Annotated in this window: 42 protein-coding genes and 1 pseudogene; 33 read left to right on the top strand and 10 right to left on the bottom strand. The window is 60.0% G+C overall.

The features are described 5' to 3' along the window. Positions 1-119: 119 nt before the first annotated feature. Both E3T46_RS00835 and E3T46_RS00830 read right to left on the bottom strand, forming a co-directional pair. A pseudogene (locus E3T46_RS00835) lies at positions 120-260 on the bottom strand (SRPBCC family protein); the annotation flags it as partial. Positions 261-421: 161 nt separating this feature from the next. Then, on the bottom strand, positions 422-865 hold the full coding sequence (locus tag E3T46_RS00830) for a hypothetical protein (protein ID WP_134577090.1): 444 nt from the start codon (positions 863-865) through the stop codon (positions 422-424). A gap of 920 nt (positions 866-1,785) precedes the next feature. On the opposite strand from E3T46_RS00830, the gene E3T46_RS00820 reads away from it, so the two are divergent. Then, positions 1,786-3,099 (top strand): TrwC relaxase, encoded by a 1,314-nt coding sequence (locus tag E3T46_RS00820; protein ID WP_134577089.1) that lies wholly within the window; start codon positions 1,786-1,788, stop codon positions 3,097-3,099. Positions 3,100-3,342: 243 nt separating this feature from the next. On the opposite strand, the gene E3T46_RS00815 is transcribed toward E3T46_RS00820, so the two are convergent. Genes E3T46_RS00815 through E3T46_RS00805 form a run of 3 tightly spaced genes read right to left on the bottom strand, consistent with a single transcriptional unit; the run spans position 3,343 to position 5,227 of the window. Beyond that, complete coding sequence (locus E3T46_RS00815; RefSeq protein WP_134577088.1) at positions 3,343-3,717, bottom strand: rhodanese-like domain-containing protein; 375 nt, start codon at positions 3,715-3,717, stop codon at positions 3,343-3,345. Then, on the bottom strand, positions 3,710-4,321 hold the full coding sequence (locus E3T46_RS00810; protein WP_134577087.1) for a bifunctional 4-hydroxy-2-oxoglutarate aldolase/2-dehydro-3-deoxy-phosphogluconate aldolase: 612 nt from the start codon (positions 4,319-4,321) through the stop codon (positions 3,710-3,712). The genes E3T46_RS00815 and E3T46_RS00810 overlap by 8 nt, the downstream gene beginning before the upstream one ends. A gap of 9 nt (positions 4,322-4,330) precedes the next feature. After that, positions 4,331-5,227: a sugar kinase gene (locus E3T46_RS00805; RefSeq protein ID WP_134577086.1), complete on the bottom strand. Its 897-nt coding sequence runs from the start codon at positions 5,225-5,227 to the stop codon at positions 4,331-4,333. Between the two features lie 156 nt (positions 5,228-5,383). Between E3T46_RS00805 and E3T46_RS00800 the strand changes: the two genes are divergently transcribed. From E3T46_RS00800 to E3T46_RS00745, 12 genes are all read left to right on the top strand, one after another. Then, positions 5,384-6,670: an alanine racemase gene (locus tag E3T46_RS00800; RefSeq protein WP_241980390.1), complete on the top strand. Its 1,287-nt coding sequence runs from the start codon at positions 5,384-5,386 to the stop codon at positions 6,668-6,670. Positions 6,671-6,810: 140 nt separating this feature from the next. Continuing rightward, positions 6,811-8,070 carry a sugar ABC transporter substrate-binding protein gene (locus tag E3T46_RS00795; protein WP_166790139.1) on the top strand — a complete coding sequence of 420 codons (1,260 nt, stop codon included), beginning with the start codon at positions 6,811-6,813 and terminating at the stop codon, positions 8,068-8,070. Positions 8,071-8,152: 82 nt separating this feature from the next. Then, positions 8,153-9,076: a sugar ABC transporter permease gene (locus E3T46_RS00790; RefSeq protein ID WP_166790138.1), complete on the top strand. Its 924-nt coding sequence runs from the start codon at positions 8,153-8,155 to the stop codon at positions 9,074-9,076. Continuing rightward, complete coding sequence (locus E3T46_RS00785; RefSeq protein WP_134577082.1) at positions 9,073-9,909, top strand: carbohydrate ABC transporter permease; 837 nt, start codon at positions 9,073-9,075, stop codon at positions 9,907-9,909. The genes E3T46_RS00790 and E3T46_RS00785 overlap by 4 nt, the downstream gene beginning before the upstream one ends. Before the next feature lie 5 nt (positions 9,910-9,914). Next, the gene (locus tag E3T46_RS00780; protein ID WP_134577081.1) at positions 9,915-11,096 is read left to right on the top strand and encodes an ABC transporter ATP-binding protein; all 1,182 of its coding nucleotides are present in this window, start codon (positions 9,915-9,917) and stop codon (positions 11,094-11,096) included. A 1-nt stretch (position 11,097) separates the two neighbouring features. After that, a complete protein-coding gene (locus tag E3T46_RS00775; RefSeq protein WP_166790137.1) occupies positions 11,098-12,684 on the top strand; it encodes an amidohydrolase family protein in 1,587 nt (528 codons plus the stop codon). Between the two features lie 60 nt (positions 12,685-12,744). Next, the gene (locus tag E3T46_RS00770; protein ID WP_134577080.1) at positions 12,745-13,476 is read left to right on the top strand and encodes an IclR family transcriptional regulator; all 732 of its coding nucleotides are present in this window, start codon (positions 12,745-12,747) and stop codon (positions 13,474-13,476) included. Between the two features lie 52 nt (positions 13,477-13,528). Further along, on the top strand, positions 13,529-13,915 hold the full coding sequence (locus E3T46_RS00765; protein WP_134577079.1) for a Rid family hydrolase: 387 nt from the start codon (positions 13,529-13,531) through the stop codon (positions 13,913-13,915). A 110-nt stretch (positions 13,916-14,025) separates the two neighbouring features. Continuing rightward, entirely contained in the window at positions 14,026-15,072 is a 1,047-nt protein-coding gene (locus E3T46_RS00760) for a helicase C-terminal domain-containing protein (RefSeq protein ID WP_134577078.1), read from the top strand. Between the two features lie 363 nt (positions 15,073-15,435). Then, on the top strand, positions 15,436-16,701 hold the full coding sequence (locus E3T46_RS00755; protein WP_134577077.1) for a hypothetical protein: 1,266 nt from the start codon (positions 15,436-15,438) through the stop codon (positions 16,699-16,701). After that, a complete protein-coding gene (locus E3T46_RS00750; protein ID WP_134577076.1) occupies positions 16,698-17,423 on the top strand; it encodes a sulfite exporter TauE/SafE family protein in 726 nt (241 codons plus the stop codon). Before E3T46_RS00755 ends, E3T46_RS00750 begins: the two co-directional genes overlap by 4 nt. Positions 17,424-17,738: 315 nt before the next feature. Continuing rightward, positions 17,739-18,890 (top strand): zinc ribbon domain-containing protein, encoded by a 1,152-nt coding sequence (locus E3T46_RS00745; protein WP_166790136.1) that lies wholly within the window; start codon positions 17,739-17,741, stop codon positions 18,888-18,890. 1,109 nt (positions 18,891-19,999) lie between these two features. On the opposite strand, the gene istB is transcribed toward E3T46_RS00745, so the two are convergent. After that, on the bottom strand, positions 20,000-20,758 hold the full coding sequence (gene istB, locus E3T46_RS00740; RefSeq protein ID WP_134577074.1) for an IS21-like element helper ATPase IstB: 759 nt from the start codon (positions 20,756-20,758) through the stop codon (positions 20,000-20,002). Then, on the bottom strand, positions 20,755-21,990 hold the full coding sequence (gene istA / locus E3T46_RS00735) for an IS21 family transposase (RefSeq protein ID WP_134577073.1): 1,236 nt from the start codon (positions 21,988-21,990) through the stop codon (positions 20,755-20,757). Before istA ends, istB begins: the two co-directional genes overlap by 4 nt. Positions 21,991-22,083: 93 nt before the next feature. Here istA and E3T46_RS00730 point away from each other — a divergent pair, with 93 nt between their 5' ends. The 19 genes from E3T46_RS00730 (at position 22,084) to E3T46_RS00640 (ending at position 41,108) form a co-directional block, all read left to right on the top strand. Beyond that, complete coding sequence (locus E3T46_RS00730) at positions 22,084-22,413, top strand: sulfate permease (protein WP_241980389.1); 330 nt, start codon at positions 22,084-22,086, stop codon at positions 22,411-22,413. Positions 22,414-22,489: 76 nt separating this feature from the next. Further along, positions 22,490-22,756: a hypothetical protein gene (locus E3T46_RS00725; RefSeq protein ID WP_134577072.1), complete on the top strand. Its 267-nt coding sequence runs from the start codon at positions 22,490-22,492 to the stop codon at positions 22,754-22,756. Positions 22,757-22,764: 8 nt separating this feature from the next. Beyond that, entirely contained in the window at positions 22,765-23,991 is a 1,227-nt protein-coding gene (locus E3T46_RS00720; RefSeq protein ID WP_134577071.1) for a hypothetical protein, read from the top strand. Between the two features lie 396 nt (positions 23,992-24,387). Then, positions 24,388-25,242, top strand: a complete 855-nt coding sequence (locus tag E3T46_RS00715) for an SDR family oxidoreductase (protein WP_241980388.1) — start codon at positions 24,388-24,390, stop codon at positions 25,240-25,242. Then, positions 25,235-25,996 (top strand): SDR family NAD(P)-dependent oxidoreductase, encoded by a 762-nt coding sequence (locus E3T46_RS00710; protein WP_134577070.1) that lies wholly within the window; start codon positions 25,235-25,237, stop codon positions 25,994-25,996. Before E3T46_RS00715 ends, E3T46_RS00710 begins: the two co-directional genes overlap by 8 nt. A gap of 137 nt (positions 25,997-26,133) precedes the next feature. Beyond that, positions 26,134-26,790: a GntR family transcriptional regulator gene (locus tag E3T46_RS00705; protein WP_134577069.1), complete on the top strand. Its 657-nt coding sequence runs from the start codon at positions 26,134-26,136 to the stop codon at positions 26,788-26,790. A 261-nt stretch (positions 26,791-27,051) separates the two neighbouring features. Then, positions 27,052-28,299, top strand: a complete 1,248-nt coding sequence (locus tag E3T46_RS00700; protein ID WP_134577068.1) for an iron-containing alcohol dehydrogenase — start codon at positions 27,052-27,054, stop codon at positions 28,297-28,299. A 58-nt stretch (positions 28,300-28,357) separates the two neighbouring features. Next, positions 28,358-29,809, top strand: a complete 1,452-nt coding sequence (locus E3T46_RS00695) for an aldehyde dehydrogenase family protein (protein ID WP_134577067.1) — start codon at positions 28,358-28,360, stop codon at positions 29,807-29,809. Positions 29,810-29,829: 20 nt separating this feature from the next. Further along, complete coding sequence (locus E3T46_RS00690; RefSeq protein WP_134577066.1) at positions 29,830-30,591, top strand: SDR family oxidoreductase; 762 nt, start codon at positions 29,830-29,832, stop codon at positions 30,589-30,591. A 42-nt stretch (positions 30,592-30,633) separates the two neighbouring features. Beyond that, positions 30,634-31,896: an ABC transporter substrate-binding protein gene (locus E3T46_RS00685; RefSeq protein WP_134577065.1), complete on the top strand. Its 1,263-nt coding sequence runs from the start codon at positions 30,634-30,636 to the stop codon at positions 31,894-31,896. An 18-nt stretch (positions 31,897-31,914) separates the two neighbouring features. Next, on the top strand, positions 31,915-32,802 hold the full coding sequence (locus E3T46_RS00680; RefSeq protein WP_134577064.1) for a branched-chain amino acid ABC transporter permease: 888 nt from the start codon (positions 31,915-31,917) through the stop codon (positions 32,800-32,802). Further along, on the top strand, positions 32,799-33,842 hold the full coding sequence (locus E3T46_RS00675) for a branched-chain amino acid ABC transporter permease (RefSeq protein WP_134577063.1): 1,044 nt from the start codon (positions 32,799-32,801) through the stop codon (positions 33,840-33,842). Before E3T46_RS00680 ends, E3T46_RS00675 begins: the two co-directional genes overlap by 4 nt. Next, a complete protein-coding gene (locus tag E3T46_RS00670; protein ID WP_134577062.1) occupies positions 33,839-34,564 on the top strand; it encodes an ABC transporter ATP-binding protein in 726 nt (241 codons plus the stop codon). Before E3T46_RS00675 ends, E3T46_RS00670 begins: the two co-directional genes overlap by 4 nt. After that, entirely contained in the window at positions 34,564-35,268 is a 705-nt protein-coding gene (locus tag E3T46_RS00665) for an ABC transporter ATP-binding protein (RefSeq protein ID WP_134577061.1), read from the top strand. The genes E3T46_RS00670 and E3T46_RS00665 overlap by 1 nt, the downstream gene beginning before the upstream one ends. Beyond that, entirely contained in the window at positions 35,268-36,374 is a 1,107-nt protein-coding gene (locus E3T46_RS00660) for an alcohol dehydrogenase catalytic domain-containing protein (RefSeq protein ID WP_134577060.1), read from the top strand. The genes E3T46_RS00665 and E3T46_RS00660 overlap by 1 nt, the downstream gene beginning before the upstream one ends. After that, on the top strand, positions 36,358-37,332 hold the full coding sequence (locus E3T46_RS00655; RefSeq protein ID WP_134577059.1) for an ornithine cyclodeaminase family protein: 975 nt from the start codon (positions 36,358-36,360) through the stop codon (positions 37,330-37,332). The genes E3T46_RS00660 and E3T46_RS00655 overlap by 17 nt, the downstream gene beginning before the upstream one ends. Positions 37,333-37,334: 2 nt before the next feature. Then, positions 37,335-38,531 carry an L-2-hydroxyglutarate oxidase gene (gene lhgO / locus E3T46_RS00650; RefSeq protein WP_134577058.1) on the top strand — a complete coding sequence of 399 codons (1,197 nt, stop codon included), beginning with the start codon at positions 37,335-37,337 and terminating at the stop codon, positions 38,529-38,531. A 59-nt stretch (positions 38,532-38,590) separates the two neighbouring features. After that, positions 38,591-39,379, top strand: coding sequence for an SDR family oxidoreductase (locus E3T46_RS00645; RefSeq protein ID WP_166790135.1), 789 nt, complete (start codon positions 38,591-38,593; stop codon positions 39,377-39,379). Between the two features lie 19 nt (positions 39,380-39,398). After that, positions 39,399-41,108 (top strand): acetolactate synthase catalytic subunit, encoded by a 1,710-nt coding sequence (locus E3T46_RS00640; RefSeq protein ID WP_134577056.1) that lies wholly within the window; start codon positions 39,399-39,401, stop codon positions 41,106-41,108. Positions 41,109-41,228: 120 nt separating this feature from the next. Here the strand turns inward: E3T46_RS00640 and E3T46_RS00635 are convergent, their stop codons facing one another. The 3 genes from E3T46_RS00635 to E3T46_RS00625 are packed head-to-tail and all read right to left on the bottom strand — an operon-like array spanning position 41,229 to position 45,222. Further along, positions 41,229-41,759, bottom strand: coding sequence for a VOC family protein (locus E3T46_RS00635; protein ID WP_241980387.1), 531 nt, complete (start codon positions 41,757-41,759; stop codon positions 41,229-41,231). A 20-nt stretch (positions 41,760-41,779) separates the two neighbouring features. Continuing rightward, complete coding sequence (locus E3T46_RS00630) at positions 41,780-43,012, bottom strand: dihydrolipoamide acetyltransferase family protein (protein WP_241980386.1); 1,233 nt, start codon at positions 43,010-43,012, stop codon at positions 41,780-41,782. Positions 43,013-43,029: 17 nt separating this feature from the next. Beyond that, complete coding sequence (locus tag E3T46_RS00625) at positions 43,030-45,222, bottom strand: alpha-ketoacid dehydrogenase subunit alpha/beta (protein WP_134577091.1); 2,193 nt, start codon at positions 45,220-45,222, stop codon at positions 43,030-43,032. Between the two features lie 517 nt (positions 45,223-45,739). Between E3T46_RS00625 and E3T46_RS00620 the strand changes: the two genes are divergently transcribed. Beyond that, on the top strand, positions 45,740-47,008 hold the full coding sequence (locus E3T46_RS00620) for an ABC transporter substrate-binding protein (protein WP_134577053.1): 1,269 nt from the start codon (positions 45,740-45,742) through the stop codon (positions 47,006-47,008). The last annotated feature ends 428 nt before the right edge of the window (positions 47,009-47,436 follow it).

The following is a 47,436-nucleotide window of genomic DNA, read 5'->3' as shown; positions in this document are numbered from 1 at the left end:
CGGCACTCCGCGCTCGGTTACCGCAGGCCTAATGAAGTCCACTATGGTTATCAGCAGCCAGCATTGGCAGCGTAGAAGAATCCACTAATTCCGCTGTCCGAAATGCCCGCGGCAGCTCACCACTCTGTGAGAGTGTCGGTTACTTGCGTGATGGATTCAACAAAACTCAGAAACTTTGGAAACTCCTCGAATTTTGTCCACTGGTTGTACGCGACGGTAACGGGAACGTTGACATCGACAGTCTCGATGGCTTTGGGCATGATGACCTCCTAATGCGAATTCAACGGATGAAAGAGTTTCTGTACCCCCATTCACAGTACCGAAGGCTAATCCAAGGTCAACCCGGGTAAGGAAAAACTTGCAGGAACGAGAAGCTATCTGTGCGCGGAACCCCAACAGCGTCAACAAGCGATGGGACAGGCTAAACGACGGTCGAGGGAGACCCTTTAGAATCTCTCTCGGTCCCCGGGCGAAGCGCGACCAGAATGCGCTTCAGATCGATGACGATCGCAGCCGTGGGGCTGAGCGATGTCGCCCCGGCACCCAACTCTTGCATGCCGTGCAGAATCGCCTCGACTGCCGCTACGGCAGCATCAAACGGTGCGCTATCGTGCGGGTCGCCGTCCGTGGCGCGCAAGGTTTCCGCGACCGCGTGCAGGGCATCGCTCAGAACCGGCCGCAGTTCGGGCGGCAGCTCAAGGGGAATCGGTTTACCCCAGATCATGCCCGCAAAAACCTCTGTCAGGTTGCGCACGTGAAAGGTGACGTTCTCCAGAGCCGCGAGGTCCTCATAGTCAACAACAAGATTTCTGCGGTTGAACCGAGCGCGGGGGTTACCCTTACGACTCTCGTCGGCGTATTGCACAGCCGACCGGATGTCTCGGGCCGCGTCGGTGAGTGCGATGCCCCTGGTCGCTCAGAGTTCACGCTCTAGAGGCCAACTCTCGACCAAGGCCACGCCAATATCGCTGAGATGCGTAGCGAAGGTGCCTCGAAAGCTGGTCAACCGATCGACAGCCGTGCCGATGGCAAGCGGCGGAAAAATTAGCAGGTGGGACTGCCCCCGCGTCGGGCGACCGTGCATGCCATTTGGGATTGGCCGACTCCGACGCATTGATCGGCGAAATCGTGCGGTGCTAGCGGACACCTTACGACGGTCCTCCGACGGGAAGTGCGCCGCGTCCGCGCCCCTATCCCGTGACCAGAAACTAACCATAAACCCAAAATCTGACCAGATTCAGGCCGTATCTCGCCGTACAGCGCGTACACTAAACCCCATGAGAACCGCGGAATTCCGCGGAAGTCTGCCCCATATGCAGGTGCGCACCACCACCCCGACGCCTATCATTTGTTCTTGGTTCGAGTCCAGGTACCCCAGCACTAGCCCCTGAGTTTCCGCGGAAACCAGGGGCATTTCTTGTTTCCAGACACAACGTTCACGCCCCAAAGTGCCACTTTGGGTGCCAAAAACGACTCCCAAACGCCCTTTTCGCGACAGCGACGGCGATCAGCCCGGCCACCTACGTGTCACTTCGTACGAGGTCGGAATGCCGTGTCGCACCTCATTGTCATGAGTGACGATGACGCAGAAATCATGACCGGGCAGCAGGTTGCCGACCTGTTGCAGGTCTCCCCCCGCACGCTCGAGGAGGGGCGGCAGACTCGCACCGGGCCGCCGTATCGACGCATGGGCCGCCTCGTGAGATACATGCGTCGAGAGGTGCTCGCCTGGCGGATGCCGCCTACGAGGCGTGGCGGGCGGACATCCACTCGGGCAAGTCGACCGTGCTGATCAGCGACTCGAACGAGGCCGTCGCGGCGCTGAACATGCGCGCCCGCACCGAGCTGATTCTGGAGGGCCGGGTCGACGCGCTGCACGAAGTCACCCTGCACGACGGAACCCGCGCCGCCGTCGGTGACACTGTCATCACCCGCCGCAACGACCGCCGGCTGTATGCGTCGCGAGGCTGGGTGCGCAACGGCGACCGGTGGAACGTGATCGGCGTGCACCGGACCGGTTCGGTTGAGGTGCGGCGGCAGGGTCGGCGGTGGGGGAGTACCGTGCTGCTTCCCGCTTCGTACGTCGCTCAACATGTCGAGCTGGGCTACGCGGTCACCTCGCACCGGGCGCAGGGGATCACCACCGATACCGCGCACGTCGTGGTCGCGCCGAGCATGCCGCGCGAGAACCTGTACGTGGCGATGACGCGGGGTCGCGAGGCGAACACTGCCTATGTCGCCGTCGACCGGCCCGATGTCGCCCATGTGGGGCCACGGCCGGGTGACGCGACGGACGTGACGGCGCGCAGCATCCTCTGTGGCATTTTGCAGCACGTCGGCGCCGAGCTGTCCGCGCACGAGACTCTGGCGGCCGAGCAGGATGCCTGGGGTTCGGTGGCGCAGCTCGCGGCGGAGTACGAGACCATCGCGGCGGCCGCGCAGCACGGCCGTTGGGTCTCGGTGGTGCGCGCGAGCGGTCTCTTGCCCGGCCAGGCGGACGCGGTCATCGAATCGGATGCCTTCGGGCCGCTGACCGCGGAGCTACGGCGGGCGGAGGTCCACTATGTCGACGTGGCGAGTCTGCTGCCGCGGGTGGTCGCGGCCCGTGGGTTCGAGGATGCTCAGGACATCGCGGCGGTCTTGCAAGCCAGAGTCGTGTCGGTGGTCTCCCGAGACAATGGAGCCGGCCGCACTCGTCGGTCGCCGCGGCTCGTCGCCGGGCTTATCCCCCGCGCGCTTGGGCCGATGGATGCTGCCATGCACCAGGCCCTGGTCGAGCGCGCCGACCTGATCGCGTCGCGAGCGAGTGCCGTGCTTGACCTGGCGTTGCTTGCGGGGGAGCCGTGGACTCGAGCCCTCGGCGCCGCGCCGCGCGGGGCGGCATCCGCTGCGTGGCGCCAAAACGGATGCGCCGTCGCGGCCTACCGAGACCGCTACGGCATCGTAGGAGCAAAGCCGCTTGGTGCGGTGCCGGAATCCGTCGCGCAGAAACTCGATGCAGCTCGCGCGTATGCGGCCCTCAGGGCAGCCCAGCGGCTCGTGGAAGAACATTCCTACGACGCACCCAGACGGATCATCGCTGCGGGCCTGACGCGATAATTCAACGGGTGTGGGGCAGGTTCTCCCCAGCCAATCGGATCAAACCCTGCTCTCCGGTCGTTTGGCCCCAATCGCTACTCACGTGCATTGATGACCAGCGAGCCCTGCCAACGCATTGCTAAAACGGCCTTTTCGATGGCGACCTCATCCGAAGGCGTCGTGTTCCAGGCACTCCAAGAGCGACCCATCGCGCTGCCCTCCGCGTGGCCACCACGTTGCCCAAAGCGTTGGGATACACACGACTTACAGCGCCGCGCCGCTCGCCCCGACCAACGGGTGCACCGGTGGGTGTACGGTGCCGGCGGCGGTTTCGACATCGAGCCCGGAACGGTACCAATACTCGAAACCACCGATCATTTCACGCACTGAGTAACCGCGCGCGATGAGCGCAGCGGCCGCTCGGGTTGCACCGTTACACCCCGGGCCCCAGCCGTAGACGACCACGGTGCGCCCGGCCGGAATGTTATCAAGAAGACGAATGGCGCCCAGCGCATGCCCGTGATCCCAGGATGCCTGCTTGCGCGTGTCCACCAGAATGAATTCGCCCGAGTCCAGCCCGGCTGCCGCATCGAGCACGTCTACCTCGTAGGCGAGCTTTGCCGTCAGGTAGTCAAGCATGGGCGATGGCTGCGAGCAGCTTCAGCTGATCGGGATCGCCCAATGCCGATCCCACGGCCACGGTGCGCACACCACTAGCCAGAAACATCTCAGCATTTGAGGCGTCCATGCCGCCCGTAGCCACGAATTTGGCTTGAGGAAAAGGGCCGGCCATGGTCGTGAACCAGGTCGGTCCCAGAACGCTGGCCGGAAAGGCCTTGAGCCAGGTCAGGCCTGACGCGAGCGCCGCCTGCACCTCAGAGGCCGTGGCGACGCCCGGTAGCGGTGGCAGTCCGGCATCGAAAGAGGCACGCACGACCACGGGGTCGTAGCCGGGACTCACCGTGAATGCGGCCCCTGCATCCCGGGCCTGGCGCACATGCTCGAGGGTGACGACCGTGCCGGCCCCGACCGATTTGCCGAGAGCTGCTCCGGCTGCCACCACGGCGCAGAGTGCGTCGATGTCGCGGTTGGACTGAATCGGCAGCTCGACACAGTCGATGCCGAGAGACCAGGCTTGCTCCGCCAGCTCCACGCTGCGTTCAACGCCGAAGCCACGCAGGATGGCCATCAGGCGCTGGCCGTCGAGCAGGGGGCTGAGTGATTCGTTCGATAGGGCGATCATGGGTGCCTCTCAGGAGTGGATGTGCAGAAAATCGCTGGTGGATTGCAAGACCAGCACGGCCCGTTCGTGCCCGGCCTGCAGACGCGCAGTGCTGTCATGGCCGTGCAGCAATGCGTTCAGGTACCCGGCGGCGAACGCATCACCAGCACCAACCACCTCAACGACGTCGGTCGGCGTGGCCGGAACAAACACGGTGCCCGCGGAGGAGTACTCGGTCGCGCCGACGTCGCCGTCCTTGACGATCAGGTACGGTACCCAGGCAAACATCGCGCGCACCTGGTCAGGTGTGCGGGTGTCCCAGAGGGTTCGCGCTTCATCGAGCCCCACAAAAACGATGTCGGCTCCGCCGGCTGAGTGCGCGAGCGCGGGCGCTGCCTGGGCGACGGTCCACAGGGCGCTGCGATAGTTCACGTCGAAGCTCAAAAGCGCTGGCGCTGCGGCGACCCGAGAAATTACGACCTCGACCATTGCGGCACAACTCGCCGACAGTGCTTCTGTGATCCCCGAAAGGTGCACGAGCCGAGCGCTTTCCAGGGGAACCGAAGAGATTGTGCCGGCGTTCATGCCTGACGCCGCAGACCCGGCGCGAAAATATTGCACGCCATTGCCGGGGTCTTTGAAGTACGCACCCGTGGGCGCTGAATCAACCCGTCGCACCCACCGAGTGTCCACGTAACGTTCACGCAACAGCCGTTCAATCCGGCGACCTAGTGCGTCGTCGCCGAGCTGGCTAACCCAGGCTGCCGGGGTGCCCAAAGCGCTCAGGTGGGAGGCCACATTCGACTCTGCCCCACCAGCATCGAGCCGAAACGAGCTGGCCGTTTCGAGTGGCTCGGCCTCAAGCGGCGTCACGAGCACCATGGTTTCGCCAATGGTGATCACGTCGGGGGGTGAGGTCTGGCTCATGGCTCCATAGTCAACTATGTGCGCGTATATTGCAACATCGTTGCAAATGCTGCAACATGCTGGCGCGCGTGCGCCGCGTCTGATTAGATAATCGATAACAGAAAATGCAACCGCATGTGCAAGGCATGCAACAATCTGGATCGGAACGGTGTCGTTGTGAGTGCAGATAAGGAAGTGGATGGCACGGTACTGTCGCCGCGCGACAAGGGGCTCCCGGCACGCGCTGCTGGAATGAGCGTCGAGCAATTCTTGGCTACCACGCCACGGCTATCCGAGTTCTGGACCCCGCTCCTCGTGCTCAGCGATGACGCCCTCGCTCACAATCTGGCCGTCATGGCTGACTGGTGCACGCGGCACGGCTTCTCGCTCATGCCGCACGGCAAGACCACCATGGCGCCGACTCTTTGGCAGCGCCAACTCGAGGCCGGGGCTCACGGCATCACCCTTGCCACGGCAGGGCAGGTGCGTATAGCCCGCGACTTTGGCTTCGGTTCGATCATGCTGGCCAACGCGCTGACGGATGCCCGCGGCCTGCGTTTCGTCGCTGCCGAACTCGCCGACCCGGCCTTCTCCTTCAGCTGCTGGGTCGACTCTGTCGAGACCGTCGAGCTCATGGAGCGGGCACTCACCGGCGTCGAGCTCGCTCGGCCGATCAATGTCTGCGTGGAACTCGGCGCCGCCGGCGGCCGCACGGGAGCGCGAACCGCGGCCGACGCGAGTGTCGTGGCCAAACGCATCCGTCAATCAGCGGTGCTCCGTCTGGCGGGTGTCGCGGGCTACGAGGGCTGCCTCGCGCACGATCGCAGCGAGCAAGGACTCGCAGCCGTGCGCGGATACCTCGAAAAAATGCTTGCGCTGCACACGAGCCTGGCCGATGACTATGACGACCAGGAGGTCATTCTCACCGCCGGCGGCAGTGCCTACTTCGACATCGTCGACGAGGTCTTCAACGCCGTGAACAACCCGCTTCCCCGAACCCGGTACGTGCTGCGCTCTGGTGCCTACCTCACACACGATGACGGCTTCTATCGAGGAATCTCGCCGCTCGACCCGTCCCGTCTCGACGACCCCGATCCGGCGCAGGCGCTCCGACCGGCTATGCGTGGGCTCGCGCGCGTGGTGTCCCGACCCGAGCCGGGCCTCGCGCTCCTCGATGCCGGCAAGCGCGATTTTCCCTACGACGAGGGGCTGCCCGTGCCGTTCGCTTGTTCGCCAGACCTGGGCTCAGCCGGGTCGACGAAGCTCGCCGGGGCGTCCGTCAGCGCAATGAACGACCAGCACAGCTTTCTGCGGCTCGCGCCGGAGCAGGAGCTCGCCATCGGCGCGGTGGTAGCCCTCGGGCTGTCGCACCCCTGCACCGCCTTCGATAAATGGCAGTACATCCCGGTCGTACAGAGCGCGCAGTCCGACCTCGTCGTTGGTCTGGTCCGAACCTATTTCTAACCAAATGTGCAATATACGCACATAGTCGTGCAAATGTTACAAACCCGCAATATGCCGCACTTCCGCCCGACCCAGGGCTGCACGATACTGAGTTCACACCAGCTGCAACACGCGTTGCAGTATATGCACAAGGAGGAAACGTGAAGGTTCTTAAGACAGTCCCGATCGCCGCAGTCGCGGTCGTCGCACTTGCACTCTCGGGCTGCGCAGGCGGTGGCGACGAAGCCGCCGAAACAACTGCCGCCAGTACGTTATCTGTGGCCACCTGGCAATTTCTGGAGCCCACCCGCGGTGACGCCCTGTTTGACACCATCAACGGTTTCACGGCCGACAACCCCGATGTCACGCTCGAAAAGGTCGAGATCGCTCGGGCCGACTACGAAAAGACCCTCAGTACGCAATTCGGTGCCGGGGCTGGTCCCGACGTGTTCGTGATTCCCGATGCTTACTTCCCCCAGCTTGCGGATGCTGGCCTGCTCGAACCGCTCGACGACGTCGTCAGCGCAGCTGATCCCACCGGGTTGCGCAGCATCAATGACAACTACGCCGTCGACGGCAGCCAGCTCGGGCTGGTCTGGGAAGTCGTTCCCTATTCTTTGTTCTGGAACACCGACATCCTCACCGCAGCCGGTGTCGAGCCGCCGACCACCGTCGACGAGCTGATCACCGCTGCGGCCACGATCACTGAGACCACCGGCAAGACCGGGTTCTCGGTGCGTCACCAGATGAACGAAGAAACCCCGTGGTGGACCGACCAGTCCAACTGGGAGTTCGGTTACGGCGGTGAGTGGTCCGACGGCGAGAACCTCACCATAGACTCCGCCGAAAACGTCGAAGCGGTCGAAGCCTTCAAGTCGGTCTATGACTCCCCAGGCTTCGGAAAGGGCCAGGACGCCTCCACCTACCGTTCGGCTTTCGCGGCCGGTGAACTGGGAATGTCCATCGACAACTCCTCCGCCGTCATGACCCTCGTAGGCGATGCCGTTCCGGCCGACAAGATCGGTTCTGCCGTCCTGCCCTTCCCCGAGGGTGGCTCCGCCTACGCGGGCTTCGCCATCGGCATCAACGCTAACTCCGAGAACAAGGAAGCGGCCAAGGACTTCATCAAGTGGATGCTTTCCGACGACGCCCAGCAGAGCCTCGCCGATACGCTCTTCCCGTCGGCGATTGCCACCGAAGTTGACGCGTCCGACGAGCTGCTCAGCGCCAACCCATGGGTCGGCGCGTTCCACGAACAGGTCAACAACGCCAGCAGCGTGATCATCGCCGGTTTCGAGGCAGACACCTCAGCCATCCGCACGATCGTGCTCACGCAGATTGAACGCGTGCTCACCGAGGGCGTGTCCGCCGAGGACGCCCTCGCGGAAGCGCAGAAACAGTCCGAAGCACTCACGCAGTAGTACAGCCTGAACGGGTGCGATGGTTGCCGTTCGCCATCGCACCCGTGCAGGGTCGATTCCCGCCCGACTTTCGAGGAGTCGCATGGTCTCCGTAATTCCGCAGACGCGGCCCGCACGTGTGAAGAAACGCGCACGCTTGGCCCCGTACATCTTCATCGGCCTCGCCGTGCTCTACTTGCTCTTCTTCACGGCGTACCCGCTGCTGACCGGGGTAAACCTCAGCTTCACGAATAGCAAGCTGCTCAACCCCTCGGCCGGAACCTACGTCGGGTTCGACAATTACACCTCGCTCATCGCAAGCGGCGCGTTCATGAAGTCCGTTTACACGACGCTCGTTTACACCGCTGCCACCGTGGTGGGGTGTCTCGTTCTCGGTACCGCGTCAGCGCTCGTGATCAATGGATTCCTGCCCGGTCGGGCGATTGCCCGCACCATTATGGTGCTGCCCTGGGCGGTGCCGACGGTTGCCCTCGCACTCGTCTTTCGGTGGATCTACAACGACACCAACGGCATCGCGGGCGACGCTACTCAGGCGCTGGGACTCGGTCAGGTCGGCTGGCTCATCGACCCGAATTACGGCATGCTCGCGGTCGTGATCGCGACGGTCTGGAAACTCGCACCCTTCGTCATGCTCATCGTGCTCGCTGCGCTGCAGTCCGTTCCCGAAGAACTGTACGAGGCCACGCGCGTTGACGGGGCGGATGCCTTCACCACGTTCAAACAGATCGTCCTGCCGCAGATCGCCCCCACGATGCGCGTCGTGGCCCTGCTCATGACGATCTGGTCCTTTCGCCGCTTCGAAATTATCTGGCTGCTCACCGGTGGCGGTCCGGTCGACGCAACGACGACTATCGTGATCAACGTCTACCGGCAGGCATTCAACAACGGAAACCTCGGACTGGCTGCAGCCGCCGGAGTGCTGGGGCTGCTCCTTTCCTTCATCGTCACCGTCGTCTACTTTTTCGTCGAACAGCGCGCGACCAAAGCGAACGGGGCTGAATCATGATCGGCAGGCGCAATCTCACGATCGGGGTACGTTCAGTGCTGGCCCTTTTGCTCGTGATCCTCGCGGGGTTTCCCGTGTTCTGGATGATCAACACGGCGATGACGCCGACCGGAGATCTCTACTCCAACAACCAACGACTCATCCCCGATTTCAGTCGCACCCTGAATATCTTCCAGGTGCTTGTGAGCGACTCCCCGTTCCTGCGCTGGTTAGGCAATTCCTCGCTCGTGGCTGCCGGAACGACATTGCTGAGCTTGTTGCTGGCGTGCCTGGCCGCCTATGCGCTGTCCCGCTACAAATTCGTCGGCAAGGGTCTGATGACCTTCGGCTTCTTCGCCACACAAATGCTGCCCGAAGCCCTGCTCATCGTTCCCCTTTATTCCATGTTCATGACCCTTGGACTGCTCAACGAGCTCTATGGGCTCGTGCTCGTGAACACGGCCTTCGCTATGCCCGTCGCCGTGTTCCTGCTTAAATCGGCCATGGACACCGTGCCCTACGAGATCGAGGAATCCGCGCGGGTCGACGGCTGTAATCCGCTCACGATTCTGCAGGTCATGTTCATCCCTCTCATTGCGCCCTCCCTCGCGGCCGCGGCCGTCATTACCTTCTTCGACGGCTGGAACGAATACCTCTTCGCGACAACGTTTATCCATGACACGTCGAATTGGGTCGCCTCCACGGGTTTGGCCTCCTTCATCGGGGAATTCACCACGCCGCTCGACATGGTCTTCAGCGGGGCGATTGTTTTCACGATTCCCGCGGCCATTTTCTTCCTTCTAATGCAACGCAAGATTGTCGCCGGCCTCACCGCTGGCTCTGTGAAAGGCTGACCCCGATGGCATCGCTCACATTTGACGCCCTGTCCAAGTCTTATGGCGCCAACACCGTCATCAGCGACTTCAGCGCCACCGTCGAAGACAAGGAATTTCTCGTTTTGCTCGGTCCGTCCGGCTGCGGCAAATCCACCATGCTGCGCATGATCGCCGGTCTCACCGACATCAGCTCCGGCACCCTGAAATTCGGCGACGACCTGGTCAACGCGCTCACTCCCAAGCAGCGCAATATCGCGTTCGTGTTTCAGTCCTATGCTTTGTACCCCCACATGACCGTGCGGGCCAACATCGCGTTCCCGCTCATCATGGACAACTTTCGCTGGTGGCACCACTTTCCATTCGTGGGCTCGGTGATCAGATCGCGCTTACTGAAACGCCCCGATATAAAGGCGAAGATCGAGCGCACCGCCGAGATGCTCGAGCTCACCGACTACCTCGAACGGCGACCGAAAGCGCTCTCCGGCGGCCAGCGTCAGCGAGTGGCCGTGGCCCGGTCCATCATTCGTGAGCCGGCGATCTACCTCTTCGACGAACCGTTGTCCAACCTCGATGCCAAACTGCGCATGCAGATGCGGGCCGAAATTTCTGCCCTGCACGAGCGTGTGCAGAAAACGTTCGTGTACGTCACCCATGACCAGGTCGAAGCGATGACGATGGGCACGCGCATCATCGTGATGAACGAGGGCGTCGTGCAGCAGTACGGTACGCCCGCCGAGATCTATAGTGCACCGGCCAACGAATTCGTGGCCCGTTTTATCGGGTCGCCTCCCATGAACATCTTTACCGCTACCTTGCGCGAGGGTCTGCTCTATGTCGGCGACGCGCCGGTGCGAAATTCTGCCGGCTGGGCGGCATCCGTTTCTGCTCTCGGTCTGGAGACGGTATCTCTCGGCGTGCGGGCGGAGAAAATCGGGCTCGACTCCGACGCGCCTGCCGGTGATCTGCTCTCGATCGAGGCGCACACTCTCGTGGTCGAACACCTCGGCGCCGAGACCATCGTTGGTGTCAAGACCGGGCCGGTCGGTGCCACGGTTGACGTGGGTGTCGGGGCCAGCCGTGGTTTGCACTACGCGCGCATCGCCGGTGAAGAGCAATTCACGACCAACAGTGCGTGCCGAATCGCGTTTGCCAGCGATGCGGTGCACCTATTTCACCCCGAATCCGGCACCCGGCTGGAGCCCTGACATGTCCGGTTCGGCACGCCAGGTCTTGCGTAACGGCATGATCGTCGACGGCAGCGAAGGGGAGCCCTACCTGGCCGATCTGGCTATTCGCGGTGACCGCATCGAAGCCATCGGTGATGTTCCGGCCGAAAGCGGGGACGTCGACGTGGATTGCACTGGGCGGCTACTGATGCCCGGATTCGTGGACGCGCATTCGCATGGCGACGGCAAGGTGTTTGATCCCGACGTGCAGCTCGCGCTGCTGCGCCAAGGCGTGACCACCCTCATCGGCGGCCAGGACGGGGTCTCCTATGCGCCCGGAAACGGGCGCTATGCAGCGGAGTATTTTGCGGCCATCAATGGCCCCCACCCGACTTATCGCGGTTCACGTGTGTCACATCTTCTGACCACCTACGATCACACGACTCGAATCAACGTTGCCTACCTCGTGCCGGCGGGAACTGTGCGCCATGAAGTGATGGGCCGAAGCACGGCCACGGCCACCGCCCAGGAGATGGGCCGCATGCGCTACCTCATTACTGCGGGGTTGCGCGATGGCGCCGTTGGCTTGTCGAGCGGTCTCGATTACGTGCCCGGGCTCTACTCGGATACGGCCGAGCTGACCGCACTGTGTGAGCCTGTCGCGGCAGCAGGCGCGGTCTACGTCACTCACATGCGCGGCGGCTATGAAGCCAACTCGGCCGCCGGCGTCAGCGAGATCGCCACGATCAACCGGCACTCCGGAGTGCGAACCCATATCTCCCATTTCCACGCCGCAGCCGACACTCTCCTCCCAATCCTGGCGGGGCTGCTCAACGATGGCATTGAAACCACGTTTGATGCCTACCCCTATACGCGCGGATGCACGCTGCTAGCCATGCCGCTACTGCCGCCGGAGCTGGCCATCCGCCCGGTGGACGAAATTCTCGTTGAACTGGCCAGCCCCAAGACGCGCGCTGCGTTGCGTCGGGACTGGTTTCCTCTCGTCGATCAGAAACCGAGTCTCGGGCGGGAATGGCCCACCATGATCACCCTGGGCCACATTCGCGCGCCCGAGTATGCCTGGGCCCACGGCCTGACTATTGCCGAGGGAGCCGTGCGGGCCGGAGTCGACGTGATCGACTTCGCCCTCGACGTGCTGCTGGCCTCGCAGCTCGAGGTCAATGCGATCATGGCGGTGCGCTATGCCCGCCCAGTGGAGGAACTGGGGCGCATCCTCTCCCATGAACAGCACGTCGGCGGGTCTGACGGCATCTTTGTCGGGGCACACCCGCATCCGCGAGCGCACGGAACATTCGCCCGATACCTTCGTGAGTTCGTGCGCGAACACAATTTCTACACCTGGGCTGTCGCGGTGGCCCACCTGGCGACTCGGCCGGCCGAGATCTTCCAGTTGGGTCAACGCGGGAGGTTGGCACCCGGTCAGATCGCCGACCTGATCGTTGTCGATCCCGCTGCGGTCGCTGATCGCGCCACCTACGAGCACCCTCGCGCGCTCGCCACTGGCATCGACGATGTCTTCGTCGCGGGGGAGCGGGTGCTGCGTGACGGCCACCTCACCGAGGTCCTGCCCGGTCGGGGATTACGACGCGTTCCAATTGGGCGATAACGTCACAGTGTTGCAGTATTTGCATCATCCAGTTCGGTACTAAAACGGGAAAGTGGTCACATGTCGAAGAGTGTTCGTCGCGCTGCGCTCATCATCGACTCTATTGCGGAGGGGCCGAAGACGGTGGTGGAGCTATCTGAAATGTTCGAGCTGCACCGATCCACCATGTTCCGCGAGCTGCAGTCGCTGGAAGAGGTCGGGTACGTGCATCGACGTAAATCCGGCCAATACACCCTCGGCTTGCACCTCATCTCGCTCTCCAAGCTGGCATTCGACAACTTGGACCTGCGTGAGGCAGCCCACGATCACATCCGTCGGCTGCACAAGATGGTCGGCAATACCGTGCACCTAGCCGCACTGATGGAGAGCAGCATCGTCTACGTTGACAAGGTCGAAGACCCCAACGGTGTGCGCATGTACTCACGCATCGGCAAAGCGGTTCTGCCCTACTGCAGCGGCGTCGGCAAGGCCATTCTGGCCGACCTCGACGAGGGCGGTCGTAATGCGGTGCTGGCCGGGTCGACCTGGGAGAAATTCACTGACCACACCATCACGTCCCGGGATTCCCTCGACCGGGAGCTTGAGATCATCAAGAAACAACGCTGGGCCGCCGATGACCGTGAATTCGAGGACTTCGTAAATTGCGTGGCCGTGCCGATCCATTCCTCGATGGGTGTCGTCGGCGCGCTGTCGGTCACCGCCATACGCATGGTTCAGAACCTCCATCAACTCAAGGCGCACCTTCCCTTGATGCAACAGACTGCCTCGCTCATTTCTCGAGAGCTCGGATGATCACGGGTGTGGCGCCGCAGCAGTGGCGTTCACCCACCACGAAAGGAACCACATGACGAAAATAGCCATCAGAACCGCCAATGCTCCCCAGCCGGCCGGCCCCTACAGCCAGGGTGTCGTAGCCAACGGGTTCTTCTACAGCGCCGGTTTCGGCCCGCAGCACCCCGAGACCGGTGAGAAAGCCGAGACAGTGGGCGAGCAGACACGTCAGGTGCTGCGCAATATCTCAGCTGTGCTAGCCGAACGCGGACTCACCCTTGATGACTCCGTCAAGGTCACCGCACACCTGCAGAACCTCAACGAGGACTTCGGCGAGTTCAACGAGGCCTACAAAGAGTTCTTCACCGCGCCGTTCCCCGTGCGCACTACGGTCGGCTCCCAACTCGCCAACATTCTTGTCGAGATCGACGTCGTCGCTGCGCTGCCGGCTGGCGAATAGCCACCACTGGTCACTGGCTGAACCCGCTGTCCGTCTGACGAGGGCGGCCTCGACATCCGTAAGGCGGATTGTCTGGGGTCGTTCGGTCGAGTTGCGGCGGTAGGACGCCGGTGGGAGAGCACCGTGATGCTTCCACCGAGTACGTCGCTCAGCACGTCGAGCGGGGCTACGCGGTCACCTCGCACCGGGCGCAGGGAGTCACGACCGACACCGCGCACGTCGTCGTCGCGCCGAGCATGCCGCGCGAGAACCTGTACGTCGCTATGACGCGCGGTCGCGAGGCGAACACCGCCTACGTCGCCGTCGACCGGCCCAATGTCGCCCACGTGGGGCCGCGGCCGGGTGATGCTGTGGACGTGACGGCGCGCAGCATCCTCTGTCGCATTTTGCAGCACGTCGGCGCCGAGCTGTCCGCGCACGAGACTCTGGCGGCCGAGCAGGATGCCTGGGGTTCGGTGGCGCAACTCGCGGCGGAGTACGAGGCCCTGGCGGCGGCCGCGCAGCACGACCGGTGGGTTTCGGTGGTGCGAGCGAGCGGCCTCTCGCCTTCGCAGGCTTTGGAAGTGATCAATTCGGATGCCTTCGGGCCGTTGACCGCGGAGCTGCGGCGGGCCGAGGCCCACTATGTCGACGTTGCGAGCCTGCTGCCGCGGGTGGTGGCGGCGCGCGGGTTTGAGGATGCGCAGGACATCGCGGCGGTGCTGCGGGCCAGGGTTGCTGCGGTCGTGTCGAGGGATACCGGCGCAGGTCGCACTCGCCGTACGCCGCGGCTCGTCGCTGGGCTGATCCCTCGTGCGATCGGGCCGATGGATGCTGCCATGCACCAGGCGTTGTCCGAGCGCGCCGACCTGATCGAGTCGCGAGCGGCCGCCGTGCTCGACCAGGCGTTGCGCGCGGGGGAGCCGTGGGCTCGAGCTCTCGGGCCGGAGCCACCCGGGTCGGCCGCCGCCGCGTGGCACCAAAGCGGATGCATGGTCGCGGCCTACCGAGACCTGTACGACATCACTGGTGCGAAGCCGCTCGAAGCCGCTCGGAGCTGCTCCGGAGACAACGGCACAGAGGCTCGACGCCGACCGTGCCTTTGTTGCCCTCAGGGCGGTCCAGCGCCTGGCGGAATACCGTCACGCCTTCGACGCTCATACCCGGATACCCAGTGAAAGCCTCCGTTTGCCTGCAGATATTCGCTTCTAGGCGTCGGTCGGTCTATATAGGATGCGCGTTCGGAAAATGGGCGACGTCCGAGTATCCGTGGAAACATGTTGACACAGCCTCTTCGTCTCTTGGGCGAGAGTGAGCCATAGGAGTCCAGGTCTTGACCCTCGCTGTCTTATTCGAGACGCGCAGTGCCCATATGCCAGTCAAGACCTGCTTTGAGGTTGGCTCTTTCCTGATGAGTGGCGACGGATCGTCGCTCATAAAGTGCCTCGAACGTGGGGTGCAATATGGATGGCCCCCGACCAGCAGGGCGGTAGCGTTTGAAAGAGAGTGCTTTGGGGGCGTAAAGAATGACGAGTGGACTGGTGCTCATTCTCGATTGCGCCGTAAATCCCGAGCTCCTTTCTTCTGAGCATTGGGCACAGGGTCCTCTTTGCCTGACCGCGACGGTACGTGGTGAACTGATCACTGCCGATGCTCCGACACGGCGAACGTTTTTCCAGGAGTCGGCTGGACGTGCTCTCTACGGAGGCAGAGATTCCTCTGGTCTGGGCGGGCGCTGGCACCGCGCTTGCCAATTCCCGACAGGCATCGATGGCGCCACAGTAGTCGGGATGGAAGTCCTTGAGGCATTTGTGGGACAGCCGGCTGCTCGCGGAGAACGTTGCGCGGCGGAACTTATCCTGCACATCACTCTCTCTAGTGAGGGAAGCCTGGCCGTCCTCAACGGGCTCCATCACTCGATTCGCACCCGCGCAGGAAGAGCGGCATTGGTGCAGCAGTTCGAGAATTTCATCGGCAGCCGCCATCTCGACAAACTCCCACAGATTTCACCAGCCACGGCGATCAGTCTTTCTCCTGATGACCGGATGTATAGCGTCTACTTCGGCGAGGTAGCTGGTGACGGGCCTGATGCAAGAATGGCGCTGGAATTGGCGACGCTGACACCATCCACCACGCGCGAGGCCAGCGAGCAGGAGTTGGATTCCGCGCAGTCCGACCTTCTGCGCTCTTCGACGGATTGGATCGGGCTGATAAGGCGCGACGGGGCTGCTTTCTTGGCTAAGGAGACGTCAAATTTCTCGCCAACCATGATGTTCTATGCGCGAACGATATACACGGATACCCTCGCACTCGGTCGTCTGCAGTCTCGATTGCTGGGCATTCTCTCGAGTCGGTTGTCAGAGGCGGCACTCGTTCCTGTTCTCCCGCTTCACAAAGTTCAATCGCTCGAGCACGACATCGTTATCTTCCGCGCGGCCTATGTCACGCGCTCAATTTCAGGGTCGCAGACAGCAAACGACATCATGTACGCCTATCAGGACCAACATGACCTTAACGAGGCGCTCAGCGAACTTCATTTCAACAGTGTCGAACTCGCTCGGGCAGCTACCCTGAAAGCCGCAGCACTTGCCCAATTTTCTGCAGCCAGAACAAACGCCGCGCTGGGAGTGTTGACCGTGGTCGGCCTACCCCTTGGTGTTGCCCTCACGATTTGGAGTTCATTTGACGGCGGACTGTGGCAGCTGGGCACTGCGTTCCTCGGCGCCCTGGGCTCGTCGGGATTGGCACTGGTTTCTATGCCTGGTTTGCGAGACATGTTTCGCGCACTATTTGTGAGTGAGGAATGACGCTCCTCGTCTGGTGCACGGCCGCACTCATCGCGTACACAATAAAGGGATTCTCGGGATTCGGGCCAGCGCTCGTGGTGGTCCCTGTGCTTTCGGTCCTATATTCACCGGCTACAGCGCTTGGCACCTCAGCGTTGGTCGATGCTGTAGTCGGCGCATGCTTTATCGCTTATCTGGGCCTCAGTATGGCTCAACTCAAAATGCTGCGCCGAATGCTCGCCAGTCTGGTAATCGGGACTGTGATTGGCTCCGTGTTAGTGGCGTACATTCCACGACAAATCTTGCTCATTTTGGTAGGACTATCCGTGCTTGGGTTGGCGATCCAGCTTCTTCGAACGGGCAAACCGGGTTTCACGGTTTCAGGGCGACAAATGCCATTGCAACTCAGTTGCTTCCTGGCGGGACTGTCGGGCGGCCTCGTGGGGGTGAGTGGTCCGTTTATGGTCGCAGGCACCGCGCGGTTCGAAAAGGCCGAGATGCGCCGCCTTCTCGTGGCGGTGTTCCTAGTCGAGGGAATTGTGAGAATTGCCACCTACGCGTTCATGGGCACGATTGAAATGCAATCGCTAGAGCTCGGAGCAATAGCCCTGCCTGCAATCGTCCTGGGCATGGTTTTCGGAATTTGGCTGCATACACGCGTATCTGAGAAGCGGTTCATAACGGTCATCGCTTGGTTTCTGATGGCAGTGGCGATTCAGCCTCTTGCCTCAGCCCTGTCCTAATCGAATTAGAGAAACAAGGTAACTCGCTTGAAAATGTCCCCCCAGTACAGTGACTCTGGTACGCATTCAATGTTGAACTTCTTCACGGGTGCGTTGGACGTGGCGTACATGGGGTCCTCTCCGCTGGCCTTAGGGTATCTCTACGGACTGCCCATGAAAATAGTTGGCGTAGCCAACTCGCATCAGAATTCTCTAGCCGTCGTGCGCACCCATAGACCAATCAACCCGAACCCAAAACTGGGTACAGTTCTGGGGTCTGACGGTCAGGTTTTGTCTCACAAGTTCGGTATGACGCTTCCCGAGGGGGAACGTCCCATGATGATCAATCTTTCACCTGAAGAGTGCATCGGCGCTCTCAGATCAGGCATGCTGGACTATGTCAGCTTGTGGGAGCCGTTCGTCAGTCGCGCTGTGGCAGCTGGAGGAACAGTCGTCTTCACCGATCAAGATCTAGATTTCAAGCTTTACAGCTACGTGGCATGCACTCAACGGGCGCTGGACGAGAAGCACACGGAGATCGCGGCCATGTCGCAAGCGAATCTTGAAGCGGCGGGCCGCCTCGTTGCAAAACCATCGGCATACTCAGCGCGACTCAGAATGGTCTTCGGAAGTGAGGTCGACGCGCGGTCTTACGAGAGAGTAATTGGCGAGGGGTACCTGTGGCCCACGGCAGACCTACTTTCGGCAACACGCCTTCCCCCGGAAGTTGAGCAGTCTTTAATAGCCGTAGCGGATATCCACCAAATGCTCCAGGCGACACACTTTTCTCGTGCACCCATCTCGCAACTCTTGCCCAGCTCATCGCGGCCCCCAAAATCCGGGTCCGAAACTCTTCAGCTCGGGTATTCGAATTCGCTGATGTGCGCAACCTTTCACGTGGCTGATTATGACGGCCTGTTTTCATCGCAGGGGCTTCAAGTTCAAGTGGGGAAACGGCGAATCGCCGATAGAATCGCCCGTCTAAGTGCCGATGTTCAGGAGGACCTCCGGCTTTGCCATGAGCTTCTCGCTCGCGACCCAGAACTCGTTATTCAAAAACTCGGCCGGATGAATGAGCAGATTTTTCGCGAATTGCTCAAGAACATTTCGGGTGAGGAACCAAAATCGGCCGGCGCAGCGATCGAGTCCTTGCGCCTACGTAAGGCTGCTCCGCCAGATATCCTTAGCTGGGCGGACTCTGTGCGTTCGATACGGAATGTAGCAACGCACCAGATCGAGACGCTCAACGTCGACGAGGCGCAAAATGTCTTCAACATCATGTTGAATATTGTTGAGTGGTACGACAGGCAATCGTCGGAAGTTTCGTTGCCGGTTAAGCGATGCAGGCGTTGCCATCTAGACCTACACGAAGATTGGATCGCATGCCCACAATGCGGCACGACGACGAGTGCTGACTGCTCGCAATGCAATAGTTCGTTGAGTCCAGGATGGAAGGTATGCCCTAGTTGCGGTTGCACTATTCCGTAGCTCCAAGGCTTGGGAATTTGCTAGTTCTACGCAGCGCCGTTGTCGAGTCGCTGGGCCTCACCTCGGACCTCGCCGGTCCGCGCGAAGAAAGCCTGCCCAACATGGTGAAGCACTACCTCGTGATGCTCGACCCATATTGCTTGTCAACACCCAGGATGCCATCAGCCGGGCTGGCAAGTCAGCCTTGTAGGGAGCAGATTTCTGTCGAGAGACGGTATCGACCTGGGACGTTGACTGATCTTGCCTAGGATCTCAACGCAGCGTTCTTCATCCCGCGCCTTGACTTCCTTGAGGGGGTAATCAGCTCACGAGTGCTCCGAACGGAGCCGGGTACTGGTCGCGCGGCCGGCAAATGAGGACAAGGGGGAAAGTCTGGTCCGTTTTCGGACGTCACTGCCTGGTTCGTTCAAAACCGGCGCTCTCATACCTCGCAATGAGCCCCTCGTCGGTGTCGGAGGGAAGCGTCAAAACGTTTAGTTGCCGCGCCCGTGTCAATGCGACGTTCCCGACGCGCAAACTTCCTGAGCTGGTCAGACGGCTTTCAGCCGTGCAGGCGAGGCAGGTTGAGTCATATCGTGCAGTCAATCTTGGCGTCGATGTGGGGATGGGGAGGTCGACGCATTGAAGGTCGATATGCAGAAAGCGACCGCTAATCTGACTTCCCTTATTGGCGATATTGCCGCGCTGCCGCGGATTTTTTTCGGTACTCAGGAACCGGGGGACGGAGTCGATGGCGACATCTGGTTCAAGACTGAGGCGTAGGGGTCTCGTCGATAGGACCTCCGGCAGGCGGAGTATTTGATGCCCTGAGAGGCACTGGGCCCGCTGAGGGGGGAGCACAAGCGCGAAGCCCCGCGGTGTGGGGGTACTTCCGCCAAGGGGCGTCCAGTTCTACAGTGTTTCTAGGCAACGCTATTGCGCGCTGTCGCTCGTTGCGATGGCATGACTTTTAGTCCTTTCAGGTTCCTGTTGCCGAACATCTGAAAGGCCGTGCCATGTTCGAATTCCTTCTGGCCACCACCGCCCGCAGCTACTTCTTCCTGTTAACGCCGACCCAAAACAGGGCCAATTGTGCCGTTTGAAAACAGGACCACTATCTGTGTTTTCTACTATGCCGTATCAGCGGCGGGCTGGTGGCTTTTGAGCCGATAGCTGGCGCCTTTGAGGCTGAGAACGTCGGCGTGGTGCACGATTCGGTCGATCATCGCGGAGGCGACGGTCTGGTCGCCGAAGACCTCGCCCCAGCGGCCGAAGGCCAGATTGCTCGTGAGGATCAGAGAGGCATGTTCATAACGGCTCGCGACGAGCTGGAAGAACAGGTTCGCGGCGTCTTGGTCAAACGGGATGTAGCCGACTTCATCGCAGATCAAAACGCTGTATCGGCGCAGCCTCGTTAGCTCTGCGGCGAGCTTGCCACGGGAGTGTGCTTCCTGCAGTCGGGCGACCCAGCCGGTGGCGGTGTCGAAGAGGACGCGGTGGCCGTGCTTGGCGGCCTGGACGCCGAGAGCGACGGCGAGGTGGGTTTTGCCGGTGCCGGGCGGTCCGAGAAGCACCACGTTTTTCGCTTCGGTGACGAATGTGCTCGTGCCGAGGTGCGCGAGCAGGTTCCGGTCGGCGGTGGGCTGGTGGTCGAAGTTGAAGTCCTCGAGGGTCTTGTAGCCGGGGAACCGGGCCGCTTTGATTCGCAGGGCCGCGCCCGACGCTTCCCGTTCGGACACTTCGCGGGAGAGGACCGCGGCGAGGTATTCCTCGTGCGACCAGCCCGCATCGCGGGCCTGGTCGCCGAGGCGTCGGAACGCGTCGCCGATCCTCGGGGCGCGCAAAGCCCGGGCGTAGTACTCAATCTGCGAGGCCGCGGCGCCGCTCATGCGACCACGTCCAGGTCGCGCAGATCCGGGCCGGTATCCACGCCGAACAATCGGTCGTAGGCCGCCAAGCTCGCCGTCTCGACGAACGCGACCACCGGTTGCGGTCGGCGGTGCCGCAGCGACTGGAACTGGCGCCGCAGGACGTCGGCCTGCGCGACATGCTCTGGGTCGGTCACCGTCAGCGCGCGGGCCCACTCCCGTTCGTGTGACGTGACGTTCACCCCGTTGTGGGTGACGTTGACGGTGTCGAGGCTCGCGGTCACATCGACGAGGCGGCCGATCATCGCCGGCGCGACGGAGTAGTCGTTGGAGAGCACCCGGACGTAGTAATCCCGCGGCAGGCGCACCGTGTTGCGAAAGAGCACGTCCGGCGGCACCGGCGACAGCGGGCGCATCGCCGCGCGGTCCTGCTCGATCAGATCCATTGGGCGTGCCCGTCGTGACCGGGAATGCCGTGCGTTCGCCAGCGGCAGCCAGTCGGTGATCTGCTCGTTGAAGTCCTGCGGCGACGCGAAGTGCCGACCCGGCATGAACGACGATCGGAAGAACCGGTTGCGGCGCTCGACCATGCCTTTGGACTCCGGGTCGCGGGCCTTGAGGAGCTTGATCTCCGTGCCGAGGGTCCCAGCGAACGCGGCGGTGCGTTCGGTGAGTTTTCCCTTGCCAATGCCGGTCTCGTTATCCCAGGTCAGCCGGGGAGGCACCGCGCCCGCTGCCTGCAGCAGCGACCACATGCCGCCGAGCAGATCCGACGTGGTCCGTGACGGCAACATGATCGCTTGGAAGAAGCCGGAGAACGTCGAGGTCATCACCAGCACCGGCGGCATGCCCTCTTGGCCATGGCCCAGCGGCAACGGCTCATGCGGGAACCAGAGGTCGCACTGCACCTGCCGGCCGGGCTCGTGCGCCAGCCGATCGGCCGGGTCCGGCGGGACGTACTCTGGCCGGATCGCGGCGACCTTGTCGCGGAACACTGATGCCGATCCCAGCCAGCCGACCCGCTCCGCCAATGTCGATGCCGGCATCCGCGGCGTCACGGCCAACAGCACCCGAACCTGAGCCGCATACGCGTCAAAACTCGACCCTGTCGCGGCCCGCTGATACTTCGGTAGCCGGTCCGACTCCAACGCCCGATCGACCGTTCCCCGCGACACGCCGACCAGTCGGCCGATCTCGCGTTTCGAGTGCTGGCCCGTTGAAAACAGCTGGCGTATCTTCGCCCAATCATCCATATTAATCACCCTCCATAGTGGCTGGTGGCCCTGTTTTCAATCGGCGATACTGGCCCTATTTTCGGTCGGCGTTAACACTTCCTGCTCCGGTTCATGCCGACCGCCATCGTGATTGACGCGATCAAAACGCGGCGGGGGCTGAAGTGGGGTGTACCGGCGATGCTGCTCGCCGTTCCGTATGCGCTTATAGCTGTTTATTTCCGAGCTCAGATCGATGCCGGCGGGCCTGGTTGGCTGAACCTGCTCGTGCTGTTGTGTCTCTGGAATGCCCTGAAGCTTCTTCTGATCGGGCCGATCAGCCTGTTGAAGTTGCTTGCGGTACGCGTTCGTGAAGCCGTGGCACATCGTCGCATGACGGGGACGCTGCTCGCCGACGACGTCGAGCACTTCGACGAGCCCATACTCGTTTCGAGGCACGGCTAACGGCAGGTCTGGGCCGGCGTACCTCTCGTTAACGGCATGATTGGCTCACCCACGACCGCGTACAGGAGGCTTCACTATGGCAATACCGCAGGAGCAGTTCGACGACCTGCTCAGCCGCACCGCGCTCGCTGCGCTGTTCTACTATCCGGAGGTCGCCGTCGATGATGACGGCCTGAACCTGCAGAACGACATTGCGTATTGCCTGGAGCCCGATGCCGGGATCGCGGACGAGGACGCCGAACGGCTCCGGGTTGCGGTCGGGCGTGTGATCACGAATCCGACGGCACATCGCTCTGGACTCCTTGCTCTGGCCATCGAGCTGGCTCCGCCGCCTGCCGAGTAACGCCGATCATGAACGACCCATCTGAGGAAGGTGCCGGGCCGCGGAAGCCGCTGGCGGAGCATCCGTCTCTTGATGACGCGGCGGAGAAGCGGCGCCAGTATGTGGCGGCGAACCGCGATCGGATCCGCGAGATGAATCGTCTCTGGCGGTCGGAGCACCTGGATCGGGCCCGTGAGCTGAATCGGGACTCGATGCGTCGGGCCGCGGCTCGCCGGCATCGCGAGGCGGAGGTTCGGGCGCGGGGGAGGGAGCGGGCGGAGCGCTGGCGGGTGGAGCATCCGAAGCGCCGGCGTGAGTCTCAGCAGCGGTGGGTGGAGGAGAATCGCGAGAAGGTGCGCGAGTATTACAACCGCTACTACGAGGCCCATCGCGACGAGGTGAATGCCCGGGCTGCGGCCAAGCGGGATGCGGACCCGGAGCGTACGAAGCAGATCACCCGGCAGTGGGCCGAGCGCAACAAGGAGCGACGGGCCGAGTTGCAGCGCAACCGGCGCAGCGACCCCGAGATCTACCAGTCCGAGCTGGAGGCCAACGCCGCAGCGAGACGCCGCAAGCGGAGCCTGAGCCGGGCCGGGCTCCCGCCGAAACTTCTACACGCCACGACCGCGGCCGAGCGACGCACCAACAAGCGCGAAGCAGACGCCTATTTCAACGACCCATCGCGGCCCGAGCATCTGCGGCAGTTCACCGTGTTAGCCGAATCACTCACCGAGCACATGCTCAAGAACAGCGCCCGCATGCTCGAATTCGCCGAGGCCTACGTGTCGTCGCGGGCGCGTATGGGTCTGCCGTCGGTGTCGGTGGAGAACATCGTCTACACCCGAGCCGTCGAGGTAGTCGCCGAGCGGATGTGCCGGGTCGACCTTCTGACCAGCCGCGACGTCGCCGCGGCTGTACGGAGCACAAAGGCCGAGGTGCGGCAGGTGGAGCGCCAGCGGCAGTTTGACGGACTGATGAAAGCCGTCGTGGCGCGTGTGCACCGCGATAGACGGCGGTATGTCGTCGACGCGGAAGTGGAGAACCGTGTCAGGTCTCATCGCGGTAAGCCGCCTGCGTCGGTCAGGTCACAAATAACGTACTTCGCAATGCAGGAAATCGTCGAGCGCGTGCCGACCAACCTACTGACCGTCGAGGATGTTCGGAATGCTGCCCGGATCGCGATTCTACGCATTTCTCTCCCCTTTCCGCCTCCGAACGCGAAAGATGTCCCCGTTCACCGCCGACCGCTCGGGTAGCCTGCTACTTTTCGGCCGCCAGGAAATGTATCGTCAGAACGACATCGTCGAGCTTGACTTCGACATGAACGCAGTGTGGAGAGTGCCTTGCGCCATTTTCGGTGGATGGTTTCGCCAGCGAGCCAATGGATGTGAAATGTTATTGCCACACTGATGGCCACCGCAGCCGCTGTCGGTTCGCCGAATCGACGTGCGAGTGACTCATGAGTCTGCCCTTGGCATCTTTGCGTCTGCCCGATAGAACAACTCGTGATTAGCGCATGCCAAAAACGTATCGCCGCTTGTTATCCGAACACGCGCGAAAATTGGTCCAGCTTCCAATTTTTAGCGCTCGCAGAAGTTTGAATCTGCCGTTATGTATCCCAAAGATCGAAATTAGGGTGCAATAATTGCTGTGTGACGGGCAATCGGGGCTTTTGGGATCCATTTGCAAAACTGACGCAAACTCCACCCGAACTCATCACGCACTCAAAGGAGAGTTTAGTGAATGCAGAGACAGTGACGGCACCGGTCGCAGCGGTGACGGGTGGCGCTTCAGGTATCGGCCTTGCGTTTGCCCGTAAATGGCTCGAATGCGGCGGTCATGTAATTCTGATGGACTACCAACAGGCGTCCCTAGACACAGCCATCCGTGAGCTCGGGCCAAGCGCGCGCGGAATCATCGTCGACGTCACCAAGAACGCGACAGTTGTCTCGGCCTACGATTCGATACGAGAAATTGAAGGCCGCCTAGACGCAGTCGTCAATTGTGCTGGTGTTGCCACACCGTCTCCCAGTGAAGATGTGACTGATGAGTCGTGGATGAACATGTTGGACATTCATTTGACCGGCTCAATGCGGTCCTGTCGAGCAGCATTTCCGTTGCTAATCGAATCCAACCGAGCCTCCATAGTCAACATCGCCTCAGTTGCCAGCCTGGTTGGCATGCCTGGTAGAGCGAGCTACACGACGGCAAAGGCTGGCATTGCTGGGCTGACTCGCACACTTGCCGTCGAATGGGCAAGGAGAGGCATCCGATGCAACGCAGTCGGGCCCGGATACGTGCGCACAAACCTTACTGATGCACTTGTAGCCTCGGGAAGGCTCAGCGATGGCCTCATCACTGACCGAACGCCCTTGGGCCGTTTCGCTGAAGCGGCCGAAATCGCTGAAGCCATCTACTTTCTTTCCACACCGGCTGCGTCGTACGTGAACGGACATCTACTCATGGCGGATGGCGGAATGTCCGTAGACGGGAACTGGTATGACTGAACGCGGTAAGTCCATTCATTTTGATTTCACTGGGAAGGTTTTGTTTCTTTCCGGGGCATCAGGTGGAATTGGCCGGACGATCGCCCGCTTGTTTTACGCAGCCGGAGCGAGCGTTGTGATGTTCGATCGTGACGAGAAGCAGCTCCGGGCCTTAGAGAAGGAATTCTCCGATACTGAGCGCATTGCAATTGTCGTCGGTAATGCTTCGATTCCTTCAGACATCGAAGCTGCACTTGATATCGCGCGGAGGCGCTTTGGACATCTCGACTTTGTGATTCCCGCAGCCGGAATTTACCCGGAAGTAACAATCGCCGAGATGACAGACGCACAATGGCGGGCGGTCATGTCGCTCAATTTGGACGGAGTCTTCTATCTCCTGAGTCGAGTGTTACCCGATATGCAAGAGGGTGGTTCCATTGTCAACTTCGCCTCTATTGCGGGGCATCGTGGGAGTTTCGGCCATGCGCACTACTCGGCGAGTAAAGCCGGTATCATCGGTTTTACGCGCAGCCTCGCCCTCGAAACCGGGCCCCACATTCGCGTCAATGCAATTTCTCCTGGAACGATCGAGACATCCATGACTGCTGACCTCGTCAAGTCGCGAGGCGCTTCTGTACTTTCACGAACACCACTCGGGAGACACGGACAACCAGAAGAAGTAGCGAAGGTGGCTGCGTTTCTATGCAGCGATGGCGCATCCTTCATTACCGGTGAAGTAATCCATGTAAATGGCGGACTTTTCATGGCCGGTTGACTCGATGGAGAGAGAAAGTAGGAGGCACCCAGGGCGTGGTGCCGAGCCCACGTTATACAAGCGTCCTCGAAAACGAAACACGCGCTTCTTCAAAATTATTGGTATTCGAGAGCACGATCGGGACTGGAGATACACCGATGAATGACAGCAAGACAAATGTTGCGGCTGGCGCACGCATTGCGGATCAATTGCGTGTCTTGATCTTGAATGGTGAGTTGGCTCCGGGGGAACGCATCGGCCAGGAGATGCTCGCGCGCAAGTTTGGTTCGAGCCGAATTCCGGTTCGAGAAGGTTTAAAACTCCTGGCGGCCGAAGGGCTCGTCAGTATCGTCCCCAACAGCGGCGCATGGGTATCGAAACTAGATGCGTTTGAATTTGACCAGATATACAAACTGAGGGAACGAGTTGAATCTCTAGTTGTCCGCGAAAGCATTGATGGACTCACTGAAGAACAGATCGATCGGTTGGAGGCGCTGGCCGAAGAAATCGCCGCCGCAGAGGATGTTGAATCCTTTCTGCGATTGGATCGTGAGTTCCACCTCCTGACTTACGCTGGGGCGAAGTTCACCCTTATGCACGAACTCGTTGAGCGATTTTGGAATTCAACGCAGCACTACCGACATGCGTTCGCCGAGGCATTCCTGGTCGAACGAAAGTGGGTGACCGATGCTGAGCATCGTCTCATCGTGGAGAGCATCCGACGGCGTGATCGCGACACTGCAGGGAATCTTGTCCAGGGTCACATCAGACGCACGCGGTTGGACTTGCGCGAGCGAAAAGACATATTTCAGTAGTCGGGTAGATAGCGATGATGGCGGGGAGCCGTCGCGCTGGTGGATCCAATGCGTGCATTGGATCCTAAATGAAGCGGTACTTGCCTTGAGGTGATTGAGCGCTCCATGCAACTGTTGAAGTATTCGTTGCTCGAAATGCCCTAAATATAGCTTTGAACAGGAATTTTGCATAAAAAAGGCTTGACAATTGGCCGCCAGCCAGCCAAATCGCCAAGTCAATTTTCGAAAATGTACACCCAGCTTCTATGTTTCTGATGTAGATTGGATCCAATAGATAAAGGGGTGACAAAGATGTCAAACGAATGGCTACCAAATATCGAGACCGCTTCAGTTTTCCTGTCGCCGTCGGCGGTAGTGTGCGGACGAGGTTCCTCTGGCAATGTCGCGTCCCTCCTCCGTGTTCATGTAGGGATAGATTCAGGCAATGTGCTTGTCGCGGTCGATGACGCCGTACTCAATGCGGGCCTGGCCCGTGGACTGGTTACAGACCTCGAGCAAAACGGATACGCGGTAACACTCGTTTCCGGGTTTGGAAGCGAACCAACGAGCGAAGTCATCGATTCGGCTGCTATGACGGCACGCAATGCCGGTGCAGATATCGTGATTGGCATGGGCGGTGGATCCGTGCTGGATTCGTCGAAGATGCTCTCACTGCTGCTTCGCAACGAGGGCAATACCGCGGATTGGCTCGGCGTTGTCGAGCCGCCGGCGGGCGTCGCACCACTCATCCTCATCCCGACCACATGCGGTACCGGTGCCGAAGCCACCCGCATTGCGATGGTTACCGTCGCCGGCTCGAAGCGAGTCGTCTCCTGCGCGAAATTTCTCCCCACGATTGCCATCATCGACCCCAATCTTGTGTCGTCGCTTCCGCGGGGTGTCATTGCTTCGACAGGAATGGACGCCTTAGCACACGCCGTCGAAGCTCTCATGTCGACAGCAGGATCACCGATGTCAGCTCATCACGCCGTGCTGGCCATCGAGCTCCTCGTCGGCAATTTAGAGAAGGCATTCAACGGGGATCAGGATGCCTTGGCTAGCTGCCTGTGGGGCGCACACCTCGGGGGCCAGGCGATCAACGCCGGTGTCGTTCTTGGTCATTCTTTGGCATATTGCCTTGCGCACGAGCAGCCGATGCCACACGGCACGTCATGCGCTTTGGCGCTCCCGTACTGCATCGCCTACAACCAGTCGCTGGACCGGGGAGTGGCCACAAAATTATCCCAGCTCCTCACCCAGGGTGAGAGCGACACTCTGCTCGACGCGGCACTCGCAGTTCAGCGGCTCACGCGCAGATTGGGGCTTCCAACCAGTCTCGATGAGGCTCGGGTCCCGTCAAGCACAGAAGCATCAATGGCGAGCCGTTGCGTAACGGACTACCCGCGGGCCAACAACCCGGTTGCTTTCGATGAGTCCACAATCCTGGACATGCTTCGAAGAATGCGCTCGGGCGATGTCTCAGGTGCCTTCGCGGTGACTCGGGTGCTTGCGAGCGCCGACCAGCACTAGACCACAGGGCAACCAGCCTCGTAATTCCTCACCAACGTTGTTAAGGAGTCCTACTCACATGAAATTCGGTTCCATTAAGAATCTTGTCAATGGCACGTTTGCCGAATCAGCGGATGGATCGTGGATCACCGTCAGCAACCCGGCTACGCATCAAACAATCGTGGGTCGCGTGCCGGCGATGAGCAAAACCGATCTCGACGCCGTGTTCACCGCCGCAGAGGCGGGTGCCAAGGTCTGGCGCGCGACGGGACTGCTTCAACGGGGACAAGTGCTCCTGGCGGCGGCCACGGCCATCCGCTTGCGAAGCGCCGAGCTCGTAGACATCATCGTCGGTGAAATGGGCAAGACCCGTGCCGAGGCAACGGGAGAAGTCACAAAGACAGCCGAGTTTTTTGAGTACTACGGGGGCATGGCCAGACTGCCGTTCGGTGAATATCTAGCGGATGCCCGGCCGGGAACCTTCACCAGTCAGCTGCGCGAGCCCGTCGGCGTCACGCTTCTCATCACGCCGTGGAACGACCCGCTGCTCACCCCCGCGCGAAAGCTGGCGCCGGCATTGCTCGCGGGGAACGCCGCTGTACTCAAGCCGGCAACAGCGACCCCACTCATCGCACTCACTCTGGCTCAGATCTTGGACGCTGCCGGGCTGCCAGCTGGAGTTCTCGGAACCGTCACCGGGCAAGGAGCAGAGATCGGCGACCGCTTAGTCTCCTACCCTGCCATCAAAGCAGTGTCATTCACCGGGTCGACTGCCGTCGGCACCGCACTCCGGAAAAAGCTCGCGGGGCGAAATATCCGCGTTCAAACGGAGATGGGCGGAAAAAACGCAGTTGTGGTCCTCAACGATGCCGACTTGAAATTGGCCATTCCCGCAATCGTGGCCGGGGCGTTCGCTCAAGCCGGCCAGCGTTGTACCGCAACCAGCAGACTGATCGTTCAACACGATATCGAAGCTGACTTGGTCGAGGGCATCCGGCTTGCCATGGAGGCCCTCCGCATCGGAGCTGGCGACCAGCCGGGTGTCGATCTCGGGCCGGTTATCAGCGTTGACGCCCAGTACTCGATCGAGAAGCTTGTTGCCGGAGCTCTCGATCAGGGAGCAACAACTCTCGCGACCACGTCGGCGTCAGACGGTTTGGCAAACGGCGGGTCGTTCGTTGATGCGACATTCTTGCGCGTCACGGACCAATGTTCCATTTGGCACGAAGAAGTCTTTGGTCCGGTCCTGTCAATGCTCGTCGTCGAAACACCCGAAGACGCTATTGCTGCGGTGAACGACTCGACTTACGGGCTCTCCAGCGCCATCTTTACTCGAGACTTGGAACGGGCGTTCCAGTTCGTGGACGCGGTTGACACCGGGCAAGTCTCCGTGAATCAGCCAACGACGGGCTGGGACATTCACCATCCATTCGGAGGTTTCAACGACTCTGGCTCGCCGTTCAAAGAACAGGGGCTCATCGCCTTGAGCTTTTACAGCCGCACCAAAACTGCAGCAATCCGAACGCACTAACGCGAACACGAAGGGGACCCATGTCAGACACAGGATTTACGCTGCACGGCAAGCGCGCTCTGGTTACCGGATCGGGCCGGGGAATTGGTCGAGCTATTGCTGAAGGGTTCGCTGCAGCCGGGGCACGAGTAGCCCTTGTCTCTCGCACCGTTTCTGAGGTCCAGGAAGTGGCTGCAGGCATCGGCCAGAATGCGACGGCTTTCGTTGGCGATGTTTCGCATACGCCCGATATCCCCGCACTGATCGATGAAATCGAGCACGAGATGGACGGCGGACTGGACATTGTGGTGCACGCGGCCGGCATCCAACACCGACAAGCGGCGGAGGACTTCTCCCACACCGAATGGGATCGCGTCCTGGCAGTCAATCTCACCGCACCATTCATGCTGAGCCAGGAAATCGGCAAACGCCAGCTCCGAGACGCGCGTGAGGGCAGTCATATCTTCGTCGGTTCGTTGACCAGTCACCTCTCCGTTCCCGATGTCGTGGCCTACACCGCCAGCAAGTCGGGTGTGTATGGAATCTTGCGAAGCCTCAGTAGCGAATGGTCTTCGCGCGGCATTCGAGTGAACGGAATTGGTCCTGGCTACATCCACACCAAACTCACCGAAGCGGCCTTCAACGATTCCGATCGGAAGCAGAAGATGCTGACCCGAATACCTATGGGTCGATTCGGCAAGCCAGAAGACCTCGTCGGTCCGGCCATCTTTCTCGCTTCTCCCGCTGCCGGTTATGTGACCGGGCAGCTGCTTATGGTCGATGGCGGATGGACTGCCGCGTAAACGTTTTACTTTTTCACTTTTCAATGATGAAAGGACTTAGAAATGAATGTCAAAAAGATCGCTATGCGCAAGCTCGTGAGGCTTTCTGCGTTGGGGGTGGCGACGGTAGTTGCCCTTCCGCTGTTGATGGGGTGTTCGGCGGAGGCGGCTTCGTCGGATTCGATTAAGATTGGGGCGTTCTTCCCGGTGTCGGGTTCGCTTGCGCTGTTGGGTGAGGAATCGTGGCGCGGAGTGCAGATCGCGACCGACCTGCGCAACGAAGCCGGGGGTGTGGCCGATAAATCCATTGAGATGGTCTTTGCCGATGTCCCCGACGTGAACGCTGCCACGTCGGAGGCTCGCCGTTTGGCGTCAGACTCAGACATCAACCTCGCAGTCGGTTCCTACTCTTCTGGTCTGAGCTTGGCTGCGTCGGAGGTTTTCGCTCGTGGCGGCAGCACGTTCGTTGAGCTGGGTGCCGTGTCAGAGGCGATCACCGACCGCGGTTATGAGAACGTTTTTCGGTTCAACCCGGCAGCAGGCTCGTTCACGAAACTTCAGATGCGGTTCATTACCGAGCATCTTGCGGAGGAACTCGGCAAGCCGGTGTCGGAGCTGAATGTGATTTTGGCTCATGAGGACTCGGCGTATGGGCAGTCCGTCGCAGAGAACGCTGTCATCGATGCGGCGGAAGCCGGCCTGGTCAACTTCTCGCTGGAACCCTACAACGCCAAGTCCACCGACCTGTCGTCGACGGTGCTGCGTATGAAGGCCAAGGCGCCGGACGTTGTCATCGCCGTGTCCTACGCGGCTGATGCGATCCTGCTTGGACGCCAGATTCGCGACAACGGATTGAAGCTGGGCGCATTCATCGGCACCGGCGGCGGCCACAGCCTCAAAGGCTTCCACGACGCCTTGGGTGAAGCCGCCGACGGAATTTATGACGTCGACTTCACGCAGATCCATATCAACGAAGAGTTCACGCCCGGCATTACCGAGTTCACAGCCGCCTACGAGGAACGCTACAACTCGCTTCCCGCCTCTGGCCATGCCCTCGCCAACTTCACCGGTGCGAACTTGCTGTTTGACATTTTGGACGAAACGAACGGCAGCGACGACCCGAAGGAATTCCGTCAAGCCGCCCAGAATTTGAAGTTGGAACTCGGCTCGACGTCGTCGGGCTGGGGCTTCTCGCTCAACGAGAACAACCAAAACGAGCTCGCCGATGTCTACGTCATGCAGTGGAACGGCGACAAGCTTGAAACCGTCTGGCCGGAAGAAGCCGCTATCCGCGCTCCACTACCCGCAACGCCATTCGGCGTTTGACCCTTCGGGAAGGCAACTATGAATCTCCTCGTTCAAACACTCGTAGCCGGTCTCCTCCTCGGCGGGGTATACGCTCTGATCGCGGTTGGCCTGAACCTCATCTTTGGGGTCGTAAAAATTATCAACTTCGCGCACGGTGAGCTCGTCATGATCGCAATGTATGCCACATTCTGGATGTGGACAGCCTGGAGTCTCAGTCCGTACATTTCAATCTTCATCATCACGCCGCTTATGTTTGTGTTCGGTGTTCTGCTGCAGCGATTCATCCTTCAACCGATGCAGAACTCATCACCGACGATCAAGATATTCGTAACCTTGGGCTTATCCGTTCTGCTCCAAAATCTGGCGCTTGTACTCTTTGGCGGGCAATACAGAAGCACCACATTCCCCTGGGCCGAACAGAACGTCAGTGTGCTTGGCATCACGGCCACCTACGGTCGCATCACCGCATTCCTGGTTGCTATCGCCCTGGTCATCGCGCTGTTCTACCTCATGAAGAAGACCCTTACGGGAAAGGTTCTTCGCGCTTTGGCGGAGGACCGTGAGACGGCAGGACTCATCGGTATTCCCGTGAAGAAGTACTATCTAGTCGCGATGGGTCTGGGGACCGCGATGGCAGCGATCGCCGGCGTACTTATTGGGCCGTTCCAATCAGTCTTCCCACTGGCCGGTGCCCATTTCACGCTCCTGGCGTTCGTCGTTGTTGTACTCGGGGGCCTGGGGAATATGGCCGGATCCTTGATCGGTGGACTGTTCCTCGGAGCCGTTGAAACGTTGGCGGGTACTTACATCGATCCGGCCCTTCAACAGGTCGCTGTGTTCGCTGTCTTCATCATCGTTCTTTTGGTTCGCCCGCAAGGAATCTTCGGTGGGTCAGCTCGCAACGCGGAAGTAGGCCTCAAATGAAGAAAAAGAGCCTTATCTGGACTCTCGGGTTCGTGGCTGCAGCCGGGCTGGTTCCCGTATTCACATCAGATCAGTACATCCTGCACGTGTGCGTGATGATCCTCATCTACGTGGGCGTCACAGTGGCCTGGAATATTCTCGCTTTCGGTGGAATTCTCTCGCTCGGGCACGCCGCCTTTTTCGGAATCGGGTCGTACACAGTGGCGATCCTGTACGTAAAAATGGACGTCAATCCCTGGCTCGGAATCTTGGCAGCGATGCTAACCGCTGCGCTTGGTTCCTTGCTCCTAGCTGTTCCGCTTTTGCGGTTGCGTGGACCATTCTTTGCTCTGGCAACACTGGCTTTTGCCGAATCGCTGCGACTGATCGCGATCTACGCTGTTCCCCTGACCAATGGGTCGGTCGGCATAACGACCCCGCCCACCCAGGGATTTGCGCTCATTTCTTTCTCCTCCCGCGAACCGTATTACTACATCGTTTTGGCGATGGCATTGATCGCGATTGGCGTTTCAGTTTGGATCTACTATTCCAAAATGGGGTACCACTTGCGGGCCTCGGCCTCGGACGATGAAGCCGTACGGGCCCTCGGCGTCAGAACGCCTCGTCTCAAACTTGCAGCGCTCGTTATCAGCGCAGCCCTCACTGGAGCCTTCGGCGCGTTCGCAGCGATGTATCTATTCGTCATTGATCCCGAAACAAACTTTTCCACTCCGCTGTACTCGATCCAACCAGCGCTGAACGGAATCATCGGCGGGATGGGCACCGTCGTAGGGCCAATCGTGGGTGCGATTGTCATGACCCCACTCGGTGAATGGCTGCGCACCACCTTCTCGGGCACCACACAAGGCCTCAACTTTGTGATCTACGGTGTCGCGCTGATTCTCATTGTTCGGGTTATGCCGGGAGGAATCGTATCGGGTATGAAAAAGCTGTATCGGCGTTTCCGCCCAGAAAGTAGAAGTGCCAGCACGGATCCGGACGCATCCGCACCGATCCAAGCCGATCAGGAACCCGCCAATTCCGAAGGAGGGCGCTCATGACGAACGCGACCATTCTCAAAGTCGAGGGAGTCTCCAAGCGGTTTGGCGGCGTCCAGGCCGTCAGTGACGTTTCATTGACCCTGCAGCACGGTGAAATTGTGGGTCTGATAGGCGCCAATGGCGCGGGTAAGACTTCCTTCTTCAATCTAATCTCCGGCATGCACTATCCGGATGCGGGTTCAGTGGCTTTCGCGGGTGGAGACATAACGCGATTGGATCCGGCCAGCCGTGCCCGACGTGGCATCGGTCGCACGTTTCAGGTCGTTCGGCCGTTCACCGGCATGACCGTTGCTGAAAACGTGATGGTGCCGCTTTTGGTCGGTGACTCAAGCGTTCGGCGAGCACGCGTTCGGGCCATGGAATTGCTCGACGAACTGAGCATCGCCGACCTCGCCAAGAAGCCGGCTGAGGGCTTGACACTGGCGCAACGAAAACGAGTGGAAGTCGCTCGGGCTTTGGCGACTGGCCCCAAACTGCTGCTGCTCGACGAGGTGCTCGCAGGACTCAACAGCCGAGAGGTGATCGATGTGCTCCCCTTCATCAAGAAGGTGCGGGATCGGGGCGTATCAATTCTCATGATCGAACATCTCGTTTCCGCTGTCATGGAGGTTTCCGATCGAATGATGGTCCTTGATAGAGGAAGCGTGCTCGTACACGGCCTGCCGGCTGACGTCGTCAGTGATCCCCGCGTCATCGCGGCATATTTGGGGGAGGAAGATTAATGCTCCAGGTGAAGAACATCTCGGCATACTATGGCGATGCGCAAGCACTCGAGAACGTGAGTCTCGCCGTATCAGAATCGGGAGTAGTGGCGCTTCTCGGGCCTAATGCCGCCGGAAAATCCACAACCCTGCGCGTGATCAGCGGCATTCTTCCGGCTGCGAGCGGGAGCGTGACATTTAACGGCCAGGACATCACCACTGCTTCACCGCAGGAGCGAGTTGAAATGGGACTCGTTCACGTGCCGGAAGGACGAAAACTTTTCGGTACCCTCAGCGTCGAGGACAACCTTTTGCTCGGCGGCTACTGTGGGCGCAAAGACCGCAAGACTGGGTCCCGGTTGGAGCGGGTCTATGAGCGTTTCCCCAAGCTCAAGGAACGCCGGAATCAGGATGCGGGATTGCTGTCTGGGGGAGAGCAACAGATGGTCGCCGTGGGGCGCGGGCTGATGGCGCAACCCAAGGTGCTCATGATCGATGAGATGTCTTTGGGCCTAGCGCCCCTGATCGTCAAACAGATGTTCTCCCTCGTTCAGGAGATCGCGTCTGAGGGCGTATGCGTTCTCATAGTTGAGCAACACGTTCAGAACGCTCTGGCTGTGTCCCATCACGGCTTCATCATTGACGGTGGTGTCACCCGAGTGTCCGGCACGTCGCAGGAACTCATGGAGAGCGCGTTGGTTCGAGAATCGTACCTGGGCCACTGATGATGTTGCATTTGGGCGTCGCGTCAACAGATCCAATCATCCTTGAGCAGATGCACGCTCTCGTCAAGAAGAGCAGAGATCGTAGGGATATTGGGCTAGAAGTACTTTCTGTTCCCTCGCCGGGTCCTGGACAGGTGCTCATAGAGACCGAAGCTGTCGGCCTCTGTGGCAGCGATATCCATGCCATAAATGGGCAGGTCGGTTACGAGTGGATGCCCGAGCGGGTAACTCTCGGCCACGAGGCGGTAGGGCGCATTGTCCGCACCGGCTCCAACGTCGATCCGGCACGCATCGGAAACCGCGTTGTCCCTATGGCAATTGACGGCTGTTTGGAATGCGAGACATGTCTGAGTGGCGCGCCGCAGCTGTGTCTCGAGCGCGATTGCCTCGGACTGTCCTTTGACGGTGCATTAGCGCAGTATTTTGTGTTGGACGCCGACCGAGTCTTCGTTATCGATAACAGCCTGAGGGCATCCGTAGCGGCGTTAATCGAACCGGCCGCTGTGGCAGCTCACGCGGTCGGCCAGCTTGCCGTGAACCTCCGGGGGCACCGGGTCGTAGTGTCGGGACCCGGTGCTGTAGGTATCCTGTCATGTCTGTTTGCGGCAGCGGCGGGCGCTGACGTGGAACTTGTCTGCCCGGAGGTCGGCCCCCAGACACGTCGGGAATTTGCCGAACAATTAGGCATCAAGACCGTCTACGGACAACGGCGGCTGGCGGCGGGACCGCCCGTTGACGCTTGGATCGAGGCATCCGGGGCCGAAGCCGCGTTCAGCGGCGCCGTCGGCAGCCTGCGCCGTGGAGGGACCTTGGTTGTCGTGGCTCTTTTTGCGAGAGCGCCGGCACTCGATATTAATCAGATGGTCAGGGGCGAACTCCGGATGTGTGGAACATACGGCTACACGCGTGCTGACTATTCCACTGCCCACAAGCTTCTCGTCGGGTGGCAGGACCGCCTCGCACCAATGGTTTCTACCTACCAACTCGCTGATTTTGACGCCGCCATCAGCGCTACGGAACAAGCCGCGGTGATCAAGGCCGTCGTCGTGCCAGAGAGCACCAACAAAACTATTGCAAGGAGCACCAAAGATGATCTTTCTCACTGAAGATGACGTGAATGAACTTGTCTCGATGGATGACGCGCTGACAGCTGTGCGCACCGCGTTGGATGGGCAGGGACAAGGAACAACAAACAATGCAATTCGGTCTCGGGCGCGTCTGGGACCGCTCAACCTCAACATTCTGGGTGGCGCGGTTGACGAGATGCAGAGTCTCGGCGCCAAGATCTACGTGACCGGTTCTGGTGCAGCGAAATTCTGGTTCATGCTCTTTGCCTCAGACGGAACCTGCGACGCTCTGATGGAAGCAGATCGTCTCGGCCAATTGCGCACGGGCGCCGCGTCGGGCATTTCCGCGCAGTCCCTAGCGAGAGCAGATGCAGACGTACTTGGCCTCATCGGGTCCGGTTACCAGGCTTGGACGCAGGCTGAAGCCATCGTGCGGTCTTCAAATATCTCCAAAATTCAAGTGTTCAGCCGAAGCCCACAGAATAGTCAGAAATTCGCGACCGACTTCTCGGAACGGTTCTCCCTGTCAGTCGAACCGGTGACGTCGGTCGAGAGCGCGATCGATGGCGCCGACATTGTGGTCACCATGACCTCGTCACACAATCCGATCATCGAGGCCAGCCACCTGCGACCAGGCACGCATTACGTCTTCGCCGGGTCCAATAATCCGCTCAATAGCGAGGCTGCGCCAGCCGTACTTTCAGGTATCGATGTCTTGGTCACAGATGACCTGGACCAGGCACGGATCGAAGGCGGCACCCTTCTGCGTGCGGTCGACGCCGGAACGATCGGCTGGGAGGCTGTTGGTCTGCTCGGCGACGTCATAGCAGGCAAAGCCATCGGGCGCGAGAGTGAGAACCAGACTACCGCCTTCATCGCCCACGGTGCAGGCTCGTGGGACACCGCCCTCGGTCGAATCGCTTTCGAAAAAGCGACGGCCCAGGGGCGCGGCGTGGTGTTACCGATTTCTGGCGGCGTCGTCGCGGGTCGGCGGTAGTCGTGGCTGAACACATTGGTGTCATCGGCGGAGGAATCGTCGGGATTGCCGTCGCGCGAGCTCTCGCCTCGCGATCAATCCGAGTCACGGTGATCGAAAAGGAACATCGCGTTGCCATGCACCAAACCGGTCACAATTCTGGGGTCGTGCATGCGGGGCTGTACTACGCACCCGGGTCGCTGAAAGCGCGCCTCTGCTCGGCTGGCCGCGAGATGACGAGGGACTTCTGTATCGACAAGAACCTGCCGTATCGTGAAGTTGGTAAAACGGTTGTTGCCGTGAACGCGGAAGAAATTGTCCGGCTGGACCAAATCGAAGAGCGCTCCCGTCAGAACGGTGTGCCGGGCCTTCGCCGGATGTCGGCGGCCGAGATGCGAGAAGTTGAACCACATGTTGCCGGGGTGGCGGCAGTGCACTCGCCACACACAGCGGTTGTTGACTACGCGTCCATTACAGAGGCGCTGGCCGATGACGTTCGCAAGAATGGTGGTGAGATCCTGCTCGGGCAAGAAGTGCTCCGGATCACACAGGAAATTGGCAAGATCACCGTCGTTACGAGTTCTCAAGATCATCGATTCGACCGGCTCATTGTGTGCGCCGGACTACAATCCGATGTTGTCGCTGCGATGATCGGAGCCTCTCCCAGCCCAAGAATCCTGCCGTTCCGGGGTGAGTATTGGGGGCTCGATAGTTCCCGTCAACACCTCGTAAACGGCATGATTTACCCTGTGCCGGATCCGCGGTTTCCATTTCTTGGTGTTCATTTCACAAGGGGTGTTTACGACGACGTGCACGTTGGTCCGAACGCGGTACCGGCATTGGCACGCGAAGGCTACAAATGGTCGAGCATCTCCCTGAAGGACTCGTGGGGATCGCTCACTTGGCCCGGGGCGCCGGCACTGGCCAAACAACACTGGCGAATGGGTGCCAAAGAGATTTCGGCCTCTCTCTTCAAGCCGCTGTATTTTCGGGAGGCCAGACGGTTTGTTCCCGAGCTGCGCATGAGCGACCTCGTGGCAAAGACCGCAGCGGGCGTGCGCGCGCAAGCGTGGGGCCGTGATGGTGGCCTGCTTGATGACTTCGCAGTCGACCAGGTAGGTCCCGTCACTCTTCTGCGCAATGCTCCGTCACCCGCGGCGACGTCGGCCATGGCCATCGCCGACTACGTGCTCGAAACGTACATGGTTGTGAAGCCATGACGTCACAAGTGGACCGCGATGTTCGACAGCTCGTCCGTGGACCGCTGGAGGGAAAGCGCGTGCTGATCACCGGCGCCGGTCGGGGGCTTGGTCGCAGCTATGCCCTGCATCTTGCCCGTGCCGGAGCGGACGTTGCGGTGACCGACCTTAGCTTGCACTCATTCCGCGATTACGAAGCAGAAGCTGCTCTAATGCGGGGTGACACTGTTGTGAGCGAACTGCAGGATATCGGAGTTCAAGCTTTGGGCTACGAAGTGGATGCAACAGATGAGGAAGCCATGAAGGGCGTGGTCAACTCAATCCAGACGGCGTGGGGCGGCTTGGACGTGCTCGTCAATAACGTCGGTGGGGGTAGCTATTCTCAGGGTCTCGACACGCGACCGAGTACCCTCCCGATCCGAGATCTCCGTGACAATTTTGAACGCAATCTGGTTTCGACGGTAATAGCATGTCAGCTCGCCATTCCAATTATGGGTTCGGGAGCCAGCATCATCAATATTGGGTCCCAAGCGGGAGAAGCCGCTACTGAGGCGATGTACTCGGCATACGGGAGCGCTAAAGCGGCCGTCGCCCACTACTCACGCTTTCTCGCGAATGAACTGGGCCCACGCGGAATCCGGGTCAATGTCGTAGCACCTGGCTATATCGCCACTGGGCGCTTGTCCAAGGTTTTCGCTGAAGTCGGTGAAGAGAGTCTCGAGAACCGGATTGCACTGGGCAGGATCGGAACACCCGAAGATTGCGCGTCAGCGATTGAATTTCTTGCGGGGGAGGGGTCTCGATATATCACGAGTCAAACCCTGAAAGTTGACGGGGGCTCCCTCAATTTCGCTACGTCACGTCAATAAATAGAGAACGAGGAATTCAATGATGAATGTTGCCCAACTAATGGTTGAGAGTTTCCAACGACACGGTGTTACCGACATTTTCGGACAATCCCTACCGACAGCGTTCTTTCTGGCCGCCGAGAAAGCTGGAATGCGTCAGATCGCCTACCGGACAGAAAATGCCGGCGGTGCGATGGCAGATGCGTACGCTCGTGTTTCGCAAAGGATTGCCCTCGTGGGCGCTCAAAATGGCCCAGCTGCAACCTTGCTAGTGGCGCCGCTCGCAGAAGCGATGAAGGCATCTTCTCCTGTCATCGCGATTGTGCAAGAAGTGCCGGTTGCCCAACGTGATCGAAATGCATTTCAAGAATTCGACCACGTAGGTCTCTTCTCAGCATGTACGAAGTGGATCAAGCAGCTGGATGATCCAACCAGAATAAACGAGTACATCGATCTCGCCGTCACGATAGCAACAACGGGACGTCCAGGCCCCGTCGTGCTGCTGGTTCCGCGCGACGTGCTCCTCACGGAAGTTGCACAACACGATACGACGCCTCGAACCGCATCTCTCGGCAGTTTCCCTCTGGATAGAACACGGCCAGCGCACTCGGGCGTCGTCTTAGCCGCGAACGCTTTGGCGCAAGCCAAACATCCGCTCATTGTGGCTGGCGGCGGCGTGCACTTGTCTGGTGCATCCGGTGCGCTGACACGGCTGCAGGAACTCAGCGGCATCCCCGTGGCCACCACGAATATGGGTAAAGGCTCGGTCAGCGAACTGCATGAGCTCTCGATCGGCGTCGTGGGAAATGCTTTCGGCAAGCAGGCACCCAATTATCTGGCGCGCTCCCTTGTCACAGAGGCCGATGTCGTGCTGTTCATCGGCACGCGTACCAACGAAAATGGAACCGATGCCTGGACTCTCTTTCCTTCGAATGCAACATACATTCACCTTGACGTCGATGGCATCGAGATCGGGCGCAATTATCAGTCCATTCGGCTTGTAGGCGACGCCCTTCTGGGCATCGAAGACCTGATCGATGAATTGGCAGCTCGCGACCTGACTGCGCGGGAGCAATCACGTGGGGCCGCTGTCAGCCAAATACGCCTGGCGAAAGAGGCCGCGAGCGAACGCTCGAGCCGGCTCAGGTCGGATAGCGCATCGGCACTATTGACCCCTCAGCATGTGATGGCCGTGGTGGACCACCATCTCAGCGCCGGCGACATTGCAGTGGCTGACGCCAGCTATTCGAGTATTTGGATGACGAACTTCTTAACCGCCAAGTCAGTCGGGCAGCGCTTCATCTCCCCACGTGGACTAGCCGGTCTTGGCTGGGGTTTGCCGATGGCAATGGGCGCGCAGACAGCGCAGAGTGACAAACGGGTGGTGTGCGTGAGCGGCGACGGCGGCTTCGGCCACGTCTGGGCCGAAATGGAATCCGCAGTCAGGAACAATCATCCAGTTATCTCAATTGTGCTCAACAATTCCATCTTCGGCTTTCAAAAGCACGCCGAACTTAGCGCATTTGCGATGTCGACGAGTGCGATTGAGATTTCCCCGGTCGACCACACCGCCATTGCGCTGGCTGTGGGCGCGCAGGCGCGGCGCGTCTCGACCGTGGCTGAACTGGAGCTGGCCTTAACTCAAGCGTTTGCGATGCGGGAGTTCTTTCTTATCGAGGTCATGACCGACCCCGACGTCTATCCGCCAATCGCAGCGTGGGATGAACACCCGCCCGTGGCCACGGTCTGACTGAAGTCCTGAACGTCAAGGGCCATACGGTTCTGCCTCTGGCAGAACGGTATGGCCCCTAACGCATTCATATTGGCGAAGATTTGGTGGCGTTTCGCTCCGGAGATCGAAGTCGTTGCTCTACAGGTCTGGCTGAGCAGGATGCCAGAGGCGTTTGGTGTTGACGAGTTCGTAGGCCTTACCGGTGGGGTAGCTGACGAGTTCAAACTGCATGCCCCACGGGCTCACAAAGTACACCCAGCGCTGCCCTTCCGCACTTCGCTGGCTCGCAACGGGCTGGCCCAAGACACGAATTCCGCGACTCTGCAGGTACGCCACTGCGGCGTCAATGTCGTCGACATAGAAGGCGAGGTGATGGCCACCAATATCATTGTTGTGAGGTTGGGGCTGTTGCGGTGGATCAGCGGAGTACTCGAACACCTCGAAATTCGGGCCGAACTTGCAACGATAAAATCGTAGCTCCTTGACGACACTCCGGCGATCGACGTTGAGGTGCTCTGTCATCCAGTCGTCGTCGTGTTGCATTGGGCCCAGGGCATACATGAAGTCGCAGCCAATGACGTCGACAAAGAATTCGTGGGCCTGAAGAAGATCAGGAACGGTAAAGCCAATATGTTCCGTGCCGCGTAGACCGGGAATCCCTCGAATCACGACGCTTCTCCTTTCAATGGTTAGACGAGCAGGGAGAGCGGATTTTCGATCCGCTTGGTAAAGGCAGCAAGCCATGTTGCGGCCATCGCTCCGTCAATGGCGCGATGGTCGACTGAGAGCGTGAAGCGCATTACCCTGGCGATACTCAAAGCTCCATCGGTGACGACAGGTTGTTGGGTCGCGGCGCCGACCGCGAGAATTCCCGACTGCGGTGGGTTGAGAATCGCTGAGAACTGCAACGTTCCGTACATGCCAAGGTTCGTCACACAGAAGCTGCCGCCCTCCAACTCATCCTGCCGTAATCGACGTTCTTTAGCGCGGGTCGCCAGTTCGGTAATCTGCTGACTGAGTGCCGAGATCGTGAGAGTTTCGAGTTCTCGCACCACTGGAGTGTAGAGCCCGTCCTGTGTTGCTACCGCGATGGAGATGTCAACGGCGCTGTGACGCAACATCGCTGAGTCTGTCCAGGTCACATTCGCTTCAGGCACCTCAACGAATGCACCAGCAACAGCCTTTACGATCAGGTCGTTGATGGAAATGCGGGTCGTTGAAGTCTCATTGATGCGAGCACGGACGGCAAACAACTCATCTACGCGACATTCGGCGGTCAGATAAAAGTGTGGAACGGTCGACTTGCTCTCGGTTAGTCGACGAGCGATTGCCCGTCGCATCCCAGAGTGCGGGATCTCTTCGTAGCTGACCTGATCGCCGGTGGCGGGCTGGCCTGGCTCCGTCGACTGCGCGACAACGGAAGCCGTGTGCATTGGCCTTGCCGCCATGCTTGATTCGACGTCTCTTCGAGTTATTCGTCCCGCCGGTCCCGTTCCGCGTAACCGATTCAGATCGATTTTGGCATCCCGGGCGATTCGGCGCGCGATTGGACTCGCGAAGAGTCGTTGATCAGATGTGGTTTTCACATCTGCGTGGTGGCTGACCTCGATGGAGTCTGCTTTCTCGTCTGTGGCGGAGACGGGCGTCGGCCGGTCGTTGTTGAGCGCATCGAGAAATGGTTGAATCTCGGAGTGAGCCTCGCCAATCTGAAGAAGCACCAGGATTGGGGCGCCGACACTCACTGAGTCGCCCGGAACCACAAGAGTTGTGCCGATGATTCCAGCCGTTTCGGCGGCGTACTCGACATTCGCCTTCTCGGTTTCGATTTCAGCGAGAGGGGTTCCGACTTCTATGCGATCACCTGCCTGCACTAGCCAGCTGGAGAGCGCGGCTTCGCTAGAACCGGCAAATACTTCAGGCATTCGGACTACTTGTGCCATCAGCTGCGCCCGCCGAAGTCCTTTTGCGCAGAGAGGAGAGCGGCGACCACGTCCTCAGTCTTGGCAATGGCCGCATGTTCGAGAATCTTGGAAATACTTGGTGACGCTTCGCCGCCGGTGACCCTGGCAACTGGCCGATCGAGCCAGTCAAAAAAACGCCGGTGGATCTCGTCGGAGAGCCACCCGCCGTAGGAAGTGCCCATCGCACCTTGCTCAACGATCAACACGCTGTTGGTCTTGCGCACGCTTGCACCGATGGTCTCCCAATCGATGCTGGCACGATCGAGCCAGCGTAAGTCGATCAGCTCGGCGTCGATGCCGGTTTGCCCTATGGCCTCGAGTGCGTTGTGCACCATTGAGAGGTAGCTAATGACCGTGACATCGTTGCCCACTCGGCGGATCGCGGCTTTCCCGAATGGCGTCTGGTAGTCGAGGTTGTCGGTCGGGTAGGAGCCCGACTGAGCATAAAGGTCGACATGCTCAATGACGATCACGGGGTCATCGATCGCGAGTGCCGCGTTCATGAGACCGATATAGTCGTGTGGCGTCGAGGGCGCTACAATTCTCCACCCGGGACTTGTCGCGAAAATTCCAGCAGGGTCCATCAAATGCTGCGACCCGTATCCGGATCCCATCGCCACTTTGGTGCGAAGCACGACGGGCACGGGGTTATCCCCTCCGAACATATGCCGGGCTTTGCCGATCTGGTTGAAGACCTGATCTGCAGCCACCCAGAGGAAATCCGGATACATGAACTCGAAGACGGGGCGGAATCGTCCGTCCAGAGCGATGCCACCGCTCAGACCGGCGAAGGCGTTTTCGCTAATCGGCGTGCCCAGTACGCGCGCGGGAAACTTTTCGGACAGTCCCTTGGTCGCGCCGTTCGTTCCGCCTTTGAGTCGGTGTACATCCTCCCCGAGCACGACGATTCGGTCATCGACACTCATTCGGCGATCCATCACCGCTGCCACCGCGTCAATGAACTTGCCCTGGGTGGTCGGTCCGGTGTAGTCCCATTCCTCCTGGGTTCGTGCGCCATGCAGCTCCGAAAGGTCTCCGCGGACACCAACGTCCCTGAACCCCGCATCTGGCCACAGATCAGGGCGAATGCGCCGAGTGCCGGGCTTGCCTGTGGGATCACCTTCGACCAACATAGCTACAGCTGCACTCATCGCACTCTGGGCCTGCTCGCGGATGGATGCTGTCCCCGCCTCGTCGATGAGCCCAAGTGTTGTCAGTTCGGCGGCAGTACGAACCAGCGGATCACGAGCGCGCCACTCCGCTTCCTCTGTCTTGCTGCGGTAGCCGAAGGCACTCCCCGGGTATGCGCCGTTTTGGTGAAAGAAGCGATATACCTCGGCCTCGATGACGACAGGGCCGGCGCCCGAACGCATGTGCTCTTCGGCCTTCTTCATGGCGAGGTGAACCGCGAGCGGGTCCATTCCGTCCACCCGCCAGGCAGGGATATTGAATCCGAGCGCACGCGCTGAGAGCCGCGGCTCGGCCGTCACTTCGGCAACCGACGTTGATACCGCGTACAAATTGTTCTCGATAAAGAAGCATAGGGGGAGCTTCCAAGCAGCTGCCAGATTGAGAGTCTCTAGCACCGATCCAATGTTCACAGCGCCGTCCCCGAAGTAGCTCACTGTCAGATCATCAGTCTTGGACGCCTTTTGGGCCCAGGCGTTGCCGGCGCCAAGCGGCACCCCGCCGCCAACAATTGCATTCGTTCCGAGTGCTCCGGCCTCGAACCACTGCAGGTGCATCGAACCACCGCGCCCCCGGCAGTAGCCTTGGGCTAAGCCGAGGATTTCTGCGAGGGTGCGCTGTAAAACGACTTGAATGTCGTCGGTCACGAGTGACGCGGGGTTCAGGCCCTGTGGCGATACGTGTGTGATGGCTTTCGCCAAGAATTGGTGATGCCCTCGGTGCGATCCGTTCACGGCATCGGTTGACCGCAGACCGGCTATCGATCCGACGGCGCCTCCTTCTTGGCCGATGCTCGAGTGTGCGGGGCCATGCACGAGTCCCTCACCGGCAAGCTCAAGCACCGTCTCCTCGAAGGCGCGAATGAGGTGTAGCTGCCCGAGCATCGTGAGGAGAAAATTTGGATCAGCGCCTTTCCAGTCGTCACTCGTCGATCTGAGCTCGACCCAGGTCGACCCTGGCTGCAGCTGCTTCTCTTGTGCCATTCCACTTTCTCCTTTGACAGTGGACTTCAAGCGCTCACGGATGGTTGGAGCGAATGATGCCAAGTTCAACATTATGCAGTGAATGGATCCAATACAAGTCACATTGAACACAATCGCCGCTAGAATGCACGTTACAGGTCACATTTGGATACATTCGCCATAAATGACCGGCTTGCTTCCCCGGTTATGTCGGCAGATTTTGGGGTACCGAATTTCGCTAGGCACCGTGGCTTGACTGGCTTGTCGCCAGGGCTGCCCTCCGTGATTTCGATTGGATCCGAAGTGAGCAGGATGCAACGCTGGCTCGTTCCCTGCTGCATAGGTCCCGCATAGCAATCCGGGGATGATTCGTGGAATCTGTGCCCTCAAACAGGGTTTTCTTTCGTCCACAAGTGCCGGGGCACGCATATTTACATTCGATTAAGTTTGGATACGATAGTGCGCGTGTGTATATTGGATCCAATCTAGGTATGAAAGCGCTTGGCTTGTACTTTTCAATGATGAAAGGACTTAGAAAATGAGTGTCAAGAATATCGCTAGGCGAAAGCTTGTGAGGCTTTCGGCTTTGGGGGTGGCGACGGTGGTTGCACTTCCGCTGCTGATGGGGTGTTCGACGGCGGCGTCGTCGTCGGATTCGATCAAGATTGGGGCGTTCTTCCCGGTCTCGGGTTCCCTGGCGCTACTGGGTGAAGAATCATGGCGTGGAGTTCAGATCGCTACTGACCTGCGGAATGAAGCTGGCGGTGTCGCCGATAAATCCATTGAGATGGTCTTTGCCGACGTACCCGACGTGAATGCGGCCACATCTGAGGCCCGCCGGATGGCGTCGGACTCAGACATCAATCTCGCTGTCGGTTCCTTCTCTTCTGGTTTGAGTTTGGCGGCGTCGGAGGTTTTCGGTCGTGGTGGCAGCACATTCGTGGAATTGGGTGCCATATCAGAAGCGATCACTGACCGCGGGTACGACAACGTTTTTCGGTTCAACCCGGCAGCTGGCTCGTTCACGAAGCTGCAGATGCGGTTCATCACCGAGCATCTTGCGGAACAACTGGGCAAGCCTGTCTCTGAGCTGAAGGTGATTTTGGCCCACGAAGACTCGGCGTATGGGCAGTCAGTGGCGGAGAATGCTGTGATTGATGCGGCGGAGGCGGGCCTGGTCAATTTCTCACTGGAACCGTATAACGCCAAATCCACCGACCTCTCGTCGACGGTTCTGCGCATGAAGGCTAAGGCTCCGGATGTGGTCATCGCAGTGTCCTATGCGGCGGATGCGATCTTGCTTGGTCGTCAAATTCGTGACAACGGGCTGAAGCTGGGTGCGTTCATTGGCACCGGCGGCGGCCACAGTCTCAAGGGCTTTCATGACGCTCTGGGGGACGCTGCGGACGGGATCTATGACGTTGACTTCACACAGATATATATCAATGAAGAGTTCACGCCCGGCTTGGCCGAGTTCACGGCCGCATATGAGGAACGCTACGACTCGCTGCCCGCGTCGGGCCACTCCCTGGCCAATTTCACCGGCGCCAACTTGCTGTTTGACATTTTGGAAGAAACGAATGGCAGTGACGACCCGGAAGAATTCCGTCAGGCGGCCCAGGACTTCAAGCTGGAAATGGGTACCACGTCGTCGGGCTGGGGCTTCTCGCTCAACGAGTACAACCAGAATGAACTCGCCGATGTCTACGTCATGCAGTGGAAAGGCGACAAGCTCGAAACCGTCTGGCCGGAAAAAGCTGCCATCCGCGACCCATTCCCCGCAACGCCATTCGGCGTTTCTCAGTAACAAGATTCGGAAGCCGATCTCCTGCCCGGGGAAGGTCTAAATGATTGCGGCATGAGTCGCAAGAGTCGGCCTCGATTCTGGATGTCCCTATGTGTGACGGTGGTGAATCTGGCCAAGGATCGTAATCGCCACGATGACGGTGAGCAGCTCGGTTATCGCAAATCCATTTCATCGACACTTCAGAACCGGCTCATTAAGAGAACCGTTCAAGGTGTGACACACACGTATCCGCTACCGTCGTAGTCCTTGCGGACACGGCGGTAGCAAGGTGACTCTTCGACAGACCGCTCGGCCCTCAAGTTCGACTAGGTGAACCGTCCCGGGTTTCATGCCGCCGTTTTGTTGGCGGCTTCGATATTTATCGGGCCGTTTGTTTCAGCGTAATAGTTGCGTTCATATTCTTCGGGCGGCATGTTCCCGAGTGCGCT

It is taken from the genome of Cryobacterium sp. Hh11 (genome assembly GCF_004404045.1).
In the GTDB taxonomy this organism is placed as follows: Bacteria; Actinomycetota; Actinomycetes; order Actinomycetales; family Microbacteriaceae; genus Cryobacterium; species Cryobacterium levicorallinum.
Note: the sequence above shows the minus strand (reverse complement) of the source record. Positions and strands in the feature narration are given on the sequence as shown.

Bases quoted from the DNA above. Each gene is read 5' to 3' on its own strand.
- E3T46_RS00815 (WP_134577088.1), bottom strand. From the start codon at position 3,717: ATGCTTGACTACCTGACGGCAAAGCTCGCCTACGAGGTAGACGTGCTC.
- E3T46_RS00810 (WP_134577087.1), bottom strand. From the start codon at position 4,321: ATGATCGCCCTATCGAACGAATCACTCAGCCCCCTGCTCGACGGCCAG.
- E3T46_RS00805 (WP_134577086.1), bottom strand. From the start codon at position 5,227: ATGAGCCAGACCTCACCCCCCGACGTGATCACCATTGGCGAAACCATG.
- E3T46_RS00790 (WP_166790138.1), top strand. From the start codon at position 8,153: ATGGTCTCCGTAATTCCGCAGACGCGGCCCGCACGTGTGAAGAAACGC.
- E3T46_RS00785 (WP_134577082.1), top strand. From the start codon at position 9,073: ATGATCGGCAGGCGCAATCTCACGATCGGGGTACGTTCAGTGCTGGCC.
- E3T46_RS00780 (WP_134577081.1), top strand. From the start codon at position 9,915: ATGGCATCGCTCACATTTGACGCCCTGTCCAAGTCTTATGGCGCCAAC.
- E3T46_RS00775 (WP_166790137.1), top strand. From the start codon at position 11,098: ATGTCCGGTTCGGCACGCCAGGTCTTGCGTAACGGCATGATCGTCGAC.
- E3T46_RS00770 (WP_134577080.1), top strand. From the start codon at position 12,745: ATGTCGAAGAGTGTTCGTCGCGCTGCGCTCATCATCGACTCTATTGCG.
- E3T46_RS00765 (WP_134577079.1), top strand. From the start codon at position 13,529: ATGACGAAAATAGCCATCAGAACCGCCAATGCTCCCCAGCCGGCCGGC.
- E3T46_RS00750 (WP_134577076.1), top strand. From the start codon at position 16,698: ATGACGCTCCTCGTCTGGTGCACGGCCGCACTCATCGCGTACACAATA.
- E3T46_RS00745 (WP_166790136.1), top strand. From the start codon at position 17,739: ATGATGATCAATCTTTCACCTGAAGAGTGCATCGGCGCTCTCAGATCA.
- istB (WP_134577074.1), bottom strand. From the start codon at position 20,758: ATGAGCGGCGCCGCGGCCTCGCAGATTGAGTACTACGCCCGGGCTTTG.
- istA (WP_134577073.1), bottom strand. From the start codon at position 21,990: ATGGATGATTGGGCGAAGATACGCCAGCTGTTTTCAACGGGCCAGCAC.
- E3T46_RS00730 (WP_241980389.1), top strand. From the start codon at position 22,084: ATGCCGACCGCCATCGTGATTGACGCGATCAAAACGCGGCGGGGGCTG.
- E3T46_RS00725 (WP_134577072.1), top strand. From the start codon at position 22,490: ATGGCAATACCGCAGGAGCAGTTCGACGACCTGCTCAGCCGCACCGCG.
- E3T46_RS00720 (WP_134577071.1), top strand. From the start codon at position 22,765: ATGAACGACCCATCTGAGGAAGGTGCCGGGCCGCGGAAGCCGCTGGCG.
- E3T46_RS00710 (WP_134577070.1), top strand. From the start codon at position 25,235: ATGACTGAACGCGGTAAGTCCATTCATTTTGATTTCACTGGGAAGGTT.
- E3T46_RS00705 (WP_134577069.1), top strand. From the start codon at position 26,134: ATGAATGACAGCAAGACAAATGTTGCGGCTGGCGCACGCATTGCGGAT.
- E3T46_RS00695 (WP_134577067.1), top strand. From the start codon at position 28,358: ATGAAATTCGGTTCCATTAAGAATCTTGTCAATGGCACGTTTGCCGAA.
- E3T46_RS00690 (WP_134577066.1), top strand. From the start codon at position 29,830: ATGTCAGACACAGGATTTACGCTGCACGGCAAGCGCGCTCTGGTTACC.
- E3T46_RS00685 (WP_134577065.1), top strand. From the start codon at position 30,634: ATGAATGTCAAAAAGATCGCTATGCGCAAGCTCGTGAGGCTTTCTGCG.
- E3T46_RS00680 (WP_134577064.1), top strand. From the start codon at position 31,915: ATGAATCTCCTCGTTCAAACACTCGTAGCCGGTCTCCTCCTCGGCGGG.
- E3T46_RS00675 (WP_134577063.1), top strand. From the start codon at position 32,799: ATGAAGAAAAAGAGCCTTATCTGGACTCTCGGGTTCGTGGCTGCAGCC.
- E3T46_RS00670 (WP_134577062.1), top strand. From the start codon at position 33,839: ATGACGAACGCGACCATTCTCAAAGTCGAGGGAGTCTCCAAGCGGTTT.
- E3T46_RS00665 (WP_134577061.1), top strand. From the start codon at position 34,564: ATGCTCCAGGTGAAGAACATCTCGGCATACTATGGCGATGCGCAAGCA.
- E3T46_RS00660 (WP_134577060.1), top strand. From the start codon at position 35,268: ATGATGTTGCATTTGGGCGTCGCGTCAACAGATCCAATCATCCTTGAG.
- E3T46_RS00655 (WP_134577059.1), top strand. From the start codon at position 36,358: ATGATCTTTCTCACTGAAGATGACGTGAATGAACTTGTCTCGATGGAT.
- E3T46_RS00640 (WP_134577056.1), top strand. From the start codon at position 39,399: ATGATGAATGTTGCCCAACTAATGGTTGAGAGTTTCCAACGACACGGT.
- E3T46_RS00630 (WP_241980386.1), bottom strand. From the start codon at position 43,012: ATGCCTGAAGTATTTGCCGGTTCTAGCGAAGCCGCGCTCTCCAGCTGG.
- E3T46_RS00625 (WP_134577091.1), bottom strand. From the start codon at position 45,222: ATGGCACAAGAGAAGCAGCTGCAGCCAGGGTCGACCTGGGTCGAGCTC.
- E3T46_RS00620 (WP_134577053.1), top strand. From the start codon at position 45,740: ATGAGTGTCAAGAATATCGCTAGGCGAAAGCTTGTGAGGCTTTCGGCT.